52 protein-coding genes (1 of these 52 cut by a window edge) are annotated in these 55,963 nt (G+C 70.3%); 28 read left to right on the forward strand and 24 right to left on the reverse strand.

Annotated elements, in window-relative coordinates; genetic code table 11:
* Window positions 1-310 precede the first annotated feature (310 nt).
* Window positions 311-1,705 carry a cation:dicarboxylate symporter family transporter gene (locus tag ACFV7R_RS36475; RefSeq protein WP_385271636.1) on the reverse strand — a complete coding sequence of 465 codons (1,395 nt, stop codon included), beginning with the start codon at window positions 1,703-1,705 and terminating at the stop codon, window positions 311-313.
* 180 nt (window positions 1,706-1,885) lie between these two features.
* Between ACFV7R_RS36475 and ACFV7R_RS36480 the strand changes: the two genes are divergently transcribed.
* The 5 genes from ACFV7R_RS36480 to ACFV7R_RS36500 all read left to right on the forward strand — a co-directional run bounded on the left by ACFV7R_RS36480 (window position 1,886) and on the right by ACFV7R_RS36500 (window position 7,482).
* Window positions 1,886-3,517, forward strand: a complete 1,632-nt coding sequence (locus tag ACFV7R_RS36480) for an ATP-binding protein (RefSeq protein WP_385271639.1) — start codon at window positions 1,886-1,888, stop codon at window positions 3,515-3,517.
* Window positions 3,514-4,200, forward strand: coding sequence for a response regulator (locus tag ACFV7R_RS36485; RefSeq protein WP_129800497.1), 687 nt, complete (start codon window positions 3,514-3,516; stop codon window positions 4,198-4,200). Before ACFV7R_RS36480 ends, ACFV7R_RS36485 begins: the two co-directional genes overlap by 4 nt.
* A 127-nt stretch (window positions 4,201-4,327) precedes the next feature.
* Complete coding sequence (locus tag ACFV7R_RS36490) at window positions 4,328-5,698, forward strand: extracellular solute-binding protein (RefSeq protein ID WP_385271643.1); 1,371 nt, start codon at window positions 4,328-4,330, stop codon at window positions 5,696-5,698.
* Between the two features lie 10 nt (window positions 5,699-5,708).
* On the forward strand, window positions 5,709-6,638 hold the full coding sequence (locus tag ACFV7R_RS36495; RefSeq protein WP_385271646.1) for a carbohydrate ABC transporter permease: 930 nt from the start codon (window positions 5,709-5,711) through the stop codon (window positions 6,636-6,638).
* A gap of 4 nt (window positions 6,639-6,642) precedes the next feature.
* Window positions 6,643-7,482, forward strand: a complete 840-nt coding sequence (locus ACFV7R_RS36500; RefSeq protein WP_385271649.1) for a carbohydrate ABC transporter permease — start codon at window positions 6,643-6,645, stop codon at window positions 7,480-7,482.
* A 20-nt stretch (window positions 7,483-7,502) separates the two neighbouring features.
* On the opposite strand, the gene ACFV7R_RS36505 is transcribed toward ACFV7R_RS36500, so the two are convergent.
* The gene (locus ACFV7R_RS36505; RefSeq protein ID WP_385271652.1) at window positions 7,503-7,952 is read right to left on the reverse strand and encodes a PPOX class F420-dependent oxidoreductase; all 450 of its coding nucleotides are present in this window, start codon (window positions 7,950-7,952) and stop codon (window positions 7,503-7,505) included.
* A 186-nt stretch (window positions 7,953-8,138) separates the two neighbouring features.
* On the opposite strand from ACFV7R_RS36505, the gene ACFV7R_RS36510 reads away from it, so the two are divergent.
* Window positions 8,139-8,855, forward strand: a complete 717-nt coding sequence (locus ACFV7R_RS36510) for a helix-turn-helix domain-containing protein (RefSeq protein WP_385271655.1) — start codon at window positions 8,139-8,141, stop codon at window positions 8,853-8,855.
* A gap of 45 nt (window positions 8,856-8,900) precedes the next feature.
* Here the strand turns inward: ACFV7R_RS36510 and ACFV7R_RS36515 are convergent, their stop codons facing one another.
* Window positions 8,901-9,926 carry an ATP-dependent 6-phosphofructokinase gene (locus ACFV7R_RS36515; RefSeq protein ID WP_129800502.1) on the reverse strand — a complete coding sequence of 342 codons (1,026 nt, stop codon included), beginning with the start codon at window positions 9,924-9,926 and terminating at the stop codon, window positions 8,901-8,903.
* A gap of 182 nt (window positions 9,927-10,108) precedes the next feature.
* Between ACFV7R_RS36515 and pta the strand changes: the two genes are divergently transcribed.
* The 3 genes from pta to pyk all read left to right on the forward strand — a co-directional run bounded on the left by pta (window position 10,109) and on the right by pyk (window position 14,915).
* Window positions 10,109-12,199, forward strand: coding sequence for a phosphate acetyltransferase (gene pta / locus ACFV7R_RS36520; RefSeq protein ID WP_385271659.1), 2,091 nt, complete (start codon window positions 10,109-10,111; stop codon window positions 12,197-12,199).
* Window positions 12,196-13,410 (forward strand): acetate kinase, encoded by a 1,215-nt coding sequence (locus tag ACFV7R_RS36525; protein ID WP_385271662.1) that lies wholly within the window; start codon window positions 12,196-12,198, stop codon window positions 13,408-13,410. Before pta ends, ACFV7R_RS36525 begins: the two co-directional genes overlap by 4 nt.
* 74 nt (window positions 13,411-13,484) lie before the next feature.
* Window positions 13,485-14,915: a pyruvate kinase gene (pyk, locus tag ACFV7R_RS36530; protein ID WP_385271666.1), complete on the forward strand. Its 1,431-nt coding sequence runs from the start codon at window positions 13,485-13,487 to the stop codon at window positions 14,913-14,915.
* A 110-nt stretch (window positions 14,916-15,025) separates the two neighbouring features.
* Here the strand turns inward: pyk and ACFV7R_RS36535 are convergent, their stop codons facing one another.
* From ACFV7R_RS36535 to ACFV7R_RS36550, 4 genes are all read right to left on the reverse strand, one after another.
* Complete coding sequence (locus ACFV7R_RS36535) at window positions 15,026-16,384, reverse strand: hypothetical protein (protein ID WP_385271669.1); 1,359 nt, start codon at window positions 16,382-16,384, stop codon at window positions 15,026-15,028.
* Window positions 16,374-16,943, reverse strand: a complete 570-nt coding sequence (locus ACFV7R_RS36540) for a DUF6114 domain-containing protein (protein ID WP_385271672.1) — start codon at window positions 16,941-16,943, stop codon at window positions 16,374-16,376. Before ACFV7R_RS36540 ends, ACFV7R_RS36535 begins: the two co-directional genes overlap by 11 nt.
* 125 nt (window positions 16,944-17,068) lie before the next feature.
* Window positions 17,069-17,704 carry a DUF6230 family protein gene (locus ACFV7R_RS36545; RefSeq protein WP_385271675.1) on the reverse strand — a complete coding sequence of 212 codons (636 nt, stop codon included), beginning with the start codon at window positions 17,702-17,704 and terminating at the stop codon, window positions 17,069-17,071.
* A gap of 648 nt (window positions 17,705-18,352) precedes the next feature.
* Window positions 18,353-19,327 (reverse strand): tetratricopeptide repeat protein, encoded by a 975-nt coding sequence (locus tag ACFV7R_RS36550; RefSeq protein ID WP_385271677.1) that lies wholly within the window; start codon window positions 19,325-19,327, stop codon window positions 18,353-18,355.
* A gap of 244 nt (window positions 19,328-19,571) precedes the next feature.
* On the opposite strand from ACFV7R_RS36550, the gene ACFV7R_RS36555 reads away from it, so the two are divergent.
* Entirely contained in the window at window positions 19,572-20,183 is a 612-nt protein-coding gene (locus tag ACFV7R_RS36555; protein ID WP_385271680.1) for a TetR/AcrR family transcriptional regulator, read from the forward strand.
* Window positions 20,184-20,290: 107 nt separating this feature from the next.
* Here ACFV7R_RS36555 and ACFV7R_RS36560 read toward each other — a convergent pair whose 3' ends face one another.
* From ACFV7R_RS36560 to ACFV7R_RS36580, 5 genes are all read right to left on the reverse strand, one after another.
* Window positions 20,291-21,991, reverse strand: coding sequence for a methylmalonyl-CoA mutase (locus ACFV7R_RS36560; protein ID WP_385271683.1), 1,701 nt, complete (start codon window positions 21,989-21,991; stop codon window positions 20,291-20,293).
* 117 nt (window positions 21,992-22,108) lie between these two features.
* Window positions 22,109-22,447 carry a DUF3817 domain-containing protein gene (locus ACFV7R_RS36565; RefSeq protein ID WP_385271685.1) on the reverse strand — a complete coding sequence of 113 codons (339 nt, stop codon included), beginning with the start codon at window positions 22,445-22,447 and terminating at the stop codon, window positions 22,109-22,111.
* Window positions 22,448-22,490: 43 nt separating this feature from the next.
* On the reverse strand, window positions 22,491-23,000 hold the full coding sequence (locus tag ACFV7R_RS36570) for a MarR family winged helix-turn-helix transcriptional regulator (RefSeq protein WP_385271688.1): 510 nt from the start codon (window positions 22,998-23,000) through the stop codon (window positions 22,491-22,493).
* 292 nt (window positions 23,001-23,292) lie between these two features.
* A complete protein-coding gene (locus ACFV7R_RS36575; RefSeq protein ID WP_224735350.1) occupies window positions 23,293-23,586 on the reverse strand; it encodes an MTH1187 family thiamine-binding protein in 294 nt (97 codons plus the stop codon).
* Complete coding sequence (locus ACFV7R_RS36580) at window positions 23,583-23,927, reverse strand: DUF3817 domain-containing protein (RefSeq protein ID WP_385271691.1); 345 nt, start codon at window positions 23,925-23,927, stop codon at window positions 23,583-23,585. Before ACFV7R_RS36580 ends, ACFV7R_RS36575 begins: the two co-directional genes overlap by 4 nt.
* 192 nt (window positions 23,928-24,119) lie before the next feature.
* Between ACFV7R_RS36580 and ACFV7R_RS36585 the strand changes: the two genes are divergently transcribed.
* The 4 genes from ACFV7R_RS36585 to ACFV7R_RS36600 all read left to right on the forward strand — a co-directional run bounded on the left by ACFV7R_RS36585 (window position 24,120) and on the right by ACFV7R_RS36600 (window position 26,768).
* The gene (locus ACFV7R_RS36585; RefSeq protein ID WP_129800694.1) at window positions 24,120-24,752 is read left to right on the forward strand and encodes an AIM24 family protein; all 633 of its coding nucleotides are present in this window, start codon (window positions 24,120-24,122) and stop codon (window positions 24,750-24,752) included.
* Between the two features lies 1 nt (window position 24,753).
* Window positions 24,754-25,404: an AIM24 family protein gene (locus tag ACFV7R_RS36590; RefSeq protein ID WP_385271694.1), complete on the forward strand. Its 651-nt coding sequence runs from the start codon at window positions 24,754-24,756 to the stop codon at window positions 25,402-25,404.
* Window positions 25,401-26,198: an AIM24 family protein gene (locus tag ACFV7R_RS36595; protein WP_385271697.1), complete on the forward strand. Its 798-nt coding sequence runs from the start codon at window positions 25,401-25,403 to the stop codon at window positions 26,196-26,198. Before ACFV7R_RS36590 ends, ACFV7R_RS36595 begins: the two co-directional genes overlap by 4 nt.
* A gap of 93 nt (window positions 26,199-26,291) precedes the next feature.
* Complete coding sequence (locus ACFV7R_RS36600; RefSeq protein ID WP_224735346.1) at window positions 26,292-26,768, forward strand: MarR family winged helix-turn-helix transcriptional regulator; 477 nt, start codon at window positions 26,292-26,294, stop codon at window positions 26,766-26,768.
* 9 nt (window positions 26,769-26,777) lie between these two features.
* On the opposite strand, the gene ACFV7R_RS36605 is transcribed toward ACFV7R_RS36600, so the two are convergent.
* Both ACFV7R_RS36605 and ACFV7R_RS36610 read right to left on the reverse strand, forming a co-directional pair.
* A complete protein-coding gene (locus tag ACFV7R_RS36605) occupies window positions 26,778-28,220 on the reverse strand; it encodes a sensor histidine kinase (RefSeq protein ID WP_385271700.1) in 1,443 nt (480 codons plus the stop codon).
* The gene (locus ACFV7R_RS36610; protein ID WP_385271703.1) at window positions 28,217-28,882 is read right to left on the reverse strand and encodes a response regulator transcription factor; all 666 of its coding nucleotides are present in this window, start codon (window positions 28,880-28,882) and stop codon (window positions 28,217-28,219) included. Before ACFV7R_RS36610 ends, ACFV7R_RS36605 begins: the two co-directional genes overlap by 4 nt.
* A gap of 120 nt (window positions 28,883-29,002) precedes the next feature.
* On the opposite strand from ACFV7R_RS36610, the gene ACFV7R_RS36615 reads away from it, so the two are divergent.
* Window positions 29,003-29,500 carry a PepSY domain-containing protein gene (locus tag ACFV7R_RS36615; RefSeq protein ID WP_385271706.1) on the forward strand — a complete coding sequence of 166 codons (498 nt, stop codon included), beginning with the start codon at window positions 29,003-29,005 and terminating at the stop codon, window positions 29,498-29,500.
* Between the two features lie 145 nt (window positions 29,501-29,645).
* Here the strand turns inward: ACFV7R_RS36615 and meaB are convergent, their stop codons facing one another.
* Both meaB and ACFV7R_RS36625 read right to left on the reverse strand, forming a co-directional pair.
* Complete coding sequence (gene meaB, locus ACFV7R_RS36620) at window positions 29,646-30,605, reverse strand: methylmalonyl Co-A mutase-associated GTPase MeaB (protein WP_385271709.1); 960 nt, start codon at window positions 30,603-30,605, stop codon at window positions 29,646-29,648.
* 37 nt (window positions 30,606-30,642) lie between these two features.
* On the reverse strand, window positions 30,643-31,845 hold the full coding sequence (locus ACFV7R_RS36625; protein WP_224740235.1) for an acetyl-CoA C-acetyltransferase: 1,203 nt from the start codon (window positions 31,843-31,845) through the stop codon (window positions 30,643-30,645).
* A gap of 150 nt (window positions 31,846-31,995) precedes the next feature.
* Here ACFV7R_RS36625 and mce point away from each other — a divergent pair, with 150 nt between their 5' ends.
* The 7 genes from mce (at window position 31,996) to ACFV7R_RS36660 (ending at window position 41,707) form a co-directional block, all read left to right on the forward strand.
* Entirely contained in the window at window positions 31,996-32,436 is a 441-nt protein-coding gene (gene mce / locus ACFV7R_RS36630; protein WP_129800528.1) for a methylmalonyl-CoA epimerase, read from the forward strand.
* 213 nt (window positions 32,437-32,649) lie between these two features.
* Complete coding sequence (scy, locus tag ACFV7R_RS36635; protein WP_385271714.1) at window positions 32,650-36,498, forward strand: polarized growth protein Scy; 3,849 nt, start codon at window positions 32,650-32,652, stop codon at window positions 36,496-36,498.
* A gap of 183 nt (window positions 36,499-36,681) precedes the next feature.
* Complete coding sequence (locus ACFV7R_RS36640; RefSeq protein WP_385271717.1) at window positions 36,682-37,617, forward strand: cellulose-binding protein; 936 nt, start codon at window positions 36,682-36,684, stop codon at window positions 37,615-37,617.
* Between the two features lie 85 nt (window positions 37,618-37,702).
* Entirely contained in the window at window positions 37,703-38,650 is a 948-nt protein-coding gene (locus ACFV7R_RS36645) for an ABC transporter ATP-binding protein (RefSeq protein WP_385271720.1), read from the forward strand.
* A gap of 2 nt (window positions 38,651-38,652) precedes the next feature.
* Complete coding sequence (locus ACFV7R_RS36650) at window positions 38,653-39,423, forward strand: ABC transporter permease (protein WP_385271723.1); 771 nt, start codon at window positions 38,653-38,655, stop codon at window positions 39,421-39,423.
* 113 nt (window positions 39,424-39,536) lie between these two features.
* Window positions 39,537-40,835, forward strand: a complete 1,299-nt coding sequence (locus ACFV7R_RS36655; protein ID WP_385271726.1) for an ABC transporter ATP-binding protein — start codon at window positions 39,537-39,539, stop codon at window positions 40,833-40,835.
* Window positions 40,832-41,707: an ABC transporter permease subunit gene (locus ACFV7R_RS36660; RefSeq protein ID WP_385271729.1), complete on the forward strand. Its 876-nt coding sequence runs from the start codon at window positions 40,832-40,834 to the stop codon at window positions 41,705-41,707. The genes ACFV7R_RS36655 and ACFV7R_RS36660 overlap by 4 nt, the downstream gene beginning before the upstream one ends.
* 6 nt (window positions 41,708-41,713) lie before the next feature.
* Here ACFV7R_RS36660 and ACFV7R_RS36665 read toward each other — a convergent pair whose 3' ends face one another.
* Entirely contained in the window at window positions 41,714-42,055 is a 342-nt protein-coding gene (locus tag ACFV7R_RS36665; protein WP_385271732.1) for an ATP/GTP-binding protein, read from the reverse strand.
* 221 nt (window positions 42,056-42,276) lie between these two features.
* Here ACFV7R_RS36665 and ACFV7R_RS36670 point away from each other — a divergent pair, with 221 nt between their 5' ends.
* Window positions 42,277-43,305: an LLM class flavin-dependent oxidoreductase gene (locus ACFV7R_RS36670; RefSeq protein WP_385271735.1), complete on the forward strand. Its 1,029-nt coding sequence runs from the start codon at window positions 42,277-42,279 to the stop codon at window positions 43,303-43,305.
* 84 nt (window positions 43,306-43,389) lie between these two features.
* Here ACFV7R_RS36670 and ACFV7R_RS36675 read toward each other — a convergent pair whose 3' ends face one another.
* Window positions 43,390-43,782 carry an SCO5389 family protein gene (locus ACFV7R_RS36675; protein WP_129800535.1) on the reverse strand — a complete coding sequence of 131 codons (393 nt, stop codon included), beginning with the start codon at window positions 43,780-43,782 and terminating at the stop codon, window positions 43,390-43,392.
* A 298-nt stretch (window positions 43,783-44,080) separates the two neighbouring features.
* Between ACFV7R_RS36675 and nucS the strand changes: the two genes are divergently transcribed.
* Window positions 44,081-44,752: an endonuclease NucS gene (gene nucS, locus ACFV7R_RS36680; RefSeq protein ID WP_385271738.1), complete on the forward strand. Its 672-nt coding sequence runs from the start codon at window positions 44,081-44,083 to the stop codon at window positions 44,750-44,752.
* A gap of 67 nt (window positions 44,753-44,819) precedes the next feature.
* Here the strand turns inward: nucS and ACFV7R_RS36685 are convergent, their stop codons facing one another.
* The 3 genes from ACFV7R_RS36685 to ACFV7R_RS36695 all read right to left on the reverse strand — a co-directional run bounded on the left by ACFV7R_RS36685 (window position 44,820) and on the right by ACFV7R_RS36695 (window position 49,003).
* Window positions 44,820-47,411: an ATP-binding protein gene (locus tag ACFV7R_RS36685; RefSeq protein ID WP_385271741.1), complete on the reverse strand. Its 2,592-nt coding sequence runs from the start codon at window positions 47,409-47,411 to the stop codon at window positions 44,820-44,822.
* Window positions 47,412-47,675: 264 nt separating this feature from the next.
* Window positions 47,676-47,999, reverse strand: coding sequence for an STAS domain-containing protein (locus ACFV7R_RS36690; RefSeq protein ID WP_129800538.1), 324 nt, complete (start codon window positions 47,997-47,999; stop codon window positions 47,676-47,678).
* 155 nt (window positions 48,000-48,154) lie between these two features.
* The gene (locus ACFV7R_RS36695; RefSeq protein ID WP_129800539.1) at window positions 48,155-49,003 is read right to left on the reverse strand and encodes a 3-hydroxyacyl-CoA dehydrogenase family protein; all 849 of its coding nucleotides are present in this window, start codon (window positions 49,001-49,003) and stop codon (window positions 48,155-48,157) included.
* Between the two features lie 150 nt (window positions 49,004-49,153).
* Here ACFV7R_RS36695 and ACFV7R_RS36700 point away from each other — a divergent pair, with 150 nt between their 5' ends.
* The gene (locus ACFV7R_RS36700; protein WP_129800540.1) at window positions 49,154-49,726 is read left to right on the forward strand and encodes a cob(I)yrinic acid a,c-diamide adenosyltransferase; all 573 of its coding nucleotides are present in this window, start codon (window positions 49,154-49,156) and stop codon (window positions 49,724-49,726) included.
* Between the two features lie 54 nt (window positions 49,727-49,780).
* Here the strand turns inward: ACFV7R_RS36700 and ACFV7R_RS36705 are convergent, their stop codons facing one another.
* Window positions 49,781-50,365 carry a hypothetical protein gene (locus ACFV7R_RS36705; protein WP_385271746.1) on the reverse strand — a complete coding sequence of 195 codons (585 nt, stop codon included), beginning with the start codon at window positions 50,363-50,365 and terminating at the stop codon, window positions 49,781-49,783.
* A 160-nt stretch (window positions 50,366-50,525) separates the two neighbouring features.
* On the opposite strand from ACFV7R_RS36705, the gene ACFV7R_RS36710 reads away from it, so the two are divergent.
* From ACFV7R_RS36710 to ACFV7R_RS36720, 3 genes are all read left to right on the forward strand, one after another.
* Window positions 50,526-51,719 (forward strand): sensor histidine kinase, encoded by a 1,194-nt coding sequence (locus ACFV7R_RS36710; RefSeq protein WP_385271749.1) that lies wholly within the window; start codon window positions 50,526-50,528, stop codon window positions 51,717-51,719.
* Window positions 51,716-52,357, forward strand: a complete 642-nt coding sequence (locus ACFV7R_RS36715; protein ID WP_385271752.1) for a response regulator — start codon at window positions 51,716-51,718, stop codon at window positions 52,355-52,357. Before ACFV7R_RS36710 ends, ACFV7R_RS36715 begins: the two co-directional genes overlap by 4 nt.
* Before the next feature lie 122 nt (window positions 52,358-52,479).
* On the forward strand, window positions 52,480-54,300 hold the full coding sequence (locus tag ACFV7R_RS36720) for a glycosyl hydrolase family 18 protein (RefSeq protein ID WP_385271755.1): 1,821 nt from the start codon (window positions 52,480-52,482) through the stop codon (window positions 54,298-54,300).
* 84 nt (window positions 54,301-54,384) lie between these two features.
* Here ACFV7R_RS36720 and ACFV7R_RS36725 read toward each other — a convergent pair whose 3' ends face one another.
* Together ACFV7R_RS36725 and ACFV7R_RS36730 are read right to left on the reverse strand one after the other, a co-directional pair.
* Window positions 54,385-55,659 carry an IPT/TIG domain-containing protein gene (locus tag ACFV7R_RS36725; protein ID WP_385271758.1) on the reverse strand — a complete coding sequence of 425 codons (1,275 nt, stop codon included), beginning with the start codon at window positions 55,657-55,659 and terminating at the stop codon, window positions 54,385-54,387.
* A 149-nt stretch (window positions 55,660-55,808) separates the two neighbouring features.
* A protein-coding gene (locus ACFV7R_RS36730; RefSeq protein ID WP_385271761.1) for an IPT/TIG domain-containing protein crosses the window boundary here: on the reverse strand, window positions 55,809-55,963 show its 3' end. The gene runs 592 nt beyond the window's last position; 155 of the gene's 747 nt are visible here — the last part of the coding sequence; its start codon lies beyond the right edge, outside the window; it ends in the stop codon at window positions 55,809-55,811.

Consider the following 55,963-nt stretch of genomic DNA (forward strand, 5'->3'; position numbering starts at 1 on the left):
ACCGACGACACCTGGACACTCACCCCGGCCACCACATAAGGGAGGGCGCCCGGCCGACAGCCAGACGCCCTACACCCAAGATTTTCAGTGATCTTCTAGGGCACTGGATCCGCCTCGTCCTCCGGCTGGGTGGACTCGGTTTCGCGTTCGGCCGGGATCAGCACGGAGCGCCGTACCAGCCGGCCTCGCGGACCGCCGAGTCGTGGATCATCCGGCCGAACAGGCCGGGCGGCCAGGCCTACGGGGGGAGGGCCTGACCGCCCGGCGGTCGAGGGGGGCGGGACCAGTACGGGCCCGCCCGGCGCAGCGGCTACGCCTTCGCGAGTTCCTTCTCCTCGTCCGCGCGCGGTTCGGGCACCTCGGTGGTGTCGTCCGGCGCCGCGCCGTGGCCGTCGTCCAGCAGCGTCGTCTCGTCGAACGGCGCCCGTCCGGCGAGCACCTCGGCGACACGCTCCTTGTCGATCTCCTTGGTCCAGGTGCCGATCAGGACGGTGGCGACGGCGTTGCCCGCGAAGTTGGTCAGGGCGCGGGCCTCGCTCATGAAGCGGTCGATGCCGACGATCAGGCCGACGCCGTCCACAAGGGCGGGCTTGTGGGACTGCAGACCGCCGGCCAGGGTGGCCATGCCCGCGCCGGTGACACCGGCCGCGCCCTTGGAGGCGATCAGCAGGAAGAGGAGCAGCGAGATCTGCTCGCTGAGCGCCATGGGCGTACCCATGGCGTCGGCGATGAACAGGGACGCCATGGTCATGTAGATCATGGTGCCGTCGAGGTTGAAGGAGTAGCCGGTCGGGACGGTGATGCCGACCACCGGCTTGCTGACACCCAGGTGCTCCATCTTCGCGATCAGCCGCGGCAGCGCCGACTCGGAGGAGGAAGTGGACAGGATCAGCAGGAACTCGCGGCCCAGGTACTTGAAGAGCGTGAAGGCGTTCAGGCCCGCGACGATCCGCAGCAGCGCACCGAGCACGATGAAGACGAACAGGATGCAGGTGATGTAGAAGCCGAGCATCAGCACGGCGAGGCTCTTGAGCGCGTCGATACCCGCGGAGCCGGTGACGGCCGCGATAGCACCGAAGGCACCGATCGGCGCTGCCCACATGATCATGGCGAGGATGCGGAAGACCAGCCGCTGGATGTGCTCGATGCCACGGATGATCGGCTGCCCGGTCGAGCCCATGGCCTGCAGCGCGAACCCGGACAGCAGGGCGATGAGCAGGGTCTGGAGGACCTCGCCCTCGGTGAAGGCGGAGACGAGGGTGGTCGGGATGATCCCGAGCAGGAAGTCGGTGGTGCCCTTGGCCTCGGCGTCCACCTGCGCCTGACCGGTCTCGCGGATCGCGTCGGTCACCGCGAGGCCCGCGCCGGGCTCCACGATGTTGCCGACGACCAGACCGATGGCGAGGGCGACCAGCGACATGATCGCGAAGTAGATGAGCGCGATACCGCCGACCGCGCCGACCTTGGCGGCCTTCCGTACGGAACCGATGCCCAGCACGATCGTGCAGAAGATGATCGGCGAGATCATCATCTTGATCAGGTTCACGAAGCCGGTGCCTATCGGCTTCAGGTCGACGGCGAAGTCGGGCGCGACCAGGCCCACGACGATGCCGAGCGCGACCGCGATGATCACCGCGATGTAGAGATAGTGGGTGCGGTCCCGCTTGGCGGGCTTGGCAGGTGCCGTATCGGCTGTACTGGTCACGACTGCCCTCCTTGACGACGTCATCGGCATCACCGGCGTGCGGCTCACGTCCGGGGGATCTGGAGCTTGGAAAGTCCGGGAGACGCACTCCCGCGATGCGGTGACTATCTCCCGGCCTGTGAGGGCGGTCACCCTTCCGTTCATTTAGTTCGTACTTAACGTGGGGGGCACACTGACGACATGCGCATCCGTATCCCGAGACCCCGCAGCCTGGCCGGTCAGCTGTTCGCCATGCAGGCCGTGCTCATCGCGGTGCTCGTTGCCGGATACGCGCTGTTCACGTACGTCAGCGACCGCAACCAGACCGAGGGCGCCGCGGGCCGCCAGGCCATGGCCGTGGCGCGGGCGGTCGCCGACGCGCCCTCCACCCGGGCGGCGATCCGTACCTCCGATCCCACGGCCGCCCTCCAGCCGTACGCGCTGCACGTCATGCGGGACACGGAGGTCGACTTCGTCACGATCATGAATCCCCGCGGCATCCGCTGGACCCACCCCAACGAGAACGAGATAGGCCAGCGCTTCCTGGGCCATATCGAGCCCGCGCTGAAGGGCGAGTCGTTCACCGAGACCTACACCGGCACGCTCGGCCCGTCGGTCCGCGCGGTCACCCCGGTCGAGGACGGGGGGAAGGTCGTCGGCCTGGTCAGCGCCGGCATCCGGGTCGAGGCGATCAGCGAACGCGTCCAGGGCCAGCTGACCGCCCTGCTCGGGGCCGCCGGCGGCGCCCTCGCGCTCGGCGCGGTCGGCACGTATGTCATCAACGCCCGGCTGCGCCGCCACACCCACGGTATGAACGCGGCCGAGCTCAGCCGTATGCACGACTACCATCAGGCCGCGCTGCACGCCGTACGCGAGGGACTGCTGATGCTCGACGGGCAGTACCGGATCGCGCTGATCAACGACGGAGGGCGGGAGCTGCTCGGGGTGACCGAGGACGTCGTGGGCAGATCGGTGGCCGAGATCGGACTGCCGACGCCGCTGACCGGGGCGCTGCTGGCGTCGGAGCCACGGGTGGACGAGGTGCATCTGACGGCGGACCGGGTGCTGGTGGTGAACACCTCGCCGGTGTCGGGCGGGGAGCGGCGGGGGACGGTCGTGACCTTGCGGGACGTGACCGAGCTGCAGTCGCTGATGGGCGAGCTGGACTCGGAGCGGGGCTTCACCCAGGCGCTGCGCTCCCAGGCGCACGAGGCGGCGAACCGGCTGCACACGGTCGTGTCGCTGATCGAGCTGGGTCGGGCCGAGGAGGCGGTCGACTTCGCGACGGCCGAGCTGGAACTGGCGCAGGCGCTGACGGACCAGGTGGTGGCGGCGGTGGGCGAGCCGGTCCTGGCCGCGCTGCTGCTCGGCAAGACCGCGCAGGCCAACGAGCACGGTGTGGAGCTGGTCGTGACTCAGGACAGCCGGCTGGACGACGGGCTGCTGCCGGAGAGCCTGCCGGCCCGGGACCTGGTGACGATCCTGGGCAACCTGATCGACAACGCGGTGGACGCGGCCCAGGGCAGCGTGCCGGCCCGGGTGACCGTGTCGGCGGTCGCGGAGAACGGTGAGCTGGTGCTGCGGGTGTCGGACACCGGGGCGGGAGTGGACCCGGAGCACGCGGAGGCGGTGTTCCAGCGCGGGTTCTCCACCAAGCCGGCCGGTCCGGGCGGACGCGGCCTGGGCCTGGCCCTGGTACGGCAGGCGGTGCACCGGCATGCCGGGGCGCTGTCGGTGGCGGAGGCCGAGGGGGGCGGGGCGGAGTTCGAGGTGCGGTTGCCGCTGCGGGAGCGGGCCGCCGCGGGCGGGGCGGCGTCGGGAGGCCGGGCATGACACTTCAGGAGCCGATCCGCGTCCTGGTCGTGGAGGACGATCCGGTCGCCGCCGACGCACATGTGATGTACGTCGGCCGGGTGCCGGGCTTCGTCGCGGTCGGCAAGGCGCAAACGGGAGCGCAGGCCCGGCGGGCCCTTGAGCGGACGCCGGTGGACCTGCTGCTGCTCGACCTGCACCTGCCGGACGTGCACGGACTGCAACTGGCTCGCTCGCTGCGGGCGGCGGGCTATCACGCGGACGTGATAGCGGTGACGTCGGCGCGGGATCTGGCGGTGGTGCGGGAGGGAGTGTCGCTCGGGGTCGTCCAGTACGTCCTCAAGCCGTTCACTTTCGCGACGCTGCGGGACCGTCTGGTGCGGTACGCGGAGTTCCGGGGTGCGGCGGGCGAGGCCAGCGGCCAGGACGAGGTCGACCGCGCACTCGCGACCCTGCGGGCACCGACACCGGCGGCGCTGCCGAAGGGGTTGAGCGCACCGACGCTGGAGCGGGTGACGGTGGCCCTGCGGGACTGCGCCGACGGGCTCACGGCGACGGGGGTCGCGGAAGCGGTGGGGATCTCGAGGATCACGGCCCGGCGGTACCTGGAGCATCTGGTGGATGCGGGCAGGGCCGTGCGGAGTCCTCAGTACGGGGCCGTGGGGCGGCCCGAGTTGCAGTACCGGTGGGTCAAGGGGCAGTAGTCCTCGGCGGGTTGCGGGGCGTCCGGATCATAATCCGCCGCAGACGCATTGACCTGACTAGACCACTCCTCTTACGTTCACCGGGCAGCCATCCCGGCGCCACAACGAAGTGAGCCCGTAGGAGGTCATGTCCGTGCGTCCCACCGCCGTTCTGCTCACCACCGCCCTCACCCTCACCGCCGCATCCCTCACCGCCTGCGGCAGCGGATCCGGCAGTGACCCGGACACCCTGAAGGTCTCCTTCAAGCAGTCCACGGACAACTCCGTCAAGGTGATGGACACGTTCCTCGCGGACATCAAGAAGCAGTTCGAGAAGGAGAACCCCGGCAAGAAGGTCGAGCTCGTCCCGATCAAGGCCCCGGACTCGGAGTACTACACCAAGGTCCAGCAGATGCTCCGCTCCCCCAAGACGGCCCCGGACCTCGTCTACGAGGACACCTTCCTCATCAACTCCGACATCACCAGCGGCTACTTGAAGCCCCTCGACCCCTACCTCGCCAAGTGGAAGGACTGGAACCAGTTCATCGACACGGCGAAGGCCGCCGCCAAGGGCGAGGACGGGAAGACGTACGGCGTCCCGGACGGCACCGACACCCGGGGCCTCTGGTTCGACAAGGGCATCTTCGAGAAGGCCGGCCTGCCCACCGACTGGCAGCCGGAGAACTGGGACGACGTCCTCGAAGCCGCCCGTACGATCAAGCAGAAGGTCCCCGGCGTCACCCCCCTCAACGTCTACACCGGCAAACCCGCCGGCGAGGCCGCCACCATGCAGGGCTTCCAGATGCTGCTCTACGGCACCAACGACGGCACGACGGACCCGCTCTACGACGACAAGTCCAAGAAGTGGATCGCCGACAGCCAGGGTTTCAAGGACGCCCTCGCGTTCGTCGAGACGGTCTACAAGGAGAAGCTCGGCCCCGACGTCTCCGACGCCCTCGACCCCAACTTCGGCACCCGCGTCCGCGGCGAACTCCTCCCCCAGGGCAAACTCGGCATCAACCTCGACGGCTCCTGGCTCCCGCAGGACTGGCTGGAGGGCAGCGGCCACGAGTGGCCCGAGTGGTCCGAGAAGCTGGGCCTCGCCTCCATGCCCACGCAGCACGGCCAGGCCCCGGGCAAGGTGAGCATGTCGGGCGGCTGGACCTGGGCGATCCCGGCCAAGGCGGCCAACCCGGACCTGGCGTTCACGTTCATCGAGACGATGCAGACGAAGGCCAACGCCCAGAAGTGGTACATCGCCAACTCGGGCATCGCGGTCCGCAAGGACGTCGCGGCCGACCCGGCGTACGTACAGGCGCAGCCCGGCATCAAGTTCTTCACCGATCTGGTCGCCACCACGCACTACCGGCCCGCCTACCCGGCGTATCCGAAGGTCTCCACCGCGATCCAGGAGGCGATGGAGGGCGTGACGACGGGGGACGTGTCGGTCGAGGAGGCGGCGAAGGCGTACGACGAGGAGCTGAAGTCGGCGACGGACAACCAGGTGATCGAGAAATGAGCCGCCGCGCATGACGACCGCTCAGGCCCCCGGCCTCGCAAAGAGGCCGGATCCGGCCCCCTCACGCCCCACGCCGAAGCACCGCCCCCGATCCCTGGTCCGAGCCCTCCCCCTCACCCCCGCCATAGTCCTCCTGCTCCTCTTCCTGGCCGGCCCGATCGCGTACTGCGCCTACATCGCCTTCACCGACCTCCAGCTCACCGGCCAGGCCGAGGAGTCGTTCATCGGCTTCGAGAACTTCCGTACGGCCTTCGGGGACGAGGCGTTCCTGAACGCGGTGTGGCTGACCCTCGTCTTCACGGTCGTCTCGGCGCTGCTCGGCCAGAACACGCTGGGCCTGGCCCTGGCCGCACTGATGCAGCGCGCGTCGAAGACCGTACGCACGCTGGTCGGCGGCATCGTCATCACGGCGTGGGTACTCCCGGAGGTCGTCGCCGGCTTCCTCCTCTACGCCTTCTTCCGCCGCGAGGGCACTCTGAACGCCATCCTGGACTGGCTCCATCTCCCCTCGCAGAACTGGCTGTTCACGCTCCCGATCCTGGCGGTGTCGTTCGCGAACGTCTGGCGGGGCACGGCGTTCTCGATGCTGGTCTACTCGGCGGCGCTGAACGAGATCCCGAAGGAGATCACGGAGGCCGCGGAGGTCGACGGCGCCGGCGGCTGGCGCCGTATGTGGCACATCACCCTCCCGATGATCCGCCGCTCCATCGGCACGAACCTGATGCTGATCACCCTCCAGACCCTGTCCGTCTTCGGCCTGATCTGGGTGATGACGAGGGGCGGGCCGGGCGGAAAGAGCCAGACGCTGCCCCTCTTCATGTACGAGGAGGCGTTCCAGAAGAGCATGATCGGCTACGGCACCGCGGTCGCCCTGCTGCTCCTGGTGGTGGGCTCGTTGTTCTCGGTGGTCTATCTGCGGCTGCTGCGAACGGAGGTCTGACGTCATGCCCCGGACTCCCTCTTCCCGCAGGACCGCGCACCGCCTGGCCGCCGACGCCGGCCTCCTGGTGGTGGCCGCCGCCTTCTCCCTCCCCCTGTTGTGGGTGATCCTGTCCGCACTGGACACGAACGCGAACCTCCAGGTGAAGCTCCCGGACGGCCTGACCCTGGACAACTTCGACGCGGTCCTGACGCCGGACATCACCTTCACGCCGCTGCTCAACAGCCTGCTCCTGTGCGGCGGCGGCACGCTGCTGACGGTGGCCTGCGCCGCGCTGGCCGCCTACCCGCTGTCGCGGTTCCGGTCCCGCCTCAACCGCCCGTTCCTCCTGACGATCCTCTTCGCGACGAGCCTGCCCATCACGGCGATCATGGTCCCGGTGTACGCCCTGTTCGTGCAGGTGAACCTGATCGACACCATGCAGGGCACGATCTTCTTCTTCGCGGCCTCTCAACTGCCGTTCGCCATCTGGCTGATGAAGAACTTCATGGACGGCGTACCGAAGGAACTGGAGGAGGCGGCCTGGACGGACGGGGCGTCGTCGCTCCAGTCGCTGGTGCGGATCGTGCTGCCGCTGATGGGGCCAGGGGTGGCGGTGGTGACGGTGTTCTCGTTCGTGATGATGTGGGGGAACTTCTTCGTTCCGTTCATGCTGCTGCTGACGCCGGATCAGATGCCGGCGGCCGTGAGCATCAACGAGTTCTTCGGGAACAAAGGGACTGTGGTGTACGGACAGTTGGCCGCGTTCTCGATCATCTACTCGACGCCCGTGATTCTGCTGTACGTGCTGGTCGCACGGCGGTTGGGCGGGGGATTTGCGTTGGGCGGAGCGGTCAAGGGGTGAGAGGTTCGGCACCCCTGTGATCAGCTCCCCGGCAACACCCCCGCCCGAAACGGCTCCACTCCCACCACCCGCCGCACCTTCACCGGCTCGATCAGCAGCATCACCCGCCGCTCCCCCGGCAGCAGCCACGGATACCGCTCCTCCCCGATGTACTTCCGCGTCAGCCGGTCCATCGACCGCTGCGCCTCCTCCCCCTCCACGAACCGCACCACCCGCCCCCGGATCTCCACCCGGTCGTAGGGATTCCCGGGGTCGTGGTGGGACAGCGAAACGTTGGGATTGCGCCGCAGGTTCTCCTCCTTCACGCGGCCGATCGCGGTGTTGACCATGACGTACTCACCTTCGAGGTCCGCCCACATGGGCGACACCTGCGGCGCCCCGTCGGGGCCGACGGTCGCCAGGTGCCAGAAGTTCGGGGCCAGCAGACGCTCGCGCACATGCCCCTCGACCTTGCCGTTCACCTCGTACACGAGACACTCTCCTCCCGGGCGGCCCCTCGCGGGCCGTCCGGAGCCATCCTCGCGATCACCCGCTCCGCCCCGACAGACGATCTTCGGCCAGCCCGAACCCACGACCGAAACCGTATCTTCCTACAATCCGTGATCCTGGCCGAACAGACCGTAGTCACCGCCCTCCCGCGCCCCTACTTTGTGCCCGTGCGCCGACCCCCAGCCCTACCGAACCAGCCCGGTCCCCCCTTCAACGCCCCCGCCGCCCGCCGGCTCCGTGCCGCCCTCGGCATGGGGCCCGAACACGTCGCCTACGACCTGCGTGCCTCGTACGGCCTGCCGTACGTCACCCCGGACCTCGTCATCGCCTGGGAACGCGGGACCGCCAACCCCAGCAGCCCCGAACTCACCGCCCTCGCAGGCGCGTTGTGGTGCTCACCGGCTGAACTCATCGGCAGACCGCGGACCCTGCGCGAGCACCGCATCTCCCGCGGGCTCGCCCCGGAGGACGTCGCCCGCGGCGTCGGACTCGAACTCCTCGCCTATCTGCGGATGGAGGAGGACGGCGAGTGGCGCGGCACCGAGCGGCAGACCACAGCCCTGGCCGGCGTCCTCGACCTGGGCCTGCCGGACTTCGTCACCGTCACCGGCCGCGAGGCCAGGCTCGCCGACCTGCTGCGCAGCGCCGTGACCACGCGCTGGCAGGCGTACGTCCGTCCGGTGGGCAAGATCGTGCCCCTGGACCGGGGCGTGCTGGAGGCCACCCTTCAGCAACTGCACCAGGACTACCAGGGGCAGATGGTCGCCACCCTCAGCTGGGGCGGCGGCAGCGGCGACGCCGGTGACAACGGCCGCGACTTCCTCGACCGGATCGTCGAGCACTTCTGGACGACGGTCGACGGGAGCCGGGCATCGGGTTACTAGGAAGGGCGGGTCGCTGGAAGACCGGGCCGCTGGAAAACCGGGCTGCTAGAAGACCGACTCCGCCTCGTCCATCCGGTCCTTCGGCACCGTCTTCAGCTCGGTCACCGCCTCCGCGAGCGGCACCATGACGATGTCGGTGCCGCGCAGCGCGGTCATCCGGCCGAACCGGCCCTGGTGCGCGGCCTCCACCGCGTGCCAGCCGAAGCGGGTGGCGAGCACCCTGTCGTACGCGGTCGGGGTGCCGCCGCGCTGGACGTGGCCGAGGATGACCGGCTTGGCCTCCTTGCCGAGCCGCCGCTCCAGCTCGTACGCCAGTGCCGTACCGATGCCCTGGAAGCGCTCGTGGCCGTACTGGTCGATCTCGCCCTTGCCGTAGTCCATGGTGCCCTCGGCGGGGTGGGCGCCCTCGGCGACGCAGACGACGGCGAACTTCTTGCCGCGGGCGAAGCGTTCCTCGACCATCTTCACGAGATCGGCCGGGTCGAAGGGACGCTCCGGCAGACAGATGCCGTGCGCGCCCGCCGCCATGCCGGACTCCAGCGCGATCCAGCCGGCGTGCCGGCCCATGACCTCGACGACCATCACGCGCTGGTGGGACTCGGCGGTGGTCTTGAGGCGGTCCATGGCTTCGGTGGCGACCCCCACCGCCGTGTCGAAGCCGAACGTCCGGTCGGTCGACGAGATGTCGTTGTCGATCGTCTTCGGTACGCCGACCACCGGCAGACCGGCGTCGCTCAGCATCCGGGCCGCCGTGAGCGTGCCCTCGCCGCCGATCGGGATCAGCGCGTCGATGCCGAAGTCACGGGCGATGTCGGCGGCGTTGTCGCAGGCCTCGCGCAGACGGTCGCGTTCCAGGCGGGAGGAGCCGAGGATGGTGCCGCCGCGGGCCAGGATGCCGCTGACCGCGTTCAGGTCGAGGCTGCGGTAGCGGCCGTCCAGCAGGCCCGCGTAACCGTCCTCGAAGCCGATGACCTCGTCGTCGTAGTTGTCGACCGCGCGGTGCACGACCGACCGGATCACGGCGTTCAGGCCGGGGCAGTCGCCGCCTGCGGTGAGAACTCCGATGCGCATCGTGCTGTGTCTCCAGGTCGCTGTCGATACCGGTGAGCCACTGCCGATTGTTTCACGTCCTTCAGGCCCTCAGCACGACGACGTCTTGACGGGCGCCTTATCTACGGCCAGAGGTATTGTCAAGAGGGTTCTGCTCACCTCGGTGGGCGATTTTTGTGACTGAGACGAAACGGAGAGCACGCGTGACGCGCAGCGTGTACGTGACCGGTATCGACCGTGGCGACGGCCGCCAGGTCGTCGAACTGGGAGTCATGGAGCTCCTGACCCGGCAGGTGGACCGCGTCGGTGTCTTCCGCCCCCTCGTCCACGACGGGCCCGACCGTCTCTTCGAGCTGCTGCGCGCCCGCTACCGCCTGTCGCAGGACCCGGCGACGGTCTACGGCATGGACTACCACGAGGCCTCCGCGCTGCAGGCCGAACGGGGGACGGACGAGCTGGTGTCCACGCTCGTCGACCGGTTCCGTCTCGTCGCGCGGGACTACGACGTCGTCCTCGTTCTCGGCACCGACTTCGCCGACACCCAGCTCCCGGACGAGCTGTCCCTCAACGCCCGGCTCGCCAACGAGTTCGGCGCCTCGGTCATCCCCGTCGTGGGCGGGCGGAAGCAGGCCGCCGAGTCGGTGCTCGCCGAGACCCGCAACGCCTACCGCGCCTATGACGGGCTGGGCTGCGACGTCCTCGCCATGGTCACCAACCGGGTCGCCCGCGAGGACCGCGACGAGATCACCCGGCGGCTGACGGACCGGCTGCCCGTGCCCTGCTACGTCCTGCCCGACGAACCGGCCCTGTCCGCCCCGACGGTCGCCCAGATCTCGCAGGCCCTGGGCGGCAAGGTGCTGCTCGGCGACGACTCGGGGCTGGCCCGTGACGCGCTCGGCTTCGTCTTCGGCGGGGCGATGCTGCCGAACTTCCTGGGCGCCCTGACCCCCGGCTGCATGGTCGTCACCCCCGGCGACCGCGCCGACCTGGTCGTCGGATCGCTCGCCGCGCACAGCGCCGGCACCCCACCGATAGCAGGCGTCCTGCTCACGCTGAACGAGGTGCCGGGCGACGACATCCTCACCCTCGCCGCCCGCCTCGCCCCGGGCACCCCGGTGCTGTCGGTGCCCGGCCTCAGTTTCCCCACCGCGGAGCAGCTGTTCTCCCTGGAGGGCAAGCTCAACGCGGCCACCCCGCGCAAGGCGGAGACCGCGCTCGGCCTGTTCGAGCGGTACGTGGAGACCGGGGACCTGCTGAAGCGGGTGAGCGCCCCGAGCAGCGACCGGGTGACGCCGATGATGTTCGAGCACAAGCTGCTCGAGCAGGCCCGCTCCGACATGCGGCGGGTCGTGCTGCCGGAGGGCACCGAGGAGCGTGTGCTGCACGCCGCCGAGGTGCTGCTGCGTCGCCGGGTCTGCGACCTCACGCTGCTCGGCCCCGTCGACCAGATCCGCAAGAAGGCCGCCGACCTCGGCATCGACCTCGGCGACGCCCAGCTGATCGACCCGGCCACCAGCGAGCTGCGCGACGCCTTCGCCGAGAAGTACGCGGCGCTGCGCGCCCACAAGGGCGTGACCGTGGAGCTGGCCTACGACGTCGTCTCCGACGTGAACTACTTCGGCACCCTGATGGTCCAGGAGGGCCTCGCCGACGGCATGGTGTCCGGGTCGGTGCACTCCACGGCCGCTACCATCCGGCCGGCCTTCGAGATCATCAAGACGAAGCCGGACGCTTCCATCGTCTCGTCCGTCTTCTTCATGTGCCTCGCCGACAAGGTGCTCGTCTACGGCGACTGCGCGGTCAACCCCGACCCCGACGCCGAGCAGCTCGCCGACATCGCCGTCCAGTCGGCGTCCACGGCCGCCCGGTTCGGCGTGGAGCCGCGGATCGCGATGCTGTCGTACTCCACCGGTACGTCCGGCTCGGGCGCCGACGTCGACAAAGTGCGCGAGGCGACCGAGCTGGTCCGCTCGCACCGGCCCGACCTGAAGATCGAGGGGCCGATCCAGTACGACGCCGCCGTGGAGCCGACAGTCGCCGCGACCAAGCTGCCCGGGTCCGAGGTCGCGGGCCAGGCCAGCGTGCTGATCTTCCCCGACCTCAACACCGGCAACAACACCTACAAGGCCGTGCAGCGCTCGGCCGGCGCGATCGCCGTCGGCCCGGTGCTGCAGGGTCTGCGCAAGCCGGTCAACGACCTGTCCCGGGGCGCCCTCGTCCAGGACATCGTCAACACCGTCGCCATCACGGCGATCCAGGCCCAGTCCTCCGACCAGAAGGCATCCCAGCTGTGAGCTCGTCCCGCATCCTCGTCCTCAACTCCGGCTCCTCGTCGGTGAAGTACCAGCTGCTCGACATGCGCGACAGCAGCCGGCTCGCGGTGGGCCTCGTCGAGCGGATCGGCGAGGAGACCTCACGCCTGAAGCACACCCCGGCGGGCGCCGAGGCCCGGGAGTGGACGGGCCCGATCGCCGACCACGAGGCCGCCCTGAAGGCCGTGTCGGCGGAACTGGCCAAGGACGGCCTCGGCCTCGACTCGCCCGAGCTGGCGGCGATAGGCCACCGGGTCGTGCACGGCGGGAAGCACTTCACCGAGCCGACGGTCGTCGACGACACCGTGCTCGCCGAGATCGAGCGGCTGATCCCGGTCGCCCCGCTGCACAACCCGGCCAACCTGACCGGCATCCGTACGGCCCAGGCACTGCGCCCCGACCTGCCTCAGGTCGCCGTCTTCGACACCGCGTTCCACACGACGATGCCGGAGTCGGCCGCCCGCTACGCGATCGACGTGCAGACCGCCGACGAGCATCGCATCCGGCGCTACGGCTTCCACGGCACCTCGCACGCCTATGTCTCCCGCGCCACGGCTCGGCTGCTCGGCAGGGGCCCCGAGGACGTGAACGTCATCGTGCTGCACCTCGGCAACGGGGCGTCCGCCTCGGCGGTCAGGGGCGGGAAGTGCGTGGACACCTCCATGGGGCTGACGCCGCTGGAGGGGCTCGTGATGGGTACGCGTTCCGGAGACATGGACCCGGCCGTCATCTTCCATTTGATGCGTGTTGGCGGAATGTCCGCCGACGAGATCGACACTCTTCTCAACAAGAAGAGCGGGCTGATCGGTCTGTGCGGGGACAACGACATGCGGGAGATCCGCCGCCGGATCGACGAGGGTGACGAACAGGCGCAACTCGCCTTCGACATCTACATTCACCGCCTGAAGAAGTACATCGGCGCCTATTACGCGGTACTCGGCCGGGTGGACGCGATCGCGTTCACGGCCGGGGTCGGCGAGAACGCGGCGCCCGTACGGGAAGCTGCGGTGGCGGGCTTGGAGGAGCTGGGCCTGGCGGTGGACAGCGAGCTGAACGCCGTACGCGGCGACGCACCGCGACTGATCTCGCCCGAGCACGCCAGGGTGGCCGTGGCGGTCGTGCCGACCGACGAGGAACTGGAGATCGCGACACAGACGTACGCGCTGGTAAAGGGGTCACAGAACCTCACCTGAGCGGCATCCCGCCCTTTTGCATTTTCCGCCAGACGGAATATTCCGCAGCGAAACAAACCGATAGGATCGCCCCCATGCGCCGTTCGAAAATCGTCTGCACTCTCGGCCCCGCGGTCGACTCCCACGAGCAACTGGTCGCGCTGATCGAGGCCGGCATGAACGTGGCCCGCTTCAACTTCAGCCACGGCACGCACGCCGAGCACCAGGGGCGGTACGACCGGGTCCGGGCCGCCGCCAAGGAGACCGGCCGGGCCATCGGTGTCCTCGCCGACCTGCAGGGCCCGAAGATCCGTCTCGCGACCTTCGCCGAGGGGCCGGTGGAGCTCGTGCGGGGTGACGAGTTCACCATCACCACCGAGGACGTCCCGGGCGACAAGACGATCTGCGGGACGACCTACAAGGGTCTGCCCGGCGACGTCGCGCGCGGCGACCAGATCCTGATCAACGACGGCAACGTCGAGCTGAAGGTGCTGGACGTCGAGGGGGCGCGGGTCAGGACGATCGTCATCGAGGGCGGCGTCATCTCCGACCACAAGGGCATCAACCTGCCCGGCGCGGCCGTCAACGTCCCGGCGCTGTCCGAGAAGGACGTCGAGGACCTGCGCTTCGCGCTGCGCATGGGCTGCGACCTGGTGGCCCTGTCCTTCGTCCGGGACGCCAAGGACGTGCACGACGTCCACCGGGTCATGGACGAGGAGGGCCGCCGTGTCCCGGTCATCGCCAAGGTGGAGAAGCCGCAGGCGGTGGCGAACATGGAGGACGTCGTGATGGCGTTCGACGGTGTGATGGTCGCGCGCGGCGACCTGGCCGTCGAGTACCCGCTCGAGAAGGTCCCGCTGGTGCAGAAGCGCCTGATCGAGCTGTGCCGCCGCAACGCCAAGCCGGTGATCGTGGCGACCCAGATGATGGAGTCGATGATCACCAACTCCCGGCCGACCCGCGCCGAGGCCTCCGACGTGGCCAACGCGATCCTGGACGGCGCCGATGCGGTCATGCTGTCCGCCGAGTCGAGCGTGGGCGCGTACCCGATCGAGACCGTCAAGACGATGTCGAAGATCGTCCAGGCGGCCGAGCAGGAGCTGCTGTCCAAGGGACTCCAGCCGCTCGTCCCGGGCAAGAAGCCGCGCACGCAGGGTGGTTCGGTCGCCCGTGCCGCCTGCGAGATCGCGGACTTCCTCGGCGGCAAGGGCCTGGTGGCGTTCACCCAGTCCGGTGACACGGCCCGGCGGCTGTGCCGCTACCGAGCCGCCCAGCCGATCCTGGCGTTCACCACGGACGAGTCCACCCGCAACCAGCTGACGCTCAGCTGGGGCGTGGAGTCGCACGTCGTGCCGTTCGTGAACAGCACCGACGAGATGGTCGACCTGGTCGACCAGGAGATCGCCAAGCTCAACCGCTTCGACCCGGGCGACATCATGATCATCACCGCTGGTTCGCCCCCCGGCGTCCCCGGCACCACCAACATGGTCCGCGTCCACCACCTCGGCGGCGGCGAGCGCGACTGACGCGCCGGCTTCAGCGCGCACAGCGCCTTTCGTACGGCACTGAGGGCGCCCCCTGCGACCAGGGGGCGCCCTCAGTGGTGTGCGGCTCCCGAACGGGCTTGTGGGGACGCTCAGTCGGTGACGTACTGATGCAGCCCGGGTACGTGCAGGGTCCCGCCGAACTGGCCGGCCTGCTGGACCTTCACGTTGGTGAAGTAGATCAGCGGGATGTTCAGCGGCGGCGGGTGCTTGGGGTCGAACGTGACCGGGATCAGGCCCAGCAGGTTGCCGGAGATGCTCTCGGTGTACATCACCGTCTCACCGTCGCGGATGGTGGACGTCGAGCCCTCGGCCGCCTGCACGTGGTACGTCTTGCCGGACTGCTTGTCCTTCACCGTCTGGTGCAGGTCGCCGATGTCGGTGCCGTCCGATATGACGTACTTCAGGACCTTCTTGACCGTGCCGTTGGCGGTCTTCACCTCGACGATGCCCTGGTAGTCGGCGCCCTTCAGCAGCAGCGAACTGGCGTCCAGGAACCAGGGGTCGTCGGGCAGCGGCACCTTGTTGTCGACGCCGCCCTCCTCGTCGGTGGCGACCGGGCAGTCGTCCACGTCCGTGGTGGAGCTCGCCGAGGGGCTCGGGGTCGGGGAGGCGGCAGCCTCCTGCGCGGCCTCGCTCGCGTCCTCGGCCGCCTCGGACGCCGTACCGGTGGCGTCCTCGACGGCGTCCCCGACCGTGTCGGTGACCTTGTCGGTGGTCTCCTCGACGGGGTCGGACGTGTCCTTGCCGGAGTCCTCGGTGCTCCCCGAACTCTCCGACGACGGGGCCTCGCTCGCGCTCGGGCTCGGGCTCGCCGAGGCGGACGGGGACGGCGTCGGGCTCGCGGTCTCCTGGCCGGCGCCCGTGATGGTGTCGACGACGCCCGTGACCGCGTCGCCGATGGTCTCCAGCACGCCCTTGTCGCTCTCGGACGGCGACGGCGACGGCGTGCCGCCACCGGCCGGCTCGGACTCCTTGCTCTCCGACGCGGAGGGCGACGGCGTGGGCTCGGCCTCGTCGTCGGCACCTGAATCCGACGAAGAGTCGCTGCCCGAGGAGTCCGAACTCCCGGAAGGAGACGATGCGTCCGACGACGCCGAGGGGCTCGGCTCCGCCTCGTCCGCGGACGCGCTCTCGCTCGCCGACGCGGAGGGCGACGGCGTGGCCGACTCGGAGGAACCGTTCTCGGCCTCCTCCAGGGCGGTGACGCAGTCCTTGTACTCGTCGGCCGTCAGGCTCCGGGAGGCCGGCTGGTCCTCGGCGAGGGCGAGCTTCGGTGTGAACCCCATCCCCATGAGGACCGCCGTGGGCATCGCCGCGAGGGCTATCGCCTTGCCGGCCGGCATGTGGAACCTGGTGAACAGCGGCTTCTTGGGTGCCGCGTGGCGCGGCCCGGTTCTCACACGGGACTCGTCCACTTCAGTCCCGTGGGTCCCCTCGTCAGCCGGCACTGTGCCTCCCGTTCGCCTCGTTGCCGGGGCTCGTTCCTGACAGATCGTTGGACTTGTCCACCCCGTCCGCGGCTGCGGTGCCCGGCGCTACCGCGCCCTCGGGGGCACCGCCCGTTCCCGTGGTGTCCGCCTGCGCCTGCTCCGGCGCGGGCGGCGCGTCCTCGGCCCACGACACGGCCATCGCGCCGCCGACGAGGGCGAGCAGGAAGCCGATGAGGAAACCGCCGAGGTTGGACACCGGGATGGACACCAGCGCCAGCAGGATCGCCGCGACGCCCGCGAAGGTGCGGACGTGCTTCTGGAACCAGAGGCTGAAGCCCAGGACGACGAGCAGCACGCCGATGATCAGGGATCCGGCACCCGCGGTGGTGGCCATCGCCAGCGTCAGGTGGCCGATCTGGAGGTTTGCGTACGGGAAGTAGGCGATGGGGAGTCCGCCGAGCATGACGAACAGGCCGGCCCAGAAAGGCCTTGTGCCCCGCCAGGCGCGGAAGTTCCGCCGAAAGACCCGGAGGTAGTGCTCGTCGTGGCCGGGCGCGGCAGGAGTCTCGGCGCTCATGGAAAACAGCTCCCTGGAACGGCGTTGCTGTGGTGGAGAGATGTACTGCGTGAAAATGCGGTGCAGCTGGGGCGGAGAGTGGACGGGCGGGGGCGCCATCGGCTCCCCCGCCCGTCAGAGAGTGCTTAGTAGCACTCCTTGACACCCGTCGACAGCGACATCTTCAGGCCGCTGAGCTTGAAGGTTCCGGCGGTGGTCGCCCACGCCGTCTGCTTCACGTCGGTCAGGGTGACCGAGTCGGCCTGCTGGGCGAACCCGTAGGGGTTCGACTGCTCGCCGCCGCCCTTCATGCCCGGACCCTTGGTGGCGTCCTTGGCGGCCACACCGATGTCGATGCCCCGGAACGTCGCGTCGGCCTCGAGCTGGGCGACGTCGATGTACAGGTTCTCGGCCTTGACCGGAGTGGCACCGTCGCCGGCCCGCAGGATCAGGCTGACGTTCCCGAGCACCGGAATGTTCGGGGTGACGACCGACTGGCACAGGCTCTTGATGGTCGCCTGCTTGAACGCCGAGACGGCGACGGGGTGAACCGTCTTCTTGCCGTCCATCGTGTAGCCCTCGTCAAGGGCGCCGTACTGCGAGAAGCCCGTACCGTCGAGCTGCTTCGTCGTGACCTTGAACGACTGGCCGGAAACGCTGAACGACGCGGCCAGAGCACCCTGAGCGAGTGCGACACCTATGCATGCCGTGGCGGCAACGCTGGGCACCATGACCACAGCGAACCGCTTCCATCTGGTCCCACCACGCACCTGGGACTCCATATTTCCTCCTTCTCGGACGTACATCTCCTGGCACCCGGCTCGCCCTCGGACGACGGCTCAGCGGGGCAGGGATGGGAGAAGTGCTACGTCCTCGGGAAGGAGAGCGCCTGCGCTCGGCGGCGCGAACCGCGCCCGAATCACCGGCGATCACCCCCGAGCGACAACCACTGGTCGCGCCTGACACGCATCACGCACAACCTTGCTGGACAGGCTTCGCCGGTGGGCGAAGACCCCCCTGTCCAAGAGTCGGCGCCACTGCCGTCGACTCTGCTCGGTGGGGACCCAGGAAATCCCGTGACCCGACCGGCTGTCGGGGTGCGGGAATGGACCGAGCGTCGCCGATCGTGGTGCATTCTCGCCGCCCGCACAAGGGGGTTCGTTACTCACTAGTAACGGCCGGATAACCGAACACCGACCCCTCGGCCTCGCTCAGCGACGCTGGGTGGCAACTTGGGGTAGGACAAAACTATTGATCATTGGACAGAATCCGACAGTTCAACGCCCGCGACTTACTCGCAGTAACAGCGGCCGCGATTACCAAGATTTGGTAAAGCGCGGCCGCAGTGGCCCTCCGTCGGCAGTTCCGTCACTCGGGCACCAGCCGCCTCATGGCGCCGGGATGCCCGCGGAACAGGTCCTCCGCCCCGCTCAGAACAGGGCGCGGGCAAGCGCCCGGCGCGCCGCGGTCACCCGCGGATCGTCGGCGCCGACCACCTCGAACAGCTCAAGCAGCCGCAGCCGTACGGCATCCCGGTCCTCGCCCGCCGTACGCCGCACGGTGTCGATGAGCCGCCCGAACGCGTCCTCGACATGACCGCCCACCAGATCCAGGTCGGCGGCGACGATCTGCGCCTGCGCGTCGGCCGGCTTCTCGGCCGCGTCCTTGCGCACCCGCTGCGGGTCCAGACCCTGCACCCGCTGGAGCAACTCCGCCTGCGCCAGGCCGAGTTTGGCCTCCGGGTTGCCGGGGTCGTCGGCGAGCACGTTCTTGTACGCCTGGACGGCCCCGCCCAGGTCGCCCGCGTCCAGCGCCTGCGCCGCCGCGTTCAGCAGGGCGTCGTACGGCCCGGCCGGCGCCTGCGCCGGGGCTGCCTGGCCGCCCGGCTCGGCCTCCGGGTCGACGGTCAGGCCGGTCAGCCCGAAGCGCTGCTCGGCGACCGTCACCAACTGGTCGAGGGTCTGCCGGATCTGCTCCTCACCGGCCGCTCCCTGGAAGAGCGGCAGCGCCTGGCCCGCGACGACGGCGAAGACCGCCGGGATCCCCTGGATCCCGAACTGCTGCATCAGCATCTGGTTGGCGTCGACGTCGATCTTGGCGAGGACGAAGCGGCCGTTGTACTCGACGGCGAGCCGCTCCAGGACGGGGCTGAGCTGCTTGCAGGGCTGGCACCACTCGGCCCAGAAGTCGATGACGACCGGGACCTCGGCGGAGCGCTGCAGGACGTCTTGCTCGAATCCGGCCTCATCGACGTCGATGACGAGATCGGCCGGGGAGACGGCCCCGCCCCCGCCCTTCCGGGCCGCTTCGGCGCGCGCCTGCTCCGCCTTCGCCTTGGCCTCTTGGGCCGCCTTCACCGCGGCGAGGTCGACGACGCCGCTCATGGACATGTTCCGTGGCTGCATGCGTCTATCCTCCCCTGTTCCCGCGCGTGTGTGAAAAACGCTGTGAAAGCCGGCCCCGGAAGGGGGCCGACTGCGTGGTCTGCGGCGCCGGGTCCCCACCCCACGCCCTGTGGTCGTCGCTCGCGTATGCCGTCCACGAGCTTTCGCTACGAGTCGTAGCGTAATGCCATGCAAGGCCCGCGCGGCACCGCCGCCCGGTGATCTCCCTCACTGCCCTGCAGAACCGGCCGGTTAGGGTCGGGGGATGCAGAGCCGCACCCCCGCCAGCCGCACCGGACGCCCGCGCAGCGTCGCCGCCGACGCCGCGATTCTGGCCGCGACCCGGGCGGCTCTCGTCGAACTGGGCTGGTCCAAGCTCACCTTGGGGGACGTGGCGACGCGGGCCGGGGTTGCGAAGACGACGCTGTACCGCCGCTGGGCGGGCAAGAACGAACTGGTCGTCGACGCGGTGGCGGAACTCTTCGACGAACTGCGCCTGCCCGACCGCGGCTCACTGGCCGCCGACATCGAGGGCGTCGTCCTGCAGTTCGCCGCGATCCTGGACCGCCCGGAGGCCAAGAGCGGCCTGATGGCGGTGGTCTCGGAGTCGACGCGCGACGAGGCGCTGCGCGAGCGCATCCGCACCTCGATCGTCGACCGCCAGAAACGCCTGGTCCTGGAGGGCCGCGCCCGCGCCCAGACCCGCGGCGAACTCCCCCCGGAGACGGACCCGGCGGAATCGGCCCGCACGGTGGACCTGATCTTCGACGTGGTCGCGGGCGCGGTGGTCCACCGCACCCTGGTGAGCGCGGAGCCGGCGGACGAGGAGTGGGTACAAAACTTCACACGGGTACTGCTGCACGGCCTGACGCCCTAGCCGCACGTAGCTGCGGGCAGTCGTGCCGCTGGGGCGGCACGGGTGGGCGCAGCGGCACCCCCGCAGCGCCGGGCTGCGCCCCCCCGCCCAGCCCCAACGCCGGGACCTCAGAAGCCGGCAGGCTCGGTGTACACCCCCCACTCATCCCGCAGCACCCCACAGATCTCCCCCAACGTCGCCTCCGCCCGCACCGCATCCAGCATCGGCTCGATCATGTTCCCCCCATCCCGCGCAGCCGCAACCATCGCGTCCAGCGCGGCCCGCACGCCCGCATCGTCCCGTTCCGCACGCCGCGCGCCGAGCACCCGCACCTGCTCCCGCTCCACCTCATGGCTCACCCGCAGAATCTCCAGATCGCCGGTGACGGACCCGGTGTGGACATTCACGCCCACCACCTTCTTGTCGCCCTTCTCCAGAGCCTGCTGGTACCGGAACGCGGACTCCGCGATCTCCCCGGTGAACCACCCGTCTTCGATCCCCCGCAGAATCCCGGAGGTGATCGGCCCGATCGGGTGCCGCCCGTCGGGGTGCGCCCGCAGCCCCCGCTCCTTGATCTGGTCGAAGATCTTCTCCGCGTCGGCCTCGATCCGGTCGGTCAGCTGCTCGACGTACCACGAACCGCCCAGCGGATCGGCCACGTTGGCGACGCCGGTCTCCTCCATGAGCACCTGCTGGGTACGCAGCGCGATCTCCGCCGCCTGCTCACTCGGCAGCGCAAGCGTCTCGTCGAGCGCGTTGGTGTGCAGCGAGTTCGTGCCGCCGAGCACCGCCGCCAGCGCCTCCACGGCCGTACGGACGACGTTGTTGTACGGCTGCTGGGCCGTCAGCGAGACTCCGGCGGTCTGCGTGTGGAAGCGCAGCCACTGGGCCTTCTCGGACTTCGCCCCGTACACGTCCCGTATCCAGCGCGCCCAGATCCTGCGCGCCGCCCGGAACTTGGCGATCTCCTCGAAGAAGTCGACGTGCGCGTCGAAGAAGAAGCTCAGCCCCGGCGCGAAGACATCCACGTCCAGCCCGCGCGACAGCCCCAGCTCCACGTACCCGAAGCCGTCCGCCAGCGTGTACGCCAGCTCCTGCGCGGCCGTCGACCCGGCCTCGCGGATGTGGTAGCCGGAGACGGACAGCGGCTTGTAGGCGGGGATGCGCTCGGCGCAGTACTCCATCAGGTCGCCGATGAGGCGCAGATGCGGCTCGGGCTGGAAGAGCCACTCCTTCTGCGCGATGTACTCCTTGAAGATGTCCGTCTGCAGCGTGCCGTTGAGGACGCCGGGATCGATGCCCTGGCGCTCGGCGGCGACCAGGTACATGCAGAAGACGGGGACCGCCGGACCGCTGATCGTCATCGAGGTGGTGACGTCGCCGAGGGGGATGTCCTTGAACAGCACGTCCATGTCGGCCGCCGAGTCGATCGCCACCCCGCAGTGGCCGACCTCGCCGAGCGAGCGCGGGTCGTCGGAGTCGCGGCCCATGAGGGTCGGCATGTCGAAGGCGACCGAGAGCCCGCCTCCGCCGTTGCCGAGGATCATCTTGTAGCGCTCGTTGGTCTGCTCCGCGTTCCCGAACCCGGCGAACTGCCGGATGGTCCACGTACGCCCCCGGTAGCCGGTCGGATAGAGGCCGCGGGTGAAGGGGTACTCCCCCGGCCAGCCGATCCGCTCGAAGCCTTCATAGGTGTCCCCGGGCCGGGGACCGTACACCGGCTCCACGGGGTCCCCGGAGAGCGTGGTGAAGTCGGCCTCGCGCTTGCGCGCGGCGTCGTACCGGGCCTGCCAGCGTCGGCGGCCCTCCTCGATGGCGTCAGCGTCCATACCCTCCAATTTACTTGGACGTCCTAGTAAATGTCGACGGCGGCGGGAGGATTCAGCGGAACGCCCAGGTGACCGGGGGAAAGGGGCCGCCGTACGCGCGGGCGTACGGCGGGGTGCTCACGCCTTCGCGGGCGCCGGCGCGTCCTGGGCGACCTGGGCCTCCAGCTCGCCCGAGATCTTCCGCTCGACGAAGAAGGCGGCCGTCGGGACCGTGCCCGCCAGCAGGACCCACAGCTGCTTGCCGACCGGCCACTTCGCCTTGGAGCCCAGGTCGAAGGCGAAGACCAGGTAGACGACGTAGAGCCAGCCGTGCGCGATGGAGACGACACGGGTGGCGTCCGCGGCACCGTCGATGTCCAGCACGTACTTGCCGATCATGCACAGGCACAGCAGAACCAGGAGCACACCGGTGACGTAGGCCATGACGCGGTAGCGGGTCAGCACGCTCTTTTTCATGCGGTCGAGCGTATCCGCCCGTTCCGGTCGATCTTTCCCCGGGTCACTGCTCTTCGAAGTCGTGCGCGGCGACGCGCAGCGGGCGCAGCATCGCGAAGATCTCGGCGCACTCCTCGGCGTCGTACACGCCGAGTCCGAAGTCCATCGCCATCAGGTCGCGGGTGGCCGCCTCGACGACCTCGCGGCCCTTGTCGGTGATGACGGCGAGCGTGCCGCGGCCGTCGTTGGGGTTGGGGCGCCGGTCCACCAGGCCGGACTTCACCAGGCGGTCCACGGTGTTCGTCACGGACGTCGGATGCACCATGAGGCGCTCGCCGATCTTCGACATCGGCAGCTCGCCGGCCTTGGAGAAGTTGAGCAGCACCAGCGCCTCGTAGCGCGCGAAGGTCAGCCCGTACGGCTTGACGACCGCGTCGACCTCGGCGAGCAGGATCTGGTGCGCGCGCATGATCGAGGTGATCGCGGCCATGGACGGCACGTTGCCCCAGCGCTGCTTCCAGAGCTCGTCGGCGCGGGCGATGGGGTCGAAGGGGAGGCTGAGCGGCTTCGGCACGTCACCAGACCTTACCGGCCGGTCATATCCCGGTCAGCCCCGTCTCGCCCTTCGGTCGAACTCGTCAGCCGCGGGCAGTCGCGCTCCGTCGTAGCTGCGGGCAGTCGTGCCTCCCCCACAGTGCCTTAAAGGCCTGGGGGGACCCCCAGGGCGGCACGGGTGGGCGATGGGGGTCCCCCCGCTCGAGCGAAGCCGAGAGTGGGGGAGGCACCCCGCAGCGCCGGGCTGCGCGGCCCACCCCGGCCCCACGCCGCACAGCAACACGGTGAGCAGCGGCCAGTCCGACCGGTGGCTATTCCGCGAGGTACCGCTCCACCGTCTCCACCTTGGACGTGAGTCCGTCCGTCACTCCGGGCCGGATGTCCGCCTTGAGCACCAGGGACACGCGCGGCGCCCGCTCCTCCACGGCCGCGACGGCACGCCTGACGACGTCCATGACCTCGTCCCACTCCCCCTCGACCGACGTGAACATCGCGTCGGTACGGTTCGGCAGCCCCGACTCACGGACCACACGGACGGCCTCGGCGACATACTCCCCGACGTCCTCGCCGACACCCAGCGGCGTCACGGAGAAGGCGACGATCACGCTTTCACGGTCCCTTCCTTGCGGGCGCGGGACGCGATCACGGCGTTCTCGGCCTCACGCTTGAGCATGCGCTCGGCGAAGAAGCCGCCGGTGGGCAGCACGGAGAGGACGAAGTAGAGCGCAGCCCGGCCGAAGGGCCACTTCGCGCGGTTCCAGGCGTCCGCCCAGAACATCACGTACAAGATGAAGAGGAAGCCGTGGACCGCGCCCATCAAGGGCACCGCGTTGAAGTCCGTGGTCCGCTTCAGCACCGAGCAGACGAGCAGGACGAGGAAGGACACGGCCTCCGGAGCCGAGACCAGACGGAGGCGGCGGAGGGCGGTGGCGGTCTTGAGATCCACGGGTCACCTTCGGTGGGAGATTCGCTGACGATGCGGTCGCCTTGTGAACGGACGCACAAACGCTCGGCCATTGTGGCAAACGCCGTCCGGACGCCGGATCGGGGGGCCGCCCCCTAGGGGACCCTCGGGGTCGTCTCCCTCCACAGGCCCTGTCGACGAGCCCTCTCGCCGGTTACCGTCGCAAGCGTGGCGATGTTCCGACTTCAAGGCAGCAAGGTGCTCGCCGTCGACATGACCGGGGACGCCGTGAGGGCGAAGAACGGCTCGATGGTCGCGTACGACGGGCAGATGGCCTTCAAGAAGATGAGCGGCGGCGGTGAGGGCATCCGGGGGATGGTGACCCGGCGGATCACCGGAGAACAGATGACCATGATGGAGGTGAAGGGGCACGGGACCTGCTGGTTCGCCGACCGCGCCTCCGAGATCAACCTCGTCGGCCTCCGGGGGGAGAAACTGTACGTGGAGTCGAGCAACCTGCTGGCGACCGAGGCCGGCCTGCGCACGGGCACGTCGTTCACGGGGCTGCGGGGCGCCTCGCAGGGCAACGGGCTGTTCACGACCACCGTCGAGGGGCACGGGCAGGCGGCGATCATGTCGGACGGGCCGGCCGTGGTGCTGCGCGTCAGTGCGCAGTATCCGCTGACCGTCGACCCGGGGGCGTATGTCGCGCACCAGGGGAACCTGCGGCAGTCCTTCCAGTCCGGTGTGACATTCCGCACGTTCATGGGGGAAGGCGGCGGCGAGGCCTTCCAGATCCGGTTCGAGGGGGACGGGCTCGTCTACGTCCAGCCGAGCGAGCGGAACACGATCGCGGGGGACGTGTGACATGGCCTTCCGCGAGATCAACTCCAGGATGGTCGAGGCGACCGTCATGCCGGGGCAGCGGCTGTTCAGTCAGCGCGGTGCCATGCTCGCCTACCAGGGCGAGGTGACCTTCACGCCCAACATGAGCGGTGGCCAGGGCGGGATCATGTCGATGATCGGGCGCCGGGTCGCCGACGAGGACACCCCGCTCATGACCGTCGAAGGCAGCGGCACCGTGCTCTTCGGGCACGGCGGCCACCACGTCCAGGTGATCAACCTCGCCGGCGACACCCTTTACGTCGAGGCGGACCGGCTCCTCGCCTTCGAGGGCACCCTCCAGCAGGGCACCATGTTCATGGGCTCGCAGGGCGGCGTCATGGGCATGGTCCGGGGGCAGGTCACCGGGCAGGGGCTGTTCACCACCACCCTCAAGGGGCACGGGTCCGTCGCCGTCATGGCCCACGGCGGCGTGTTCGAGGTCCCGATCACCCCCCAGCGTCCCGTGCACGTCGACCCCCAGGCCTACGTCGCCCACCACGGCGACGTGCGCAACAAACTGTCGACCGCGCTGGGCTGGCGGGACATGGTGGGCCGTGGCTCCGGCGAGGCGTTCCAGCTGGAGCTGAGCGGCAGCGGTGCGGTGTACGTCCAGGCGTCGGAGGAGAAGCTGTGACCACCCAACCCGCAACCGGTCCCGTCGCCCACGATCCGGCGACCCTGCCCGCCGACGACAACGTCAACGCGTACACCTTCTGCGTGGAGCTCAAGGGGACCCAGTGGTTCCTGCAGAAGGGGAAGATGATCGCCTACTACGGCTCGATCGACTTCAACGGCATCGGGCACGGCCGACTCGACCGGCTTGTCCGTACGTCCTTTCATTCGCCTCTGCACGCGAGCGACTGGGTGGTGGCGGAGGGCTCGGGCAAGATGCTCCTCGCCGACCGGGCCTTCGACGTGAATTCGTATGACCTGGAGAACGGCAATCTGACCATTCGCTCGGGCAACCTGCTCGCTTTTCAGCCAACTCTCGCACTCAAGCAGTCGATCGTGCCGGGCTTTCTGACACTCATCGGAACCGGAAAGTTCGTGGCCGCATCTAACGGTCCGGTGGTGTTCATGGATCCGCCGATCCGGGTGGATCCGCAGGCGCTCGTCGGCTGGGCCGACTGCCCGTCTCCGTGCCACCACTACGACCATGGCTACATGACGGGCGTAATGGGCGGTCTACGTGCACTGACGGGCCTCGGCGGGGCCTCCGGGGAGGAGCATCAGTTCGAGTTCGTGGGAGCCGGCACCGTGCTGCTCCAGTCGTCCGAGACGCTGATGGCGGAGCAGGCCACAGGGGCGACTCCGCAGCAGGCCGGGGTACCCGGTGGCGGCGGGGTGACCGGAGGGCACGGACCGCAAGGCGGCGCACCGCGTTTTCCCGGACAGCTCGGAGACCTCCAGCGTCGCTTCGGGCTGTGAGCGGTAGTCTGCGGAGTGTGACGTCGAACGCGTGCGCACCGTCACGCCACCCTCATTAGTTCGCCTTTCAACTTTCTTAGGTAGACTTCATTCATGGAGACCGAAACGGCCACGCGCTGGCTGACCGATGCGGAGCAGTGTGCCTGGCGCACCCACCTGGAGGTCAACAGGCTGTTGACGTACCAGCTCGAAAAGGACCTGCAGCCGTTCGGCCTGACGATGAACGACTACGAGATCCTGGTGAATCTCTCCGAGTCGGAGGACTTCCGGATGCGGATGAGCGACCTCGCCTCCGCCACCCTCCAGTCCAAGAGTCGTCTCTCGCACCAGATCACCCGCATGGAGAACGCCAACCTGGTGCGCCGGGAGAACTGCGAGTCCGACCGGCGCGGACTGTACGCGGTCCTCACCGAGCACGGCATGGAGACGATGCAGAAGGTCGCGCCCCACCATGTGGCGTCCGTGCGCAGGCACTTCATCGACCTGCTGTCACCCGAGGCACTGACGGAGCTCGACAAGGCCCTCAAACCCATCGCGGAACACCTGCGCGGGCACCGCGGCCGCCCCTGACCGGAGGCGTCACCGGGCGAGCGGCAGGCGGAGTTCGAACTGGGCTCCGCCTGCCGGTGCGTCCTGGACGGTGAGCGTGCCGCCGTGGCGGGTGGCGACATCGCGGGCGATGGCCAGGCCCAGCCCCGCGCCGCCCTCGTCCCGGCTGCGGGCCGCGTCCAGCCGTACGAACCGCTCGAAGATCCGCTCCCGGTCCGCCGCGGGCACCCCGTCGCCGTCGTCGGCCACCTGCAGCACGGCCCGGTCCCCCTCCCGGCGTACGACCACGGTGACCGCAGAGCGGGCGTGCCGCTGGGCGTTGTCCAGCAGATTGGCCAGCACGCGCCCCAGTTGACCGCGGGATCCGGCCACTTCGAGGGACTCGGCCCGAACCGTCACGTTCTCACGGCCCGCGGCCTCCTCCCGGGCCAGCGCGGCGAGGTCCGCCCGGGCGTCGCCGATGGGCCGCTCCCCCGCGTCCAGCCGGGCGAGCAGCAGCAGATCGGCGGCGAGCCGCTGGAGCCGTACGGTGTCCTCCACGGCCCCGTCGAGGTCCAGCAACTCCGGGTGCGCGGCGGCCACTTCGAGCTGGGTGCGCAGGGACGCGATGGGGCTGCGCAGCTCGTGCGAGGCGTCGGCGACAAACCGCCGCTGGCGTTCCACCGAGGTCTCCAGCGCCGCCAGCGTCTCGTTGGTGGTGCCGGCGAGCCGGGCGACCTCGTCGTGGGTGTCCGGCTCGGGCACCCTCCGGGACAGGTCCTCGGAGGCGGTGATTTCGGCCATTTCGCGCTGGATGTCCTCGACTGGTCGGAGCGCGCGCCGGGTGACCAGCCAGGTCACGCCCGCCACAACGCCCAGCAGCAGCGGGAATCCGATCAGCATGACGGTCTGGGCGGTGCTCACCGCGCTCTGCTCGGCGGCCAGCGGCCCGCCCGCGTACACGGTGAACGTCCCCCGGTCGGGCACCTCGACCGGCACGGCGGCGAAGCGGTAGTCCGCCGTGGTGCCGTCGACCGTCGCCGAGCCGTCGGTGAAGCTCGCGTCCTCGCCGATCTCACCCGGACGGAGGGTGGTGCTCCCTGTCGAGCCGTCGTCGTCATCGTCGTCGTCATCCTCGTCGTCGCCGGGGGCGCTGGTCGTCGGGGCCGACGGCTGGGGCTGCGGGCGCACCACGCCGGTTCCCGTGCCACTGATCCGCTCCAGGCCCTCGGTGGCCGCGACCAGCGTGCCGTCCTCGGCAACGACCTGGACCGGCCGGTCGTCGTCCAGCGACAGCTGGTCGGAGGTCCTGCCGCCCGCAAGATCGGCGGCGACCTCGCGGGCCGTGCGCTCCGCCTCGGTCCCGGCCTGTTCGGTCAGGTTGGAGTACAGGGAGATCAGTACGGCGGCCCCCGCGGCGACCAGGGCCACGGCGACGACGAGCGTGGCGGCGAGCGTGGCCCGGGCCCGGACGGAACCGAACAAGCGCCTCATCTCGACGCCTCCAGACGGTATCCGGCGCCGCGGACCGTGCGGATGAGCCCGGCGCCCAGCTTGCGGCGCAGGGCGCTGACGTACACCTCGACGATGTTCGGATCGCCCTCGTACGCGAAGTCCCAGACGTGCTCAAGGATCTCGGCCTTGGACACCACCTCACCGGCCCGCCCCGCCAGGTGCTCCAGGACGGCGAACTCCTTGGCCGTCAGGGCGATCTCCTCCCCGTCCAGGGCGACCCGGCGGGTGGCGGTGTCGACCCGGAGGGCACCGAGGTCGAGGACGGGCGAGGCGCCGTGCCGGCCGCGGCGGCGCAGCAGCGCCCTGACCCGGGCGACGAGGACGACGTACGAGAACGGTTTGGTCAGGTAGTCGTCGGCGCCGGTGTCCAGGCCCTCGGCCTCGTCGTACTCGCCGTCCTTGGCGGTGAGCATGAGGATGGGTACGTCGTTGCCGGCGGCGCGCAGGGCGGAGCAGACGCGGTAGCCGTTCATGCCGGGGAGCATGATGTCGAGCACGATCAGGTCGTACGGCGATTCGCTCGCCCGGTGCAGTCCCTCCCGGCCGTCGTGGACGACGTCCACCGCGTAGCCCTCCGCCGTCAGGCCCTTGGCCAGGGATACGGCGAGGCGTTTTTCGTCCTCCACGATCAGCAGGCGCATGCGCCAAGGGTCGCAAACCGAAGCTGAAGCGATCTTCAGGGAGCTTCAGGCGGGCTTCAGCTTCCGCGGCGCAGGGTGGTCCATGTCGGAAGAACGCAAGCCCAATTGGGGAGGAACGGCATGAAGCGCAACATCGTCATCGTGGCTGTCACCGCGGCCGCGGTGATCGGGGGCGGGTCCGCACTGGCCTTCGCGGGTGGTGGTGGTGGCGGCGTGGCGGCCACGCCGTCGGCTCCGGCGTCGGTCACGGTGGACGGTCTGAGTGCGGGCGGGGACGACGACCGGGACGACCGGGACGACCGGGATGACGACGTCCGGGGCGACGACCGGGACGACCGCGCGGCGTCGGAGGGTGGTGCGCTCACCGCCTCGCAGGCGATCGAGGCCGCGGTGAAGGCGGTGCCGGGGACGGTCGTGTCCGTGGAGCTCGACAGTGAGGATGACGGGGGTGAGGGTGGCGACCGGCGGGTCTGGGAGGTTGAGGTGCTGGGGCGGGGGAGCAGCTCGCACACCGTGGATGTCGATGCGTCGACGGGGCGGGTGCTTGGCACCCATACGGATGACGTCGATGACGGTGATGATGACGACGCCGACGAGCGGGCCGGGGACGACGACTGACGGGGTGGTGGGGGGAGGGTGGTGGGGCACTGCGAGGTTTGTTCGCCCCGCTGCCCCTGCCCTTCCCGTCCCTGGGGGCTGCGCCCCCAGACCCCGCTTCGGCCTGAATGGCCTCGTCCTCAAACGCCGGACGGGCTGGATGGAGTCACGTGCCGGTCGTCAGACCGCGCACCAGTTCGTCCGCCGCTCGGTACGGGTCCAGTTCCCCGGCGACGATGCGTTCCGCCAGTGTGCTCAGGCGGCGGTCGCCGTGCAGGTCGCCGATGCGTTCCCGTAGGGCCGTCACAGCGATGGTCTCCACCTCGCGTGCGGCGCGGGCCAGGCGGCGTTCGGCCAGGACGCCTCGCTCCTCCATCCATGCGCGGTGCTTCTCCAGGGCCTCGACGACCTCGTCGATGCCCTCGGCGCGGGCGGCGACCGTCTTGACGATCGGGGGCCGCCAGTCGCCGGGGCCACGGGACTCACCGAGGCCGAGCATGTGGTTCAGTTCCCGGGCGGTGGCGTCCGCGCCGTCGCGGTCGGCCTTGTTGACGACGTACACGTCGCCGATCTCCAGGATTCCGGCCTTCGCCGCCTGGATGCCGTCGCCCATGCCGGGGGCCAGGAGGACGACGGAGGTGTCGGCCTGGGAGGCGATCTCGACCTCCGACTGGCCGACGCCGACCGTCTCGACCAGGATCACGTCGCAGCCCGCCGCGTCCAGGACGCGGATCGCCTGCGGCGCGGCCCAGGCGAGGCCGCCCAGGTGACCGCGGGTGGCCATCGAGCGGATGTAGACGCCGGGGTCGGAGGCGTGCTCCGACATGCGGACGCGGTCGCCCAGCAGCGCGCCGCCGGAGAAGGGGGACGACGGGTCGACGGCCAGGACGCCGACCCGTTTGCCCTGCTTGCGGTAGGCGGTGACGAGGGCCGACGTGGAGGTCGACTTGCCGACTCCCGGCGAGCCCGTGAGACCGACGACGTATGCGTTGCCGGTCAGCGGGGCCAGTGCCGTCATGACCTCCCTGAGCTGCGGGGACGCCCCCTCCACCAGGGAGATCAGCCGGGCCACGGCCCGCGGCCGGCCTTCCCTGGCCTGGGCCACCAGTGTGGAGACGTCCTGCATCACAGCTCCGTTCACGAGACAGTCGGCGACAAACCGCTCAGGCCTTCGGTACCCGCACGATCAGCGCGTCACCCTGACCGCCGCCACCGCACAGGGCGGCCGCGCCGACCCCGCCGCCGCGCCGCTTCAGCTCCAGCGCCAGGTGCAGGACGAGACGGGCACCGGACATCCCGATCGGGTGACCCAGGGCAATGGCGCCGCCGTTGACATTCACCTTTTCGGTGGATACCCCGAGGTCCTTCATTGACTGCACCGCCACGGCGGCGAAGGCTTCGTTGATCTCGATCAGGTCCAGGTCGGAGACCTCCAGGCCCTCCTTCTTCAGGGCGTGGAGGATCGCGTTGGAGGGCTGGGACTGGAGGCTGTTGTCCGGACCGGCCACGTTGCCGTGCGCGCCGATCTCCGCGATCCACTCCAGACCGAGCTCCTGGGCCTTGGCCTTGCTCATGACGACGACCGCGGCCGCGCCGTCCGAGATCTGCGACGACGAACCCGCCGTGATCGTGCCGTCCTTCGAGAACGCCGGACGCAGCTTCGCCAGCGACTCCGCTGTCGTCTCCGCGCGGATGCCCTCGTCCTTGCTGAAGACGACGGGCTCGCCCTTGCGCTGCGGGATCTCCACCGGGGTGATCTCGGCCTCGAAGATGCCGTTCTTCTGGGCGGCGGCCGCGCGCTGGTGGGACAGGGCGGCGATCTCGTCCTGCTCGGGGCGGGCGATGCCGAGGCGCGTGTTGTGCTTCTCGGTCGACTCGCCCATGGCGATGCCCTCGAAGGCGTCGGTCAGGCCGTCGTACGCCATGGCGTCGAGCATCTCCACCGCGCCGTACTTGAAGCCCTCGCGGGACTTCGGCAGCAGGTGGGGGGCGTTGGTCATGGACTCCTGGCCGCCGGCGACGATCACGTCGAACTCGCCGGCGCGGATCAGCTGGTCGGCGAGCGCGATGGCGTCGAGGCCGGACAGACACACCTTGTTGACGGTGAGCGCCGGGACGTTCATCGGGATACCGGCCTTGACGGCGGCCTGGCGGGCCGGGATCTGCCCCGCCCCGGCCTGGAGCACCTGGCCCATGATCACGTACTGCACCTGGTCGCCACCGATCCCCGCACGGTCGAGGGCGGCCTTGATCGCGAAGCCGCCGAGGTCGGCTCCGGAGAAGGTCTTCAGCGAGCCGAGCAACCGCCCCATGGGCGTCCGCGCGCCCGCGACGATCACCGAGGTCGTGCTGTTCGTTCCAGTCATGAGCTGCGATCCCCTTACCGGCCTGCACGGGCCGAGGAGTGAACGAGGGTTTACTTCGAATGTACTGAGCGGTAGTCCACCCCGTCATCGGGCTGTCGGTGTGATCGCGCGCACGTTGCGTAACCACCTCCGGAGCGCTGCACTGATTTCATGCTGACGCGAATCGACCACATCGGGATTGCCTGCCACGACCTCGACGCGACCGTCGAGTTCTACCGGACCACCTACGGCTTCGAGGTGTTCCACACCGAGGTCAACGAGGAGCAGGGCGTGCGCGAGGCCATGCTCAAGATCAACGATACGTCCGACGGCGGGGCTTCGTACCTGCAGCTCCTGGAACCGACCCGGGAGGACTCCACCGTCGCGAAGTGGCTCGCCAAGAACGGCGAGGGTGTCCACCACATCGCCTTCGGTACGGCAGACGTCGACGGCGAGGCCGCGGACATTCGCGACAAGGGCGTACGCGTTCTGTACGAGGAGCCGCGGCGCGGCTCCATGGGGTCACGGATCACCTTCCTGCACCCCAAGGACTGTCATGGCGTACTGACAGAACTGGTCACTTCGGCGCCGGTTGAGTCACCTGAGCACTGACCCTCGTACATATGGGCCGGTAGGGTTGGGGGGCGGTCGCCGCTCTGTCCAGGGTGACCGCCATGTCCGGGGTCCGGGTTTCGGGGGACGAGCGTCGGGGCAGCAGCCCATGCTCCGTCGTTGATCTGACACCATTCCCCGGGGGCCCCGTTCGGCGGATGGACGGAGCTCGTTTGGAGAGACTTGCGACCAGGGGACGGATGGGACCGCGCAGTGCGGGGCTACGAGAGCCAGGAGCGAGAGCCGGCGGCTGACGTCGATCACCTCACTCGGTTCGAAGCCGAGATGAAACGGCTGAAGACCGAACGGGAAAAGGCGATCCAGCACGCCGAGGATCTCGGCTACCAGGTCGAGGTACTGCGCGCCAAGCTGCATGAGGCGCGGCGCACGCTCATGACCCGGCCTGCCTACGACAGCGCCGACATCGGCTATCAGGCCGAACAGTTGCTGCGCAACGCCCAGATGCAGGCCGACCAGATCCGTGCCGACGCCGAGCGCGAGCTGAGCCAGGCCCGGACGCAGACCCAGCGCATCCTCCAGGAGCACGCCGAGCAGGCAGCCCGGTTGCAGGCCGAACTGCACGCCGAGGCGGTGGCCCGTCGTCAGCAGCTGGACCAGGAGCTCGCGGAGCGCCGGCAGAACGTCGAGTCGCACGTCAACGAGAACGTGGCCTGGGCCGAGCAGCTGCGCGCCCGCACCGAGCAGCAGGCCCGTCGCCTGCTGGAGGAGTCCCGCGCCGAGGCCGCGCAGGCCATGACGGCCGCCCGTGCGGAGGCCGAGCGGCTGGTCACCGAGGCACGGCAGCGGCTGCAGAGCGAGGCCGAGTCGGCCCGCGCCGAGGCGGAGCAGCTGCTGCGCCGGGCTCGTACGGATGCCGAGCGGCTGCTGAACGCCGCCTCCACGCAGGCACAGGAGGCCACCGACCACGCCGAGCAGCTGCGCAGCTCCACCGTCACCGAGTCCGACACCGCGCGCCGCCAGGCCGCCGAGCTGAGCCGGGCTGCCGAGCAGCGCATGACGGAGGCCGAGGAGGCGCTGCGCAAGGCGCAGGCCGAGGCGGAGAAGCTCGTCACCGAGGCCAAGGAGGCCGCGGCCAAGGCGCTGGCCGGCGCCGAGGCGGCGAACGAGACCCGCACCCGGACGGCCAAGGAGCAGGTCGCCCGGCTGGTCAGCGAGGCCACCAAGGAGGCCGAGACCACCAAGGCGGAGGCCGAGCAGGTCGTCGCCGACGCCCGCGCCGAGGCCGAGAAGATCGTCGCGGAGGCCGCCGAGAAGGCCCGTACGATCACCGCCGAGGAGACCGCCGGCCAGCTGTCCAAGGCGGCCAGGACCGCCGAGGACGTGCTCAACAAGGCGTCGGAGGACGCCAAGAACACCACCAAGGCCGCCGCCGAGGAGGCCGAGCGGATCCGCCGGGAGGCCGAGACCGAGGCGGACCGGCTGCGGGCCGAGGCGCACGACATCGCCGAGCAGCTCAAGGGCGCGGCGAAGGACGACACCAAGGAGTACCGCGCCAAGACGGTCGAGCTGCAGGAGGAGGCGCGCCGGCTGCGCGGCGAGGCCGAGCAGCTGCGGGCCGACGCGGTCGCCGAGGGCGAGAAGATCCGCGCCGAGGCCCGCAAGGAGGCCGTCCAGCAGATCGAGGAGGCGGCCAAGACCGCCGAGGAGCTGCTGGCCAAGGCCAAGGCGGACGCGGACGAGCTGCGGCAGAAGGCCACGACGGACAGCGAGAAGGTCCGTACGGAGGCCATCGAGCGGGCGACGACGCTGCGCCGGCAGGCCGAGGAGACCCTTCAGCGCACCCGCCAGGAGGCCGAGCGGCACCGCGAGGAGGTCGTCGAGCAGGCCGAGGGCATCAAGGCCGACGCCGAACGCGCCGCACGGGAGCTGCACGAGGAGACCGAGCGTGCCATGGAGGCCCGCCGTGCTCAGGCCGCCGACGAGCTGACCAGGCTGCACACCGAGGCCGAGCAGCGGCTCGCCGCCGCCGAGCAGGCGCTGACCGACGCCCGTGAGGAGGCCGCGCGGATCCGCCGCGAGGCCGCCGAGGAGACCGAGCGGCTGCGCGCCGAGTCGGCCGAGCGGATCCGCACGCTCCGGGCGCAGGCCGAGGCGGAGGCCGAACGGCTGCGCGACGAGGCCGCGTCGGACGCGTCCGCCTCCCGCGCGGAGGGCGAGGCCGTCGCCGTACGCCTGCGGTCGGAGGCGGCGGCGGAGGCCGAGCGGCTGAAGTCGGAGGCGCAGGACACCGCCGACCGGGTACGGGCCGAGGCGCAGGCAGCGGCCGAGCGACTGGCGCAGGAGGCGTCCGAGACGCTGGCCGCCGCACAGGAGGAGGCCGCCCGGCGCCGCCGCGAGGCCGAGGAGTTCCTCGGTTCGGCCCGCCAGGAGGCCGACCAGGAGCGCGAGCGGGCCCGGGAGCAGAGCGAGGAACTGCTGGCCGTGGCGCGGGCCCGCGTGGAGGAGGCGCAGACCGAGGCCCTGCGCCTGGTCGAGGAGGCCGACCGGCGCGCCACCGAGATGGTCTCGGCCGCCGAGCAGCACGCCCAGCAGGTCCGGGACTCCGTGACCGGGCTGCACGAGCAGGCGCAGGAGGAGATCCAGGGCCTGCGGTCCGCCGCCGAGCACGCGGCGGACCGTACCCGGCGCGAGGCGCAGGAGGAGGCGGACCGGGTCCGCGCCGACGCCTACGCCGAGCGGGAACGGGCCACCGAGGACGCGGGCCGTGCGCGGCGCGAGGCGAACGAGGAGACGGAGGCCGCCAGGGCGCTCGCCGAGCGCACCCTGGCGGAGGCGATCGCCGAGTCCGAACGGCTGCGCGCCGAGGCGGCCGAGCATGCCCAGCGGGTGCGTACGGAGGCCTCGGACAACATCGCGCAGGCCGAGCAGGACGCGTCGCGCACCCGGGCGGACGCCCGCGAGGACGCCAACCGGATCCGTTCGGACGCGGCGACGCAGGCGGACACGCTCATCACCGAGGCGCGCTCCGAGGCGGAGCGGCTCACCTCGGAGACGGCCACGGAGGCCGAGCGGGTACGGGCCGAGTCGGTCGCCAAGGCCGAGCAGCTGATCGGGGACGCCACCGGGGACGCGGAGCGGCTGCGTGCGGAGGCCGCCGAGACGGTCGGGTCGGCGCGGCAGCACGCCGAGCGGATCCGGGCGGAGTCGGAGCGGGTCCGGACCGATGCGGCGGCGGAGGCCGAGCGGCTGACGACGGCGGCGCGCAAGGAGGCCGAGCGGACCCTCGACGAGGCCCGCCAGGAGGCCAACAAGCGGCGTTCCGAGGCGGCCGAGCAGGTCGACAAGCTCATCACGGAGACCACGGCGGAGGCGGACAAGCTGCTCACCGAGGCCCAGCAGCAGGCGCTCAAGACCACCGCGGACGCCGAGGCGCAGGCCGACACCATGGTGGGCGCGGCCCGCAAGGAGGCCGACCGGCTGGTCTCCGAGGCGACGGTCGAGGGCAACTCCCGGGTGGAGAAGGCCCGGACGGATGCGGACGAACTGCTGGTCGGCGCGCGCCGGGACGCGACCGCGATCCGGGAGCGGGCGGAGGAGCTGCGCGAGCGGATCACGGCCGAGATCGAGGAGCTGCACGAGCGGGCCCGCCGTGAGGCCGCCGAGACGATGAAGTCGACCGGTGACCGCTGCGACGCGCTCATCAAGGCCGCCGAGGAGCAGCTCGCCAAGGCCCAGGCGAAGGCCAAGGAGCTGGTGTCGGAGGCCAACTCCGAGGCCGGCAAGGTGCGGATCGCCGCCGTGAAGAAGGCCGAGGGACTTCTGAAGGAGGCCGAGCAGAAGAAGTCGGCGCTCGTCAAGGAGGCCGAGAAGATCAAGGCCGAGGCGGTCCGCGAGGCCCAGCGCACGGTCGAGGAGGGCAAGCGCGAGCTCGAGACCCTGGTGCGGCGCCGCGAGGACATCAACGCGGAGATCTCCCGTGTCCAGGACGTGCTGGAAGCGTTGGAGTCTTTTGAGGCCCCGTCATCCGGCAAGGACGGCGGAGTCAGGGCGGGCGCCGCGGTGGGCGCGCAGCGTTCGGGTGGCAAATCGTCGGACGGGTAGTCAGGAGGTCTGATTCGGGGCACCTTCTGACCTTTTGGGTAAGTCTTTTGCAAGCGGTCCGACGGTTAGCCACTCAAAAGGGGTGTCATTCTCCAGATCAAACACGCATCCGCTCGATGACACGCCGCCTTGGCCCCTAGGATTCCACCTATCACCTCACCGGTCTCATTCGACAGGAACCCCATGAGCGACACTTCCCCCTACGGCTTCGAGCTTGTGCGGCGTGGATACGACCGCGCTCAGGTGGACGAACGTATCTCCAAGCTCGTCTCCGACCGTGACAGCGCTCTCGCCCGCATCACCGCTCTGGAAAAGCGCATCGAGGAGCTCCACCTCGAAACGCAGAACGCCCAGGCCCAGGTGAACGACGCCGAGCCGTCGTACGCCGGTCTCGGCGCGCGTGTCGAGAAGATCCTCCGCCTCGCCGAGGAGGAGGCCAAGGACCTGCGCGAGGAGGCCCGTCGCGCGGCCGAGCAGCACCGTGAGCTCGCCGAGTCGGCGGCCCAGCAGGTGCGCAACGACGCCGAGGCCTTCGCGGCGGAACGCAAGGCCAAGGCCGAGGACGAGGGCGTCCGGATCGTCGAGAAGGCCAAGAGTGAGGCCTCCCAGCTGCGCGCCGAGGCGCAGAAGGACGCCCAGTCCAAGCGGGAGGAGGCCGACGCGCTCTTCGAGGAGACCCGCGCCAAGGCCGCGCAGGCCGCCGCCGACTTCGAGACGAACCTCGCCAAACGCCGCGAGCAGTCCGAGCGCGACCTGGCGTCCCGTCAGGCCAAGGCCGAGAAGCGCCTCGCCGAGATCGAGCACCGGGCCGAGCAGCTGCGCCTGGAGGCCGAGAAGCTGCGCACGGACGCCGAGCGCCGCGCCCGCCAGACGGTGGAGACGGCCCAGCGCCAGGCCGAGGACATCGTGGCCGACGCCAACGCCAAGGCCGACCGGATCCGCTCGGAATCCGAGCGCGAGCTGGCCGCCCTCACCAACCGCCGCGACTCCATCAACGCGCAGCTGACCAATGTGCGCGAGATGCTGGCGACCCTCACGGGCGCCGCGGTGGCCGCGGCCGGTACGCCGGCCGAGGACGAGCCGATCTCCCGCGGGGTTCCGGCGCAGCAGACCCGGTAACCGGTCGGAATACGCCGTCTGAACATCTGCGAAGCCCTCTGCCACTCCGGTGGCAGAGGGCTTTGTACCGTTTTAGCGTTGCCGCATGATCGAGCTCGAGGGGCTGACGAAACGGTACGGCGAGAAGGTGGCGGTCAACCATCTGACGTTCACCGTCAGACCGGGCATCGTCACGGGCTTCCTCGGCCCCAACGGCGCCGGCAAGTCCACGACGATGCGGATGATGCTCGGCCTGGACCGGCCCACCGCCGGGGACGTCCGCATCGACGGCAAACACTACGACCAGCTCAAGGACCCGCTGAAGTACATCGGCGCCCTGCTCGACGCCAAGGCCGTGCACGGCGGGCGCAGCGCCTTCAACCATCTGCTGTGCCTGGCGCAGAGCAACGGCATCCCGAAGAGCCGGGTGCACGAGGTGCTCGACACGGTGGGCCTCACGGCGGTCGCGCGGAAGAAGGCCAAGGGCTTCTCGCTCGGCATGGGGCAGCGGCTGGGCATCGCGGGAGCGCTGCTCGGCGATCCACGGATCCTGATGTTCGACGAGCCGGTGAACGGGCTGGACCCCGAGGGCATCCACTGGATCCGCAACCTGATGAAGTCGCTGGCCGCGCAGGGCCGTACCGTCTTCGTCTCCTCCCATCTGATGAGCGAGATGGCGCTGACCGCCGACCACATCGTCGTCATCGGCCAGGGCCGGCTGCTCGCCGACACCTCCATGCCCGACTTCATCGCACGGAACTCACGCAGTTACGTCCGGATCCGCACCCCGCAGCGCGAGCGGCTGCTCGATGTGCTGTACGGGGCCGGTATCACGGTCGTCGAGACCGGCAGCGGGGCGCTCGAGGTGGACGGCGGCAAGTCCGAGCGGATCGGTGAGCTGGCCGCGCAGCACCAGATCGTGCTGCATGAGCTGAGCCCGCAGCAGGCCTCCCTGGAGGAGGCGTTCATGCAGTTGACCGCGGAGTCCGTGGAGTACCACGCGCATTCCGACACGCCTGTGCAGCAGTGGGGCGAAACCTGGAGGAAGGGCTGAGCATGGCGGCGACCCAGGTCATCCGGTCCGAGTGGACGAAGATCCGCTCTGTCGCGTCCACGGTGTGGACGCTGTCTCTCGCCGTGGTGGTCACCATCGCCCTCGGCATGCTGATCTCGGCACTGTCGAAGAGCGAGTTCGAGAACATGAACGCGCGGGACAGGCTCTCCTTCGACCCCACGTTCATCAGCTTCGCCGGCATGAGCCTCGGCCAGCTCGCGCTGATCGTGTTCGGGGTGCTCGTGGTCTCCAACGAGTACAGCACCGGCATGATCCGCACCTCGCTGGCGGCCGCACCGCAGCGCGGCACGTTCCTGTTCAGCAAGCTTGCGGTCGCCACCCTGCTCGCCCTGGTCGTCGGCATGGCCACCAGCTTCGTGACCTTCTTCCTCGGGCAGGCGATGCTCGGCGACCTGAGCGCCCGGATCGGCGATCCGGGTGTGCTGCGCGCGGTGATCGGCGGCGGCGTCTACATGACCCTCATCGCGATGTTCTCGATGGGCGTCGCCGCGATGCTGCGCTCGCCGATGCTGTCGCTGGGCATCCTGATGCCGTTCTTCTTCCTGATCTCCAACATCCTGGGCAATGTCTCGGCCACCAAGAAGGTCGGCCAGTTCCTGCCCGACCAGGCCGGCAGCAAGATCATGCAGGTGGTCGTCCCGGTCGACGACGACGCTCCGTACGGCCCCTGGGGCGGGCTCGCGATCATGGTGCTGTGGGTGCTGGCGGCGCTCATCGGCGGTTACGTGCTGCTGAAGAAGCGGGACGCGTGATCGTGGAAGGTTTTTTACCCGCTCTTGGAGGGAACCGTCAGCGACTCGATATCCTCCTAACCCTTACGGGGGCGTGTGCCCCGCTGTCCTGAACCTTTCGATGGGTGCGGAGCATGATCGAGGCAGTCGGCCTGACCAAGCGTTACGGCGACAAGACCGCTGTGCACAATCTTTCCTTCCAGGTGCGGCCCGGTGCCGTCACCGGCTTCCTCGGGCCCAACGGCTCGGGCAAGTCGACGACGATGCGGATGATCGTCGGGCTGGACAACCCCACCTCCGGGCATGTGACCATCGGCGGCTACCCCTACGCCAAGCTGCCGAACGCGCCCCGCCAGGTCGGCGCCCTGCTGGACGCCAAGGCGGTGCACGGCGGCCGCTCGGCCCGCAACCATCTGCTGTCGCTGGCCCAGCTGTCCGGCATCCCGGCCCGCCGGGTGGACGAGGTGCTCGGCGTGGTGGGTCTGCAGGACGTGGCCGGGCGGCGCTCCAAGGGCTTCTCCCTGGGCATGGGCCAGCGGCTCGGCATCGCGGCCGCGCTGCTCGGCGATCCCCAGGTGCTGCTGTTCGACGAGCCGGTCAACGGCCTCGACCCGGAGGGCATCCTCTGGGTGCGGAACCTGATGAAGTCGCTGGCCGCGGAGGGCCGTACCGTCTTCGTCTCGTCGCACCTGATGAGCGAGATGGCGCTGACCGCCGACCACCTGATCGTCATCGGGCGGGGGCAGCTGCTCGCCGACGGCAGTGTGCAGGACTTCATCGCGGCGAACTCGGCCGGCTTCGCACGCGTACGGACGCCCGACACCGAGCCACAGCTGCGCGAGAAGCTGACGGTCGCGCTGACCGAGGCCGGCGCGCACGTTCTGCCCGAGCAGGACGGCGCGCTGCGGGTGACCGGGCTGCCGCTGCCCCGCATCAGCGACATCGCGCACGACACGGACGTACGGCTGTGGGAGCTGTCGCCGCACCAGGCCTCGCTGGAGGAGGCGTACATGCGGATGACGCAGGGGGCCGTCGACTACCGCTCCACGATCGACCAGAAGGCCGGGCTGCAGCAGCCGCTGCCGCCGGGCGCACAGCCGCCGATGCCGATGCCGGTGCCGGGGCAGGGCCAGCCGGGCTGGTACGCCCCGCCGCCGCCCCAGCAGGGCGGACAGCCGTTCGCGATGCCGCAGGGGCAGCCGGGAGCGGTGCCGTCGGGGCCGTACGGCGCGCCTGCCGCGCCCGGCACGGGCCCGGCCAACCCGTACGTGCAGCCGGCGCCGCAGGCGGCCCCTGCGGCGCCCCAGGCTCCGCAGGCGTCCGCACCGCCAGCGCCGGGCCAGGCTCCGGTCGCCGCCCCGCCCGCGCCCGCCGCCCCCGCGCAGCCCGCCTCCGCCCCTGCCGACCCGATCAAGCCCGAGGACGCCCGATGAGCACGCCCCAGCCCCCGATGCCGCAGGCCGCACCCGAGTGGCAGGCGGCGCCCGGCCCGTCGTACCCCCACCCCAACTACACCTCGCCGATCCCGGTCGTCCGCACCCACCTCGGGCATGCCCTCACCTCGGAGTGGACGAAGATCAGGTCGGTGCGCTCCACGATGTGGACGCTGGGCGTGTTCATCCTGCTCGTCGTCGGCATCGGGCTGTCGGCCGGCGCGCTGGTGGCGAACGCCGGGGCGGAGGGTGAGCTGGGCGACGAGAACCCGCTGTCCCTCGGCTTCTTCGGACTGCTGCTCGGCAGCATGTGCATCATCACGCTGGGCGTGCTGACGACTGCCACGGAGTACGGCACCGGGATGATCCGGACCACCATGACCGCCTGCCCCACACGCGGGCGGGTGCTCGCGGCGAAGTCGGTCGTGTTCTTCACGGTCGCCTTCGTGGTCACCCTGGTCGCCGCCGGACTCGTCGCCTTCGCGCAGGTCGGCATGTTGAGCGACGCCCGGGAGCCGACCGGGGAGGAGTGGCTGAAGGGCACGGTCGGTGTCTCGCTCTACATCGCGCTGCTCGGACTGCTCTCACTCGTCGTCGGCTCGATCGTCCGGCACTCGGCGGGCGCCATCACCATCATGATCGCCGCGGTGCTCGCCCCGCTGGTCATCGCGATGTTCATGTTCGCGTCGTCGCTGGAGGACCTGCGCGAGGCGCTGTTCGAGTACTCGATCCCGAACCAGCTGAGCATCTTCTACTCCAACTCGCTGACCACGTCGGGCCCGTCCGGCTGGGACCCGCTGTGGATCATGCTCGGCGTCACTGCTGCCGCGTTCGTCGGCGCCTACGCACTGCTGGAGAAGCGGGACGTGTAACCCCCGCTAGAACTTCGGCACGTTCCGGGACCGCTGCACCCGCGTGGTGCGGCGGTCCCGTGCGTTCCAGCAGGCCTTGTGCCAGTGCCGGCGGTCGTCGACGCCCGCGTGCTCGGGCCAGACCACGACGTGCGGTACACCGGAGGGGATCAGCTGGTCGCAGCCGGGGCAGCGGTACGTCTTGCCCTCGGAGCTCGCCCCCGCCACATGGCGTACGCTCCAGGTCTCGCCCTGCCAGTCCTCCGCCGACTGCCAGCCGCCGTAGCGGCCCGGGCGGTCGTCCTCGGCGCTCCCGCCGGACACGGCGGCCCCCTTCGGGCCCTTGGCTCGGTTGCGACGCGGGGACACAGGACACCTCTCGGAGCTATACAGGTAACGGGTCGTGTCCAGCCTACGTGGGCCGGACAGGGGTACGCGCAAAGCAGCGATCTCCACAAGTCCCCCCTCTCCGACCATCGATTCTGCTGACAATCCGCAAATCCCTTCGCCAGGCCGTGTCCTCGGCACGTGTCAGACGGTTATGCCGAGTGGGGGAGCTCCGTGTCGGAGCCAAGGAAGCAGGAAGAGCAATGCGCGTAGGAAGTTTCGTGTTGGCGGCCCAGTTCCCGGGCCAGGGCCAGGGGGAGGCGCTGCACCGCGCGGTCCGCTCGGCGGAGGTGGCCGAGGAGGCGGGGCTCGACTCGGTCTGGCTGGCCGAGCACCACTTCGTGCCGTACGGCACATGCCCGTCGGCGATCACCCTGGCCGCGTTACTGCTCGGCCGCACCCGCCGCCTCCGGGTCGGTACGGCGGTCAGCGTGCTGCCCACCACCCACCCCGTGGCGCTCGGCGAGCAGGCCGCGCTGCTGCATGTGACAAGTGGCGGACGCTTCTCACTGGGTGTGGGGCGCGGCGGGCCGTGGGTGGACCTGGAGGTGTTCGGGACGGGCCTGGAGGCGTACGAGAAGGAGTACCCGGAATCACTCGATCTGCTGGTGCGCTGGCTGCGCGAGCCGGCGGTCGCGGGCCCCGGCGGCCGCTTCGCCTTCCGTGAAGTCCCCGTCGTACCAAGGCCGTCCGAGTCCCTGTCGGAGACCGAGGGACCGGAGATGCTCGTCGCCTGTACGTCCCCGGCGAGTGTGCGGACGGCGGCCGAGCGCGGGCTGCCGATGCTGCTCGGCATGCACGTGGGGGACGAGGAAAAGGCCGAGATGATCGCCCTGTGGCGGCAGCATGCGCGAGCCGCCGGGCGGCCGGCGGACGAAGTCCTCGGCGCGGGTCATGTGTCGGCCGGTGTCTGCCAGATCGCGGACCGGCGCACCGAAGCGGCGGAGACCCTGCTGAAGGCGATGCCGGGCTGGCTGAAGCAGGGCCTGGACGCCCATGTCACGGTGGACGGCCGCGAGCGCCGGATGCGCGATCCGCTGGCGTACACCGAACTGCTCTGCGGGCTGCACCCGGTGGGCACCCCACGGCTGTGCGCCGACCGGCTCGCCGCCACCAGCGAGCGCACCGGCGTCTCCCGCTTCGCGCTGCTCGTCGAGGGCTCCGGCGACCTGGCGGCGACGGAGGAGAACGTACGGCGGCTGGGGGCCGAGGTGCTCCCCCAGCTGACGTGAACGGCCCCGTCGTGCGGGAGGCTTGCCGCTCCGATACAGATCGCACCTCCCGCGTACGGAGCGGCAAGCAAGCGGTTCAGCGCCTCAGCAGTCCCGCAGCTCCGGAGACTGGTTCAGCAGCTGGCCGCGGACCGAGGTGAAGCGGGCCAGCCTCTCGTCCGCCGAGGCGTCCAGCGGGAACACCGCCACCCGGTGGCAGTTCTGGAAGGCCAGCCGCACACCGAAGTGCCGCTGCAGCGCGCCGCGTATGGCGTCACTCGCGAGCGCACGCAGCAGCTGACCGCGCGCCTGCTCGTCCGGCGGGGGCGTCTGGTTGTCGGCGAACTCTCCGCCGTCCACCTTCAGCTGGGCCACCAGGGAGCTGATCATCTCCCATGCGTAGGGCAGGGAGGTCCGGACGCAGTCGACGAAGTCAGCTTCGTCGACCTCGCCTCGCTCGGCCTGTTCGAGTAGGGCCGGTGAGACGTCGAGCGACATGGGTTCTCCTCTCGCACCCCCAACCAGCAGGGGTTGCCGGACAGATGAGGGAGTGCGCGATCGTCAACACGCTGCGTACACATCTCGCGACCTCCCGTTTAATACGGTAGGCAACAGACGGTGACGGCACCAGAAGAATGCGAATACAGGCCGATCCCGATGGGCACACAATCGGCCAGCAATGAACAGGGGGGGCCGGAGAAACAGGGCGGCCCGTCAGGGCCTCGTTTGAGGGTGGTGGCGGGTGACGGGCGGGCGAATCGCTTTCACCGGGGCCCGTCGAGTAGCGTTGCCGACCATGCGTCTCGTCATTGCCCGCTGCTCCGTCGACTACGCCGGCCGGCTCACCGCCCACCTCCCCACCGCCCCCCGTCTCATCCTGGTGAAGGCGGACGGCAGCGTCTCGATCCATGCGGACGACCGGGCCTACAAGCCCCTGAACTGGATGTCGCCGCCCTGCACGCTGAAGGAGGGAACCGGCGAGGAGGCCGGTGTCTGGACCGTCATCAACAAGGCGGGCGAGAAGCTCATCATCACGATGGAGGAGGTCCTCCACGACTCCACGCACGAACTCGGCGTGGACCCCGGCCTGATCAAGGACGGCGTGGAAGCACACCTTCAGGAACTGCTCGCCGACCGCATCGAAACGCTCGGCGAGGGCTACACGCTGATCCGCCGCGAGTACATGACGGCCATCGGCCCGGTCGACATCCTCTGCCGGGACGCCGACGGACAGACCGTCGCTGTCGAGATCAAGCGACGCGGTGAGATCGACGGCGTGGAACAACTCACGCGCTATCTGGAGCTGTTGAACCGCGATCCCCATCTGGCGCCGGTGCGGGGCGTCTTCGCGGCGCAGGAGATCAAGCCGCAGGCCCGGGTCCTGGCGACGGACCGGGGGATCGGGTGCCAGGTGCTGGACTACGACGCGCTGCGGGGGATCGAGGACGACAAGTTGCGGCTCTTCTGAGCGGCAGTGGTACGACGGTGAGGGCCGGGTCCGACGGACGGACCCGGCCCTCCGGCTTGTACGGGCCTCAGATCACCGGACCCGAACCCGAGCTGCTCTCAGTCCCCGCACTGCTGCTCTCCGGCGCGCTGGCGCTCGTGCTCGCCGGAGCGCTGGAGGAGATCGGGGCGCTCGCCGAGTCCGAGGTGGACGGGGTTTCCGTCGGGGTCGCGGTGGGCGTCTGCGTCGGGGTTTCCGTGGGTGTCTCCGTCGGCTCTTCGGTCTCGGTCGGCGTCGGAGACGTCTCGGTGGGCGGCTTCGACGACGACGGCGGCCTCGTCGGGGACTTGGTCGGCGAGCTGGAGCTCGTCGGGGAGTCGCCGCCCGGATCCCGCGTACCGCTCGGGTCGTCGGACGGCTCGTCCGTCTCCGTGGCCGTCGGCGTCGGATCGTCCGCGGTGCCGAACGTACCGTCCGGTCCCGGATCCGTCGGCCGGCTCGTCGCCGGGCCGGTGTCGCCGTCGTCGTCCTGCTCCGCCTTGTCGGCGCCCAGGCCCTCCTCACCGACGCCCTGGCTGGCGGACGGGTTGACGCCGACCTGCTCGGAGGGGTTCTCGGCGTCGTTGCTGGAGGTGGCGCCGAGCGTCACGACCGTACCGAGCACCGCCACCAGCAGTGCGCCCGCGCCGGCCGCGACGAGGTTGCGCTTGGCCAGGCCGCGCAGACCGCCCCGGTCGCGGTGCTGCGCCGCACCGGGCGTCGAGCGGTGGGTGACGAGGGTCGACGTGTCGTCGGGCCGCTGCAGGGGCGGGAACTCCGCAAGCGCCGCGGGGACCCCGCCGGGCGGCGACGCCGACTCCTCGTAGCGGGCGGCGGGCACCTCCTCGCCGGTGGTGGAGCCGAGCACGGGCGTGGCACCGAGCGCCGGCGAGGCGCCGGGCGTGGACGCGGGACCCGGTGCCGTGCCCGCGCGGTCGGTGACCAGGGCCAGGGCGCGGCGGCCGGCGACGGTGCCGCGCTTGTCAGCGGCGGCACCGCGCAGCCCGATGGACGCCTCCAGTTCGGCGCGGGCCCGGTCCGGCCGGCCCTCGCACAGCGCGAGGATGCCCAGCTCGTGGTGGAAGTAGGCCTGTTCGGTGACGTCCCCGGCGAGCCGGGCGGCTTCCACGCCGGAGCGCAGTGCCCGCTCCCAGGCGCTCCAGTGCAGCCCGGCGGCGAACGCGGGAGCCGCCGTGCGGGCCAGCTGCACGGCGGCGCTCTCCTCGCCCTCGCCGTGCGGTGTCGTCGCCGGTACGAGGGCGGCAAGGGCGGTGAGCAGGGCGTCCGCCTCGGCGCACACACGCTCGGGAGTGACCGAGGGGTGTCCGGCCCACCAGGCATAGTGCCGGGCGGCGGTCAGGACGTGACCGGCCGGGTCGTCGGCGTAGCCGGCGGCCTCCAGCTGGGTCTGCACCCCGGCGGCGAGCCGGTAGCGGGAGCCGACGGGTGAGACCAGCGCGCAGCTGAGCAACTCGCCCAGCGCGGCGTCCGCGTGGGTGTCGCCGACCAGGGCGGGCAGGTGCGCCTGGTGCGGCACCTCGCCGCCGAGCGCCACGGCGATACGCAGGGTGGCGCGCGCGGAGGCGCTCAGCCGGGAGGCGAGCAGCGCGGCCGGCGCGGCTCCCTCCGCCAGCGAGGGCAGCGGTACTTCGGCGGACGCTCCGGGGACGGCGTCGAAGGGCGCATCGGCCGGGAGTTCCTGGAAGACGCCGAACTCGTCGAAGGCGTCCACGCCCGCCCGCATCCGGTCGCGCTGCCGCAGCAGGGCGCCGGCCTGCACGAACCGCAGCGGCAGGCCCTCGGACTCGAACCAGAGGTCGCCGGCCCAGTTGGCCTCGTCCTCGGTGAGGGAGCGGCCGACGGCGTACTCGAGGAGATCCAGGCCGCCGGCGCGGTCGAGACCGTCGAGGAAGACCTCCTCGATCGCCGCGTCGGCGGACGGCGCGGGCACGTCCGGGGTGGCGCCGATCACGAAGGCGCACTCCGGGGTGGCCGCCAGCAGTTCGTCGAGCGCGGCGCCGCCGAACTCGATGTCGTCGAGGACGACGATCGCGCCGATCTCCCGGACGTGCTCGAGCAGTTCGTCCCGTTCCGGCCGGTGCAGGGGTGCGCCGTACACGGCGTAGAAGAGCTCGTACAGCAGGTCGTTCGCGGTGTGGTGGAAGCCGGTGAGCCGGACCACGCCGTCGGGGGCGAGGTCCGCGCAGTCCTCGGCGACCGTGTCGAGAAGGCGGGTGCGGCCCGAGCCTCCCGGGCCGGTCAGGCGCACGGAGCGGCCGCGGGCGAGCAGCCGCACCAGACGCTCGCGCTCGTCCTGGCGGCCGAGGAGCGGCAGCGCGGGCCGGCCCGGCCCCGGCGGGACGGGCGGCGCGGCGGCGCGGTCGACCTCGGCACGCTGGGCCGCGGTCAGCTTCTGCGGGCGTCCGGGCCGCTCCCCCGGCGGGCACAGTTCGATCTCGCTGCCGTCGACGGGGTTGACGGTGAGCAGGAAGTCGCCGGAGACCAGCTGCACCGTGCGGGCGAGTGCGGGCGCATGCTGGCCGAAGTCGGATGTGAGGGAGTCCCTCGGCGGGCGCTGGCGCGGCGAGTTGCCGTCACCTTCGTGGCCGTACTCCTCGGGTCCCCGGTTGTTCGGGTCCATAGGTTCAAGCCCCCCAAAAGCGTCGAGTGCGTCGAGCCCCTCCCGGCCTTGCCGCACACCGCGCTGTCGCTTCTGGTCCGGGCCCGCTCGAGGGTTGAACAGACGCGGGCGACCGAACCCTAAACCTTCGCTCAGTATCTACGACAGTCCGGGGTGCCGCCCGGTCCGAGACGTCACAGTCTCGTGAGGATTGTGCGCGTCGGGCGTTTCGCCGTGAGGTGCCCGGGTCCCGCCCGTCCCGCCGGATCACACCCGCGCCGGGAGTCACACCCGGGGCAGCGACTCCAGCCCGATGCCGCCCTCGACCGCCAGGATCCGGTGCAGCCGGGTGGCCACCAACAGGCGCTGCATCTGCGGCGGTACACCGCGCAGCACCAGCCGTCGGCCGCAGCGGCCGGCCCGCCGGTGGGCGCCCATGATGACCCCGAGTCCGGTGGCGTCCCAGGAGTCCAGCTCGGACAGGTCGAGGATGAGGTCGCCGGCTCCGTCGTCGACGGCCGAGTGCAACACCGCACGGGCGTCCGCCGCGCTGCGGACGTCGAGACGGCCCCCGACGACCACCTCGTCGTGGTCGCCCCTGATGTGCATATGCGCTCCCCGTGCGTGCGTCGTGTGCTCCGCGATGAAAGATGATGCCGGTGATGCAACCTCTGACGGTGTTGGGCGGTCAGAGGTTGCCGTCCGTAAGCGAACCGATACCGAATTCACTCCGAGGTGTGATGTCCCTCGAGGCGTGTGCGGTTTCAGTGCTTGTAGAAGCCCTGCCCGCTCTTGCGCCCGATGTCACCCGCGTCAACCATCCGGCGCATCAGCTCCGGCGGAGCGAACTTCTCGTCCTGGGTCTCGGTGTAGATGTTGCCGGTGGCGTGCAGCAGGATGTCGACGCCGGTGAGGTCCGCGGTGGCCAGCGGTCCCATGGCGTGCCCGAAGCCGAGCTTGCAGGCGAGGTCGATGTCCTCGGCGGTCGCGACGCCCGACTCGTACAGCTTGGTCGCCTCGACGACGAGCGCGGAGATGAGCCGGGTCGTCACGAAGCCGGCCACGTCGCGGTTGACAACGATGCAGGTCTTGCCGACGGACTCGGCGAACTCCCGTGCGGTGGCGAGGGTCTCGTCGCTGGTCTTGTAGCCCCGGACGAGTTCGCACAGCTGCATCATCGGGACCGGCGAGAAGAAGTGGGTGCCGACGACGCGCTCCGGGTGCTCCGTCGCGGCCGCGATCTTGGTGATCGGGATGGCGGAGGTGTTGGAGGCGAGTACGGCCTCCGGGCGCACGATCTTGTCGAGCGCCCGGAAGATCTCGTGCTTGACTTCGAGCTTCTCGAAGACGGCCTCGACGACGATGTCCGCGTCGGCAGCGGCGTCCAGGTCGGTGGTCGCGGTGATACGGGCGAGGGCGGCGTCGGCGTCGTGCGCCTCCAACTTGCCCTTGGCGACGAACTTGTCGTACGAGGCCTTGATGCCGTCGGTGCCGCGCCTGAGCGCCTCGTCGGTGACATCGCGCAGGACGACGTCCCAGCCCGCCTGGGCGGAGACCTGGGCGATGCCGGAACCCATGAGACCGGCCCCGATGACGGCGAGCTTCCGTGCCACTGACGACTCCCCTGAGATGCTTACTCGCTGTTTACGTATGTTCTCTCCGGCGGACCCTAGCGCTCGTGAGGGGCTGTGTGACCGGTAAGTAACGCGCGTCACGTCTCACATGACGGACATCACACCGGCACGGCTCACTAGGCTGGCCACATGGTCAATCTCACGCGCATCTACACCCGTACCGGCGACCAGGGCACCACCGCCCTCGGCGACATGAGCCGGGTCGCCAAGACCGACCTGCGGATCTCCGCGTACGCGGACGCCAACGAGGCGAACGCGGTGATCGGCACGGCGATCGCGCTGGGCGGACTGGACGAGGAGATCGTCAAGGTCCTCACCCGTGTGCAGAACGACCTGTTCGACGTGGGTGCGGACCTGTCGACGCCGGTGGTGGAGAACCCGGAGTTCCCGCCGCTCAGGGTGGAGCAGTTCTACATCGACCGCCTGGAAGCGGACTGCGACCGCTTCAACGAGCGTCTGGAGAAGCTCCGCTCGTTCATCCTGCCCGGCGGCACGCCGGGTGCCGCCCTGCTCCACCAGGCCTGCACGGTGGTCCGCCGCGCCGAACGCTCCACGTGGGCGGCCTTGGAGGTACACGCCGAGACGATGAACCCCCTCACCGCGACCTACCTCAACCGCCTGTCGGACCTGCTGTTCATCCTGGCCCGGACGGCCAACGGGGCCGCGGGCGACGTCCTTTGGGTCCCTGGCGGCGAACGCTGAGCGGACTCGGCGAGGTCCGCTGCGGTCCGGGCCACCGGGCTTGCGCCGGAGCCCTCAGCGCGGGCTCCGCTCCTTCATCCGCGTTTCCCCGGCCTCGGAGAGCCCGGCAGGGGCCCTCTTCGGCCAGATCGCGTACGTCAGGGCGATCAGGCCGTGGATGCCGGCCGTGCGCCAGGCGATGAAGATCCAGCTCTGGAGGGAGCTCGTGCGGCTCGGGTCGTCCACGTACCACATGGCGATCAGCAGCAGCACGCTGGCGACCACGGCAGCCACGAGCGTGCCGAGCCACACCCTGCCCTCGTGCCGGGCGCGGGCCATCCCGTAGCGCGGCGGTTTGGCGGGCGGCGCGGCGCCGCCGAAGCGGTGGGCGGCGTGGCCGTCGAGCCACTTCACCGTCCGGTGGCCGTGGCCCACGGTGTAGCCGATGTACAGGGCGGCCAGCCCGTGCTTCCAGCTCGGATCTGCGCCGTTCTTCAGGTCGATCGCCGTGGCGACCAGCAGCACGACCTCCAGCAGCGGTTCGACCAGCAGCAGACCGAGCCCCGTCCGGCGCATCCCGAGGACGTAGCGGAAGAACAGCCCCGCGGCCAGCAGCACCCAGAAGCCGACCTCGCAGACGACGATCAACGTGACGATCACGGCGCACTCCTCTCGGTCACCCGTCCAGGCTCCCGTCGGAATCCGCTCGATTCGTCGTCGCCGCCGACGAAGTACGACTGCATCCTTCGATGTACTCGCGGACGCGCGAACCGTTCCGCGGCATCAGGCGCGACGCGCGCCGCCCGTGTTGGATGGTGTCATGGCCGTACGACTCCCCCGCCCGCACCGCTTCGACCGGTACGTCGCACTGGCCGGCCTGCTGGGCGGGCTGCTGCTGTGGGGCATCGGCCTGGGGATGCGGCCGGCCGGCGAGCCGACCGTGCTGTGGGCGGGGCGCTGGCCCGTCCTCCTGCCGCTCGCCGTGATGGCCGGCTGTGAACTGCTGCGCCGGACCGCCCCGCGCACCGCACTGCTGACCGCCACGGGCGCGATCGTCCTGGACCTCATGACGCAGGGCAACCTGGTCACGGTCCTGATGTACACCGACGTGATGTACGCGGCCGTCCTGTACGGCTCCCCCGCCTCGGCCCGCCGTATCCCGCGGATCACCGGGCTGCTCACGGTGGCGGGGACGATCGTGCCGTTCGCGATCTGGCGGGTGCCGGAGACCCTGCTGATCGGTGCGGCCGTCGGCGTCGTCGCCTTCGCGCCCGCGTCGACCGGTCTGATCGTGCGCAACCACCGCGAGGCCGCCGAGGCCGCCCGGCTGCGGGCCGAACAGACCGCGCTGCTCGCCGAGATGGACCGCACGCAGGCTGTCGTCGCCGAACGCGCACGGGTGGCCCGCGAGTTGCACGACATGGTCGCCAACCACCTCTCGGCGATCGCCATCCACTCCACGGCCGCGCTCTCCCTCGACGACCCCGAGACCTCGAAACAGGCCCTGGGCGTCATCCGCGAGAACAGCGTCGAGGGACTCGCGGAGATGCGCCGGCTGATCGGGATCCTGCGGGACGACAGCGGCGACTCCGCGCCCGCCGCGGCGCCCACTCTCGACGGCCTCGGCGCGCTGGCCGACACCGCCCGCGCCAACGGCCTCGACGTCACCGTCGACGCCGAGCACGGCGCGAAGCTGCCCGCGCCGGTGGAGCTCGCCGCGTACCGGATCGTGCAGGAGTCCCTGACCAACGCCCTCAAGCATGCCGGCCCCGGCCGGGTCACGGTGACGCTGCGGCAGCTCGACGGCTTGCTGAGCATCGCCGTGACCAGCCCGTACGGCGACCGCGACGGGCCTCGCGCGCCCGGCTCCGGTGCCGGTCTGATCGGCATGCGGGAGCGGGCCGCGCTGCTGGGCGGCAGCTTCGAGGCCGGCCCCGAGGACGCCGCCCGGGGCAAGATCTGGGCGGTGCGCGCCACCCTGCCTCTCGTCGATGTCGAAGGAGTGACCGAATGATCCGCGTGCTCGTCGCCGAGGACCAGTCCGCCGTCCGCGCCGGGCTCGTCCTCATCCTGCGCAGCGCGCCCGACATCGAGGTGGTCGGTGAGGCGGTCGACGGTGAGCAGGCGGTGGCGCTCGCCCGTGAGCTGCGGCCGGACCTGGTGTTGATGGACGTTCAGATGCCGCGTCTGGACGGGGTGTCGGCGACCCGGCAGGTGGTCGCCGAGGGGCTCGCCGACGTACTGGTCCTGACGACCTTCGACCTGGACGCGTACGTGTTCGGCGCGCTGCGCGCAGGCGCGTCCGGGTTCCTGCTGAAGAACACGGACGCGAAGGATCTGCTGGAGGCGGTACGGACGGTGGCGCGCGGGGAGGGTCTGATCGCGCCGGCCGTGACGCGTCGGCTCATCGCCGAGTTCGCCGCCAAGCCCGTACGGGAGTCCAGGGCCGACCCTTCGGTCCTGGACAGCCTCACCCGGCGCGAGCGCGAGGTCCTGTCCTGCCTGGGCGAGGGCCTGTCCAACGCCGATATCGCCGCCCGCCTCGACATGGCGGAGGCCACGGTGAAGACGCACGTCAGCCGGTTGCTGGGGAAGCTGGAGCTGCGCAGCCGGGTGCAAGCCGCGGTGCTGGCACAGGAGTTGGGGATCTAGAGGACTTTTCGGGGTAGTGGTCCAGACCTATTGACCCGTGGTCCAGACCTTTCTATTCTCGCGGCACTGTGGGCCTGATGGCTCAGTCATGCCCCGACAACAACCCCACAAGGAGGCGCAGCATGCGCTTCAGACAGAGAGCCCTGGCAGGCTTCGCGACCCTGCTGCTCCCGCTCGCCGGTCTGGTCGGTCTCGCCAGTCCCGCCCAGGCCGCCACCGAAGCCACCGCCACCTACAGCAAGACCCAGGACTGGGGCACCGGCTTCGAAGGCAAGTGGACCGTCAAGAACACCGGCACCACCACCATCAACGCATGGACCGTCGAGTGGGACTTCCCCTCCGGCACGTCCGTCACCTCCGCCTGGGACGCCGACGTCACCTCCTCCGGCACCCACTGGACCGCCAAGAACAAGTCCTGGAACGGCACCCTCGCCCCCGGCGCCTCCGTCTCCTTCGGCTTCAACGGCACCGGCTCCGGCGCGCCGGGCAACTGCAAGCTCAACGGCGGCAGTTGTGACGGCGGCTCGGTCCCGGGTGACAACCCGCCCTCCGCCCCCGGCACCCCCACCGCCTCCGACATCACCAACACCTCGGTGAAGTTGTCCTGGAGCGCCGCCACCGACGACAAGGGCATCAAGAACTACGACGTCCTGCGCGGCGGCACCAAGGTCGCCACCGTCACCGGCACGACCTACACGGACACCGGCCTGACCGCCGGCACCGACTACTCGTACACCGTCCAGGCCCGGGACACCGCCGACCAGACCGGCCCGGTCTCCGGCGCCCGTGCGGTCCGCACCACCGGCGGCGGCACCGACCCCGGCCCGGGCGGGAAGATCAACCTCGGCTACTTCACCGAGTGGGGCGTCTACGGCCGCAACTACCACGTCAAGAACCTGGTGACCTCGGGCTCCGCGTCCAAGATCACGCATATCAACTACGCGTTCGGCAACGTGAAGAACGGCCAGTGCGTGCTCGACGACGCCTACGCCGCCACCGACAAGGCCTACACCGCCGACCAGTCCGTGAGCGGCGTCGCCGACACCTGGGACCAGCCGCTGCGCGGCAACTTCAACCAGCTGCGTCAGCTGAAGGCCAAGTACCCGCACATCAAGGTGCTGTACTCCTTCGGCGGCTGGACCTACTCCGGCGGCTTCGGCCAGGCCGCGCAGAACCCGGCCGCGTTCGCCAAGTCCTGCAAGGCCGTCGTGGAGGACCCGCGCTGGGCCGATGTCTTCGACGGCATCGACATCGACTGGGAGTACCCGAACGCCTGCGGCCTGACCTGTGACACCTCCGGCCCGGCGGCCTTCAGGAACCTGATGTCGGCGCTGCGCACCGAGTTCGGCTCGAACTACCTGGTCACCGCGGCCATCACCGCCGACGGCTCCTCCGGCGGCAAGATCGACGCGGCCGACTACGGCGGCGCCGCCCAGTACCTCGACTGGTACAACGTGATGACGTACGACTACTTCGGAGCCTTCGACGCGGACGGCCCGACCGCTCCGCACTCGCCGCTCACCTCGTACCCCGGCATCCCGCAGGCGGGCTTCAACTCGGCCGACGCGATCGCCAAGCTCAAGGCCAAGGGCGTGCCGTCCGCCAAGCTGCTGCTCGGCATCGGCTTCTACGGCCGCGGCTGGACCGGCGTCACCCAGTCCGCCCCCGGCGGCTCGGCGACCGGCGCGGCACCCGGCACCTACGAGGCCGGCATCGAGGACTACAAGGTCCTGAAGAACTCCTGCCCGGCGAACGGCACCATCGCGGGCACGGCGTACGCGCACTGCGGCAGCAACTGGTGGTCGTACGACACCCCGTCGACGATCGCCGGGAAGATGACCTGGGCCAAGAACCAGGGCCTGGGTGGCGCGTTCTTCTGGGAGTTCAGCGGCGACACCAGCAACGGTGAGCTGGTGAGCGCCATCAGCAACGGGCTGAACTGACGCCCGGCCATCCGCACTCCGACACCTGAAGCCGGAGCGGCAGGTCTCACCCTGCCGCTCCGGCTTCCCCCTGCCCGGATGCGGTCAGATGGCGGGCGCAGCGACCCGTGTGTACGTCCGGCCGTTGCTGGTGGCGGCGGGCGTGGTCACCGTGACGGAGACCGGCCCGGCGGGCCCTGCCGGAGCGACGGAGGTGACCTGCGTCGGGGAGACCACCGTGAACGCCGCGGGGACGGTGCCGAACCGGACGCGTGTGGTGGACGCGAGGTTGCTGCCGGTCAGCGTGACGACCGTACCGGCGTGCGTCGGCCCCTTGTCGGGTACCAGGGAGGCCAGCACGGGCGCGTCGAGGAAGACATAGCCGAGGGGATTGCTGGTGCCGCCGGGGGTGATCACCGTGACCTCCGTGGCACCAGGGGCATGGCTCCGGGTCACCGCGGTGATCTGCGTGGCGGAGTCGACGGTGAACGAGGCGGCCGCCACGCCGTCGAACAGCACCGCCGTCGCACCGAGGAGGTTGTTGCCGGTGAGCCTGACCGTGGTGCCGCCCGCTGTGGGGCCGGAGGCAGGGTCGAGCGCGGTCAGCGTGGGCAACGCGGCGTAGAAGAAGAACGCGTCGGGGTCGTCGGGGTCGCTGGTGCCGCCGACCGTGGTCACCGTGACGGCCGCGGCGCCCGCCGCGTGGGCAGGCGTCACCGCGGTGATCTGGGCGCTGCTGTTGACGGTGAACGAGGTCGCCGCCACGCCGTCGAACCGCACGCTCGTCACATTGGTGAAGCCCGTGCCCGTCAGCGTCACCGTCGTCCCCCCGGAGACCGGCCCCCGATTCGGCGACAGGCCGGTGATGGAGGGAGCGGCGACATAGGTGAACGTGAGGGCGTTGCTGGTGCCGCCCGAAGTGGTCACGGTGACGTCGGCCGGGCCTGCGGCGCGGGCGGGGCTGACAGCGGTGATCTGGGTGCTGCTGTTGACGGTGAACGAGGCCGCCGCCACGCCGCCGAACCGCACGCTCGTCACATTGGTGAAGCCCGTGCCCGTCAGCGTCACCGTCGTCCCCCCGGAGGCCGGCCCCTGGTTCGGCGACAGGCTCGAGAGGGTGGGAGCCGTGGAATAGGTGAAGGGCACGGACTGGGCGCTGGTGCCCTGGGTCGTGGTGACGGTGACGTTCACTGTTCCGCTGCCGGACGGAGTCACGGCCGTGATCTGCGTGCTGCTGTTGACCGTGAACGACGTGGCGGGGATGGATCCGAACCGGACGATGACCACTCCCGTGAAATCGATTCCGGTCACGATGACGGTGGTACCACCTGTGGGCGGCCCCTGGCTGGGACTGACCGAAGTGACCACAGGAGGGGCCATGGCTGTACTCCTTCACGCAGGGCTGAGGGATCGATGACACATGCAGCCACGTCATGGCAGGGCTTCGGGCCGAGCCCGTCCGGGCGGAGGGGGGACTGCCGCCCGGACGGGGGTTCTGCGCCTCCCTGTTACGGAGGTGATCGGACCGGTCAGATGCCGGGCCCGGCGACGTAGGTGAAGCCGCCGAGTTCGGTGTCCGATCCGGCGGGGTTGGTCACGACGACGTCGGCCGCTCCCGCGGTGCCGGGCGGGGTGACCACGGACAGCGTGGTGGCGCTGATCACCGAGAACGGCGCCGCGGCGC

This window comes from Streptomyces sp. NPDC059866 (assembly GCF_042731325.1).
Lineage (GTDB): Bacteria > Actinomycetota > Actinomycetes > Streptomycetales > Streptomycetaceae > Streptomyces > Streptomyces flavusporus.

Excerpts from the sequence above, each read along its gene's own strand:
- ACFV7R_RS36490 (WP_385271643.1), top strand. The coding sequence starts at position 4,328 with ATGTCCGTGCGTCCCACCGCCGTTCTGCTCACCACCGCCCTCACCCTC.
- ACFV7R_RS36560 (WP_385271683.1), bottom strand. The coding sequence starts at position 21,991 with ATGGACGCTGACGCCATCGAGGAGGGCCGCCGACGCTGGCAGGCCCGG.
- ACFV7R_RS36670 (WP_385271735.1), top strand. The coding sequence starts at position 42,277 with ATGCGCGTAGGAAGTTTCGTGTTGGCGGCCCAGTTCCCGGGCCAGGGC.
- ACFV7R_RS36550 (WP_385271677.1), bottom strand. The coding sequence starts at position 19,327 with ATGCAGCCACGGAACATGTCCATGAGCGGCGTCGTCGACCTCGCCGCG.
- ACFV7R_RS36480 (WP_385271639.1), top strand. The coding sequence starts at position 1,886 with ATGCGCATCCGTATCCCGAGACCCCGCAGCCTGGCCGGTCAGCTGTTC.
- pyk (WP_385271666.1), top strand. The coding sequence starts at position 13,485 with ATGCGCCGTTCGAAAATCGTCTGCACTCTCGGCCCCGCGGTCGACTCC.
- ACFV7R_RS36645 (WP_385271720.1), top strand. The coding sequence starts at position 37,703 with ATGATCGAGCTCGAGGGGCTGACGAAACGGTACGGCGAGAAGGTGGCG.
- ACFV7R_RS36725 (WP_385271758.1), bottom strand. The coding sequence starts at position 55,659 with ATGGCCCCTCCTGTGGTCACTTCGGTCAGTCCCAGCCAGGGGCCGCCC.
- ACFV7R_RS36640 (WP_385271717.1), top strand. The coding sequence starts at position 36,682 with ATGAGCGACACTTCCCCCTACGGCTTCGAGCTTGTGCGGCGTGGATAC.
- ACFV7R_RS36715 (WP_385271752.1), top strand. The coding sequence starts at position 51,716 with ATGATCCGCGTGCTCGTCGCCGAGGACCAGTCCGCCGTCCGCGCCGGG.
- ACFV7R_RS36545 (WP_385271675.1), bottom strand. The coding sequence starts at position 17,704 with ATGGAGTCCCAGGTGCGTGGTGGGACCAGATGGAAGCGGTTCGCTGTG.
- ACFV7R_RS36650 (WP_385271723.1), top strand. The coding sequence starts at position 38,653 with ATGGCGGCGACCCAGGTCATCCGGTCCGAGTGGACGAAGATCCGCTCT.
- ACFV7R_RS36515 (WP_129800502.1), bottom strand. The coding sequence starts at position 9,926 with ATGCGCATCGGAGTTCTCACCGCAGGCGGCGACTGCCCCGGCCTGAAC.
- ACFV7R_RS36625 (WP_224740235.1), bottom strand. The coding sequence starts at position 31,845 with ATGACTGGAACGAACAGCACGACCTCGGTGATCGTCGCGGGCGCGCGG.
- ACFV7R_RS36720 (WP_385271755.1), top strand. The coding sequence starts at position 52,480 with ATGCGCTTCAGACAGAGAGCCCTGGCAGGCTTCGCGACCCTGCTGCTC.
- ACFV7R_RS36600 (WP_224735346.1), top strand. The coding sequence starts at position 26,292 with ATGGAGACCGAAACGGCCACGCGCTGGCTGACCGATGCGGAGCAGTGT.
- ACFV7R_RS36485 (WP_129800497.1), top strand. The coding sequence starts at position 3,514 with ATGACACTTCAGGAGCCGATCCGCGTCCTGGTCGTGGAGGACGATCCG.
- mce (WP_129800528.1), top strand. The coding sequence starts at position 31,996 with ATGCTGACGCGAATCGACCACATCGGGATTGCCTGCCACGACCTCGAC.
- meaB (WP_385271709.1), bottom strand. The coding sequence starts at position 30,605 with ATGCAGGACGTCTCCACACTGGTGGCCCAGGCCAGGGAAGGCCGGCCG.
- ACFV7R_RS36660 (WP_385271729.1), top strand. The coding sequence starts at position 40,832 with ATGAGCACGCCCCAGCCCCCGATGCCGCAGGCCGCACCCGAGTGGCAG.
- ACFV7R_RS36690 (WP_129800538.1), bottom strand. The coding sequence starts at position 47,999 with ATGCACATCAGGGGCGACCACGACGAGGTGGTCGTCGGGGGCCGTCTC.
- ACFV7R_RS36655 (WP_385271726.1), top strand. The coding sequence starts at position 39,537 with ATGATCGAGGCAGTCGGCCTGACCAAGCGTTACGGCGACAAGACCGCT.
- ACFV7R_RS36555 (WP_385271680.1), top strand. The coding sequence starts at position 19,572 with ATGCAGAGCCGCACCCCCGCCAGCCGCACCGGACGCCCGCGCAGCGTC.
- ACFV7R_RS36605 (WP_385271700.1), bottom strand. The coding sequence starts at position 28,220 with ATGAGGCGCTTGTTCGGTTCCGTCCGGGCCCGGGCCACGCTCGCCGCC.
- ACFV7R_RS36565 (WP_385271685.1), bottom strand. The coding sequence starts at position 22,447 with ATGAAAAAGAGCGTGCTGACCCGCTACCGCGTCATGGCCTACGTCACC.
- ACFV7R_RS36675 (WP_129800535.1), bottom strand. The coding sequence starts at position 43,782 with ATGTCGCTCGACGTCTCACCGGCCCTACTCGAACAGGCCGAGCGAGGC.
- ACFV7R_RS36700 (WP_129800540.1), top strand. The coding sequence starts at position 49,154 with ATGGTCAATCTCACGCGCATCTACACCCGTACCGGCGACCAGGGCACC.
- ACFV7R_RS36710 (WP_385271749.1), top strand. The coding sequence starts at position 50,526 with ATGGCCGTACGACTCCCCCGCCCGCACCGCTTCGACCGGTACGTCGCA.
- ACFV7R_RS36500 (WP_385271649.1), top strand. The coding sequence starts at position 6,643 with ATGCCCCGGACTCCCTCTTCCCGCAGGACCGCGCACCGCCTGGCCGCC.
- ACFV7R_RS36685 (WP_385271741.1), bottom strand. The coding sequence starts at position 47,411 with ATGGACCCGAACAACCGGGGACCCGAGGAGTACGGCCACGAAGGTGAC.
- ACFV7R_RS36585 (WP_129800694.1), top strand. The coding sequence starts at position 24,120 with ATGTTCCGACTTCAAGGCAGCAAGGTGCTCGCCGTCGACATGACCGGG.
- ACFV7R_RS36615 (WP_385271706.1), top strand. The coding sequence starts at position 29,003 with ATGAAGCGCAACATCGTCATCGTGGCTGTCACCGCGGCCGCGGTGATC.
- ACFV7R_RS36495 (WP_385271646.1), top strand. The coding sequence starts at position 5,709 with ATGACGACCGCTCAGGCCCCCGGCCTCGCAAAGAGGCCGGATCCGGCC.
- nucS (WP_385271738.1), top strand. The coding sequence starts at position 44,081 with ATGCGTCTCGTCATTGCCCGCTGCTCCGTCGACTACGCCGGCCGGCTC.
- ACFV7R_RS36590 (WP_385271694.1), top strand. The coding sequence starts at position 24,754 with ATGGCCTTCCGCGAGATCAACTCCAGGATGGTCGAGGCGACCGTCATG.
- ACFV7R_RS36610 (WP_385271703.1), bottom strand. The coding sequence starts at position 28,882 with ATGCGCCTGCTGATCGTGGAGGACGAAAAACGCCTCGCCGTATCCCTG.
- ACFV7R_RS36540 (WP_385271672.1), bottom strand. The coding sequence starts at position 16,943 with ATGAGCGCCGAGACTCCTGCCGCGCCCGGCCACGACGAGCACTACCTC.